General features: G+C 52.3%; 38 protein-coding genes and 1 pseudogene (1 of these 39 cut by a window edge). 18 read left to right on the forward strand and 21 right to left on the reverse strand.

Features of this window, described 5'->3' with window-relative positions:
* The 4 genes from IE090_RS10925 to IE090_RS10940 form a co-directional block, all read left to right on the forward strand.
* Positions 1-1,260 carry the 3' end of a hydantoinase B/oxoprolinase family protein gene (locus IE090_RS10925; protein WP_189388419.1) on the forward strand. Its footprint begins 2,376 nt before the window's first position, so 1,260 of the gene's 3,636 nt are visible here — the last part of the coding sequence; the start codon falls outside the window, past its left edge; its stop codon occupies positions 1,258-1,260.
* A 78-nt stretch (positions 1,261-1,338) separates the two neighbouring features.
* Positions 1,339-1,659: a Grx4 family monothiol glutaredoxin gene (gene grxD / locus IE090_RS10930; RefSeq protein ID WP_189388420.1), complete on the forward strand. Its 321-nt coding sequence runs from the start codon at positions 1,339-1,341 to the stop codon at positions 1,657-1,659.
* A gap of 186 nt (positions 1,660-1,845) precedes the next feature.
* Positions 1,846-3,267, forward strand: a complete 1,422-nt coding sequence (locus IE090_RS10935; protein ID WP_189388421.1) for a DUF4856 domain-containing protein — start codon at positions 1,846-1,848, stop codon at positions 3,265-3,267.
* A gap of 85 nt (positions 3,268-3,352) precedes the next feature.
* Positions 3,353-4,531 (forward strand): imelysin family protein, encoded by a 1,179-nt coding sequence (locus IE090_RS10940; RefSeq protein WP_189388422.1) that lies wholly within the window; start codon positions 3,353-3,355, stop codon positions 4,529-4,531.
* A gap of 87 nt (positions 4,532-4,618) precedes the next feature.
* Here the strand turns inward: IE090_RS10940 and IE090_RS10945 are convergent, their stop codons facing one another.
* Both IE090_RS10945 and IE090_RS10950 read right to left on the reverse strand, forming a co-directional pair.
* Complete coding sequence (locus IE090_RS10945) at positions 4,619-5,740, reverse strand: DUF1513 domain-containing protein (RefSeq protein WP_189388423.1); 1,122 nt, start codon at positions 5,738-5,740, stop codon at positions 4,619-4,621.
* The gene (locus IE090_RS10950) at positions 5,737-6,612 is read right to left on the reverse strand and encodes a sterol desaturase family protein (protein ID WP_189388424.1); all 876 of its coding nucleotides are present in this window, start codon (positions 6,610-6,612) and stop codon (positions 5,737-5,739) included. Before IE090_RS10950 ends, IE090_RS10945 begins: the two co-directional genes overlap by 4 nt.
* A gap of 121 nt (positions 6,613-6,733) precedes the next feature.
* Here IE090_RS10950 and IE090_RS10955 point away from each other — a divergent pair, with 121 nt between their 5' ends.
* From IE090_RS10955 to IE090_RS10965, 3 genes are all read left to right on the forward strand, one after another.
* A complete protein-coding gene (locus tag IE090_RS10955) occupies positions 6,734-8,911 on the forward strand; it encodes a TonB-dependent receptor family protein (RefSeq protein ID WP_189388425.1) in 2,178 nt (725 codons plus the stop codon).
* 91 nt (positions 8,912-9,002) lie between these two features.
* Entirely contained in the window at positions 9,003-11,600 is a 2,598-nt protein-coding gene (locus IE090_RS18000; protein ID WP_308428501.1) for a LuxR C-terminal-related transcriptional regulator, read from the forward strand.
* Positions 11,601-11,693: 93 nt separating this feature from the next.
* Positions 11,694-12,866 (forward strand): response regulator, encoded by a 1,173-nt coding sequence (locus IE090_RS10965; protein WP_189388426.1) that lies wholly within the window; start codon positions 11,694-11,696, stop codon positions 12,864-12,866.
* Positions 12,867-12,876: 10 nt separating this feature from the next.
* Here the strand turns inward: IE090_RS10965 and IE090_RS10970 are convergent, their stop codons facing one another.
* The 4 genes from IE090_RS10970 to IE090_RS10985 all read right to left on the reverse strand — a co-directional run bounded on the left by IE090_RS10970 (position 12,877) and on the right by IE090_RS10985 (position 16,496).
* Positions 12,877-13,719: a class I SAM-dependent methyltransferase gene (locus tag IE090_RS10970; RefSeq protein ID WP_229815700.1), complete on the reverse strand. Its 843-nt coding sequence runs from the start codon at positions 13,717-13,719 to the stop codon at positions 12,877-12,879.
* Positions 13,720-13,730: 11 nt separating this feature from the next.
* Positions 13,731-14,687, reverse strand: a complete 957-nt coding sequence (locus IE090_RS10975; RefSeq protein ID WP_189388427.1) for a LysR family transcriptional regulator — start codon at positions 14,685-14,687, stop codon at positions 13,731-13,733.
* A gap of 466 nt (positions 14,688-15,153) precedes the next feature.
* Positions 15,154-15,474 (reverse strand): P-II family nitrogen regulator, encoded by a 321-nt coding sequence (locus IE090_RS10980; protein WP_189388428.1) that lies wholly within the window; start codon positions 15,472-15,474, stop codon positions 15,154-15,156.
* 14 nt (positions 15,475-15,488) lie between these two features.
* Entirely contained in the window at positions 15,489-16,496 is a 1,008-nt protein-coding gene (locus tag IE090_RS10985; protein WP_189388429.1) for a sodium-dependent bicarbonate transport family permease, read from the reverse strand.
* A gap of 564 nt (positions 16,497-17,060) precedes the next feature.
* On the opposite strand from IE090_RS10985, the gene rimJ reads away from it, so the two are divergent.
* On the forward strand, positions 17,061-17,597 hold the full coding sequence (gene rimJ, locus IE090_RS10990) for a ribosomal protein S5-alanine N-acetyltransferase (protein WP_189388430.1): 537 nt from the start codon (positions 17,061-17,063) through the stop codon (positions 17,595-17,597).
* A 131-nt stretch (positions 17,598-17,728) separates the two neighbouring features.
* Here the strand turns inward: rimJ and IE090_RS10995 are convergent, their stop codons facing one another.
* The 14 genes from IE090_RS10995 to IE090_RS11060 form a co-directional block, all read right to left on the reverse strand.
* Positions 17,729-19,780, reverse strand: coding sequence for a TonB-dependent receptor plug domain-containing protein (locus IE090_RS10995; protein WP_189388431.1), 2,052 nt, complete (start codon positions 19,778-19,780; stop codon positions 17,729-17,731).
* A gap of 62 nt (positions 19,781-19,842) precedes the next feature.
* Positions 19,843-20,544 (reverse strand): hypothetical protein, encoded by a 702-nt coding sequence (locus IE090_RS11000; protein ID WP_189388432.1) that lies wholly within the window; start codon positions 20,542-20,544, stop codon positions 19,843-19,845.
* On the reverse strand, positions 20,532-21,029 hold the full coding sequence (locus IE090_RS11005; protein ID WP_189388433.1) for a DUF2878 domain-containing protein: 498 nt from the start codon (positions 21,027-21,029) through the stop codon (positions 20,532-20,534). Before IE090_RS11005 ends, IE090_RS11000 begins: the two co-directional genes overlap by 13 nt.
* A 5-nt stretch (positions 21,030-21,034) precedes the next feature.
* Entirely contained in the window at positions 21,035-22,288 is a 1,254-nt protein-coding gene (locus tag IE090_RS11010) for an SAM-dependent methyltransferase (RefSeq protein WP_189388434.1), read from the reverse strand.
* The gene (locus IE090_RS11015; protein ID WP_189388435.1) at positions 22,288-23,154 is read right to left on the reverse strand and encodes a DUF1365 domain-containing protein; all 867 of its coding nucleotides are present in this window, start codon (positions 23,152-23,154) and stop codon (positions 22,288-22,290) included. Before IE090_RS11015 ends, IE090_RS11010 begins: the two co-directional genes overlap by 1 nt.
* A complete protein-coding gene (locus tag IE090_RS11020; protein WP_189388436.1) occupies positions 23,151-24,428 on the reverse strand; it encodes an NAD(P)/FAD-dependent oxidoreductase in 1,278 nt (425 codons plus the stop codon). The genes IE090_RS11015 and IE090_RS11020 overlap by 4 nt, the downstream gene beginning before the upstream one ends.
* Positions 24,425-25,201 carry an SDR family NAD(P)-dependent oxidoreductase gene (locus IE090_RS11025; RefSeq protein WP_229815702.1) on the reverse strand — a complete coding sequence of 259 codons (777 nt, stop codon included), beginning with the start codon at positions 25,199-25,201 and terminating at the stop codon, positions 24,425-24,427. The genes IE090_RS11020 and IE090_RS11025 overlap by 4 nt, the downstream gene beginning before the upstream one ends.
* Positions 25,198-25,644, reverse strand: coding sequence for a nuclear transport factor 2 family protein (locus IE090_RS11030; RefSeq protein ID WP_189388437.1), 447 nt, complete (start codon positions 25,642-25,644; stop codon positions 25,198-25,200). The genes IE090_RS11025 and IE090_RS11030 overlap by 4 nt, the downstream gene beginning before the upstream one ends.
* Positions 25,641-26,624, reverse strand: a complete 984-nt coding sequence (locus IE090_RS11035) for an acyl-CoA desaturase (protein ID WP_189388438.1) — start codon at positions 26,622-26,624, stop codon at positions 25,641-25,643. Before IE090_RS11035 ends, IE090_RS11030 begins: the two co-directional genes overlap by 4 nt.
* Before the next feature lie 8 nt (positions 26,625-26,632).
* Positions 26,633-28,123 (reverse strand): deoxyribodipyrimidine photo-lyase, encoded by a 1,491-nt coding sequence (gene phrB, locus IE090_RS11040; protein WP_229815705.1) that lies wholly within the window; start codon positions 28,121-28,123, stop codon positions 26,633-26,635.
* Entirely contained in the window at positions 28,120-28,974 is an 855-nt protein-coding gene (locus IE090_RS11045; protein ID WP_189388439.1) for a MerR family transcriptional regulator, read from the reverse strand. Before IE090_RS11045 ends, phrB begins: the two co-directional genes overlap by 4 nt.
* Positions 28,971-29,963 (reverse strand): YbgA family protein, encoded by a 993-nt coding sequence (locus IE090_RS11050; protein ID WP_189388440.1) that lies wholly within the window; start codon positions 29,961-29,963, stop codon positions 28,971-28,973. Before IE090_RS11050 ends, IE090_RS11045 begins: the two co-directional genes overlap by 4 nt.
* Before the next feature lie 207 nt (positions 29,964-30,170).
* Positions 30,171-30,551 carry a sirohydrochlorin chelatase gene (locus tag IE090_RS11055; protein ID WP_189388441.1) on the reverse strand — a complete coding sequence of 127 codons (381 nt, stop codon included), beginning with the start codon at positions 30,549-30,551 and terminating at the stop codon, positions 30,171-30,173.
* 3 nt (positions 30,552-30,554) lie between these two features.
* Positions 30,555-31,535 carry an NAD(P)/FAD-dependent oxidoreductase gene (locus tag IE090_RS11060; RefSeq protein ID WP_189388442.1) on the reverse strand — a complete coding sequence of 327 codons (981 nt, stop codon included), beginning with the start codon at positions 31,533-31,535 and terminating at the stop codon, positions 30,555-30,557.
* 228 nt (positions 31,536-31,763) lie between these two features.
* Here IE090_RS11060 and IE090_RS11065 point away from each other — a divergent pair, with 228 nt between their 5' ends.
* The 5 genes and pseudogenes from IE090_RS11065 to IE090_RS11085 all read left to right on the forward strand — a co-directional run bounded on the left by IE090_RS11065 (position 31,764) and on the right by IE090_RS11085 (position 36,232).
* Positions 31,764-33,533 carry an acyl-CoA dehydrogenase C-terminal domain-containing protein gene (locus tag IE090_RS11065; RefSeq protein ID WP_189388443.1) on the forward strand — a complete coding sequence of 590 codons (1,770 nt, stop codon included), beginning with the start codon at positions 31,764-31,766 and terminating at the stop codon, positions 33,531-33,533.
* Between the two features lie 14 nt (positions 33,534-33,547).
* On the forward strand, positions 33,548-34,459 hold the full coding sequence (locus IE090_RS11070) for a TIGR01777 family oxidoreductase (RefSeq protein WP_189388444.1): 912 nt from the start codon (positions 33,548-33,550) through the stop codon (positions 34,457-34,459).
* Positions 34,460-34,751: 292 nt separating this feature from the next.
* Positions 34,752-35,081, forward strand: coding sequence for a hypothetical protein (locus tag IE090_RS11075; protein WP_189388445.1), 330 nt, complete (start codon positions 34,752-34,754; stop codon positions 35,079-35,081).
* Between the two features lie 245 nt (positions 35,082-35,326).
* A pseudogene (locus IE090_RS11080) lies at positions 35,327-35,593 on the forward strand (FMN-binding glutamate synthase family protein); the annotation flags it as partial.
* A gap of 315 nt (positions 35,594-35,908) precedes the next feature.
* Positions 35,909-36,232, forward strand: a complete 324-nt coding sequence (locus IE090_RS11085) for a DUF6482 family protein (protein WP_189388446.1) — start codon at positions 35,909-35,911, stop codon at positions 36,230-36,232.
* 108 nt (positions 36,233-36,340) lie between these two features.
* Here IE090_RS11085 and IE090_RS11090 read toward each other — a convergent pair whose 3' ends face one another.
* Positions 36,341-37,306, reverse strand: coding sequence for an integron integrase (locus tag IE090_RS11090; protein ID WP_189388447.1), 966 nt, complete (start codon positions 37,304-37,306; stop codon positions 36,341-36,343).
* A gap of 355 nt (positions 37,307-37,661) precedes the next feature.
* Between IE090_RS11090 and IE090_RS11095 the strand changes: the two genes are divergently transcribed.
* From IE090_RS11095 to IE090_RS11115, 5 genes are all read left to right on the forward strand, one after another.
* Positions 37,662-39,431 carry an ATP-dependent nuclease gene (locus tag IE090_RS11095; RefSeq protein WP_189388448.1) on the forward strand — a complete coding sequence of 590 codons (1,770 nt, stop codon included), beginning with the start codon at positions 37,662-37,664 and terminating at the stop codon, positions 39,429-39,431.
* 110 nt (positions 39,432-39,541) lie between these two features.
* Positions 39,542-40,378, forward strand: coding sequence for an AAA family ATPase (locus IE090_RS11100; RefSeq protein ID WP_189388449.1), 837 nt, complete (start codon positions 39,542-39,544; stop codon positions 40,376-40,378).
* A gap of 3 nt (positions 40,379-40,381) precedes the next feature.
* Positions 40,382-40,606 (forward strand): hypothetical protein, encoded by a 225-nt coding sequence (locus IE090_RS11105; protein WP_229815707.1) that lies wholly within the window; start codon positions 40,382-40,384, stop codon positions 40,604-40,606.
* A gap of 1 nt (position 40,607) precedes the next feature.
* Positions 40,608-40,847 carry a hypothetical protein gene (locus IE090_RS11110; RefSeq protein WP_189388450.1) on the forward strand — a complete coding sequence of 80 codons (240 nt, stop codon included), beginning with the start codon at positions 40,608-40,610 and terminating at the stop codon, positions 40,845-40,847.
* A 2-nt stretch (positions 40,848-40,849) separates the two neighbouring features.
* Positions 40,850-41,227 (forward strand): hypothetical protein, encoded by a 378-nt coding sequence (locus IE090_RS11115; RefSeq protein WP_189388451.1) that lies wholly within the window; start codon positions 40,850-40,852, stop codon positions 41,225-41,227.
* Positions 41,228-41,479: the final 252 nt, after the last annotated feature.

The following is a 41,479-nucleotide window of genomic DNA, read 5'->3' on the forward strand; positions in this document are numbered from 1 at the left end:
GACATTACCGTCGTGAAACCTGTATTTACCGACGGTGCCAACCCCGCATTTTACGTGGCGGCGCGCGGCCATCATGCTGATATCGGTGGCATTAGCCCAGGTTCCATGCCGGCGGAATCGAGCCATATTGAGCAAGAAGGCGTGCTGCTGGATAACCTGCTGTTGATGCGTGATGGTGCGTTGCAGGAGCAAAGCATTCGCGCCGCCTTGGCTAACACCCGTTACCCGGCACGCAATCCAGAGCAGAACATTGCAGATTTATCCGCACAGCTGGCGGCCTGTGAAAAAGGCGCGCAAGAGTTGCTGCGCTTATGCCAACAATATGGCGAAGCCACGGTGCAGGCGTATATGGGCTATGTGCAAGACAACGCTGCCGAAGTGCTATCGCAGGCGTTAATGTCGCTGGCGGATGGCCAGTTTAGCTGTGACATGGACGATGGCAGTCGCATCCAGGTGGCCATTCAAATCGACCGCCAGCAGGGGAGGGCATGCATAGATTTTAATGGCACAGGCTACCGGCCTGATCAGCTGCAGCATCCGGGTAACTTTAATGCGCCCACCTCCGTCGTGCATGCCGCTGTGCTGTACAGCTTTCGTGTGCTGGTCAATAAACCCATTCCGCTGAATGCCGGGTTTTTCCGGCCGTTGGATATTCGTGTGCCTAAGGCCTCCATGGTGGCACCTGAGTACCCGGCGGCGGTGGTTTCTGGCAACGTCGAAACGGCGCAGTATTTGGTCGATGCGGTCATGGGCGCACTGAATCTTATGGCGGCCAGCCAGGGCACCAATAACAACGTCACCTTTGGCGACGCTCAGTATCAGTATTACGAAACCCTGTGCGGTGGCACAGGTGCCAGCGCTGTGGGCGATGGCGTCAGCGCCATGCATTCACACATGACCAACTCACGCCTGACCGACCCAGAGGTATTAGAGCAGCGCTACCCAGTGGTGTTGGACTGGTTTCATATTCGTCGCTTGTCGGGTGGGCATGGCTTGTGTCGTGGTGGTGATGGCGTTGAGCGTCATATTCGTTTTTTGCAGCCAATGCAGGCCAACATTATCAGTGGACGCCGGCAAGTAGCACCCCATGGCTTGGCCGGCGGCGACGATGGCAAAACCGGCTGCAACTTTGTGTTGCGCCGCAACGGCCGGCTGCAAAATTTGCCTGGCTGCACCCGTACTGAGTTGCAAGCGGGTGATAGCCTCTGCGTGCACACCCCAGGCGGTGGTGGCTATGGCCGTCCGCTGGAAGATGATTAGCCTACTGCCGCTGTCGGGTATTCAATCGGCTGTGATAAACTGCGCGACAAATCCTTGAGCTAAGACTGAGAGAGCACCATGGAAATAATGGACGTCATCAAAGACCAAATCGAAAACAACGACATTCTGCTGTACATGAAAGGCTCGCCTAACCAGCCAATGTGCGGCTTCTCGGCGCAAACCGTGCAGGCGGTAATGGAGTGTGGCCAAAAGTTTGCCTACGTTGACGTGTTGTCGAACCCGGACATTCGCGCCAACTTGCCTAAGTACGCTAACTGGCCGACCTTCCCGCAGTTGTGGGTGAAAGGCGAGCTGGTCGGTGGTTGCGACATCATCACCGACATGCATCAAAAGGGTGAACTGAAGCCGTTGCTAGAAGAAGCCGCCCCAGCAGAGTAAGCCTTTCGGCTTAACGGCACCGTCAAGCCAGTTCAAACCCGTTGCCGCAAGCGGCAGCGGGTTTTTTTATGGAGTAAACCTCTATTCCCATGTATTGAGAATTGTTTTCATTGTATTTGGCTTTTGCTAGTATCCGTTGTCTCAAATTAAGAACGCTTTGTATTGATAACAAGGGTAATAACAACCATGAAACTGGTAAAAGGTATTTCTGTACTGTCTGCCGCCATCTTGCTGGCGGCCTGTGGCAGCGACGATGATAACGACAGTGACAACAACAATAACGGCACCACAGTGCCGGCGACCTACACCTTCGAAAGCCAAGTCATAGCCGGTGAGTCGTCTGTTTCTTACGGTGGCCAAGTGGCGCGCAATGCTCTGATCAATGAGCTAAAAGCCTTGATCGGCAGCCCATTACTAACCTCAGAACTGGGCAGCAATGACTCTGTCGAGGAAGCGGTACTGGAGAAGCTCAATCTGATCTACAAAGTGGGCACCAGCACACCGGATGGCCAAACCTATAACCTGACCTCACAAAATGCTTACACCCTCGCAGTGGAAGAAACACCAGTGGGTATTTCTGTCGCCGAAGGCAGTTTGCTGCAGGCCGGCTACGGCGATTTAAGCAGTGATAAAAACCTGCAGGGCAAGATGGCGGGTATTGATAACCCACTGGCCATGGGTGAATTCGTGGGTTGGGATATCGCCGCCGACAGTGACAATGCCAAGCCAGACGCGCTGGTACAAAGCTGGTTCGCTGCGATTGCTGAGCAAGCGGCTGATCCAGAGCATCAGGGCAAGGTGTATGTGTCTGCCACAGGCCTGGATTACCAGCAATTAATTCAAAAATTCTTGCTGGGTTCAGTTGCCTATTCACAAACGGCGAATGATTACCTGAAAGCCACCAAAGGTCTGCTGAAGCAGAACAGCGCCGGAGATAAAGACGGCAGCAAGCCATACACTTCACTGGAGCATCAGTGGGACGAAGGCTTTGGCTACTTTGGCGCCGCGCGCGACTTTAACAACTACAGTGATGCCCAGTTAAAAGCGCAGAAAGACAACGATACCAATGGCGATGGCCAGATCGACTTAACCGCTGAATACACCTTCTCGATGGCGCAGTATGCCAACAAGCGTGATGCCAGTATTGCAGGTTGGGATACCAGCAAGAAAATCATGGATGCGTATTTAAAAGGCCGCCAGATCATTGTCGATAATTACGGCACTGATCCAGTAGCGGATCAGGGCTATCACGATGCATTGGAAGATCAGGCCGAAATTATTATCGACACTTGGGAAGAAATCTTCGCTGCTAATGTGATTCACTACATCAATGCAACGTTGGAAGACATGGCCGCTATGGGCACAGACGCCTATGACTTCAACTTGCACGCCAAGCACTGGGGTGAGTTGAAAGGCTTTGCCTTGTCACTGCAGTTCAACCCAATTGCCGAAATCGACCTGGCTGAGCTGAAGCAACTGCATGGTCTGGTAGGTCAGGCTCCTGTGCTACAAGGCGGCGATGTTGAAGCCTATCAGCAAGCACTGGTGCAAGCGCGTGACTTGCTGGTCGATGTCTACGACTTCGACGGCGACGTTACCCAGTGGTAAGTCACTGCATGAATCGAGCGATTTAAGCAAAGGGTCGTCCGCTTGCGGGCGACCCTTTTTGTTGTTTTAACGTGGAGTTTTTAGCATGAAAAAATCGGCTTTAGCCCTGATGTCTTCAACACTGTTGTTAACGGCTTGTGGCGGTGGCGGGTCTTCCTCGGGCGATAGCAGCAGCGCTGATGCTTGCAGTGCACTGAATTCTGACAGCTTTAATTGCACCGATATGCTGGCTGAGCTGGATCAGGTGCAATACCAAGCAGCGGAGCAGTTCTCGACTCAGCTGGCAGATTTGCAACAGCAAACCGATGCTTATTGCGCGGCCATTGGCAGCGATCAACAAGCAGCCACTCGCACAGCGGCACAGCAAAGCTGGGAGCAGGCCATGCTGAGCTGGCAAAAGCTTGAGGTAATGCAGTTTGGCCCAGTCAAGGAGTACCGCAATGCTATTTACAGCTGGCCATTGAGCGTGAATAAAACCTGCAATATGGATGGCGCGATTGCGTCGGGTAACTTTGCTGCGACCACACCTCAGGTACGCGGCTTGCCGGCGGTGGAGTATGTCTTGTTTGCCGATGCGCCTTTGCCTAGCTGCAGCGATGCACCGGCTGAAGCGTCGGACGCTGTTAAACGCTGTGAGTTTGCCCAAGCAGCCATTGAGTCCATGCGCACCAATGTTGCCAATATGAGCTTTGATTTGGGCAACTACGAGCCAGCTACAAACCCAGGTGGCCAGGCGGCAGCTCAAGCAATCTTTGATGCCTTGTTCTACGTCTATAACCAAACCAAAGGCGAAAAGCTGCAAAAAACCGTATTGCCGCAAAACGCCAATGACGTGTTCAAACCAGAAAAACTGGAAATCGCCTTCGCGGATATCAATGCCGAAGTCATTGCCGCCAACCTGGAAGCGGCACAAGCTGTGATGACCGCCGGCCAAGGCAGCAACGGTGGTTTGGCGTCTTATTTGGTGGCAGCTGGTCAGGCAGATTTAGCCAACGCTATGCTGAGCTCGCTGCAAACGGCCATTGACGGTGCTAACGGCTTAAATGCCAGCATGCGTAATATCGTTAGCACGGCTGCGGCGGACAATAGCGATAATGATGTGGCGCTGTGCATTAACGCCGTAGCCAGCAGCAGTGGCAGTGATGTCGCAGAGCTGTGCGCGCTGGATGCCAAAATCAAAGCCTTTACGGATGACTTAAAAGGTCAAATGGCACTGAACTTGGGCTTAACCGTGCCCCGAGACGCAGAGTCTGACGGTGACTAACCGCTCTTAGATGCCTCAAGGCTGCATGCTCAGAGTGTGCAGCCTTGCTGGCAATGCCGTTTTGTCCATTTTGTCGGTCGGTGGGCGTTACACCGCCAGCACGCGACCGTGCAAATGGTTTTCCCACCATATCCCGGTTTTGACCGACTCGCTTAGCGGTTTTAGCTCGTCATTATGCCAATGCCAAAGCTCACCGGCCCCGGCGCTAATCCAACCCTGATTGCCGAACAGAGCAATGCCCTTGGCATACTGCATGGCTTGAGTGTCTTGCAAGGCGGGCGTCGCCCCCTGCCAGTGGCTGAGTAAATGGCCGCGCGGGTTGCTGATCATGGCCTCTCCGGCGCGGGCCGAAGTGGGTGGAAAGGCGCGCACACTGGCGGTGTAGCCCTGCATGTCCCAGTGCAGCCAGTCGTTATCTGGCTCCAACAGCTGCAGTTGCTCGCTGCCTGCACTGGCAATGGCAATACAAGGCGGGCGGGCATCTTTGCGCTGGTACTGACAGCCGACCAGCACTCTGCCATCGGCCAACACATCCAAGTGCCTGGCGCTTAACGCCTGTTTAGGTGAGGCCCAGCGCTGCAGCAGCTTGCCTGTGCTGCCATCAAGCTTCACCAGCTCAGAGTGCATGCTGTCGATATTGAGCGCTTTGCGACCGCTGTCTGGATGAGTACGCACGCCCGTGTTGGCGAGGTACACATCATCTCCCTGCATAACCAGTTCATGGGGGCCGACGCCGTGAGTCGTCCAGATATCCAGCAGCGTTAGGCGCTGGGCATCAATCACCAGTAACCGCCCCTCGCCACGGCGATAATCACTGGCGCTGGCGTATAACACTTGGCCGTTGTGCGAGAAAACTGCATGGCCTTCTAGGTGCATATCCTTGGGAACGGGCAGGTGGGCTTGCAATTGCCCAGCAAAATCGTAGCGTCGCAATGGCGCGCCAGGGGCGCGCGAGTTGACCAAAACGCTTGGCTCGCTGGGGTACAGGTCGGCGATGTGCACACGCTCAGGCACCCTGAAATCGGCTTTAATTTGGCCCTCCGTATCGACGACCAAAATACCAAACTGGGTTTCAGTGGCCTGATCACGGTAACCCGAGACCAGCAAGCGTTGCCCTCTGGGAGCCAGGGCAACGCCACTGGCAGCGGCGACGGACATGGCCATAGCGGCACAGGAAAGCTGCAAAAACTGACGGCGGTGAATGCTCATGGAACTCGTCTTAATAACAGTTGTTGGGTTAGGTGGTGATGCCGTTGCGGCAGCGGCGCTTGCTCAGCGCCGCTTTGCCAGCTGCCAAACAGCCCGTCCCAAATAGCTAGCATGGAGCCGTAATTGCTGCGACTGCCACGCACACTGTGATGAAACTGATGCTGCGCCGGGCTAATCAGCAGCCGCTCGAGAGCGCCATAACGCAGCGGAATATGGCTGTGACGCAAGTTGGCGCCGAGCAGGTTAAACAGCAATACCGAGCCGCTGATGCCAAAAATCAGCCAAGGCTGGGAGTGCTGGCCAAATAAGAAGAAGTAGCTGCCGCTTAAACCGCCGTGTACCAGCGCCGTGCGCCATTGGTAGAGCAGTTTTTCCAGCGGATGCACGCGCAAAAAAGTCAGGGGTGTCAGCACCGCCGCCGAGTGGTGAACACGGTGAATGCGCCACAGCCAGCGGCTGTGCAAGGCACGGTGTAAGCCATAGCGGCTTAAGTCGTCCAGCAATAGCAGTAACAAGGCGTAAATGGCTGTGCTGGTGATGCCATGCCAGCTGGCCAATACCGCCGGCGGCAGAGCGAGTGACCACAGTTCATAGCTTTGATTGGCCAGCATCAAAATCAACACCAGCGTAGCGCTGCCCAATAAGGTAAACAGCAGCGCGTTAAGAGCGACCAGCAGGTAGTCTTGGCGTGCGGAGGGGTGCCACCAGTAGTCCCGACTGAGCCACTGGCGCAACAGCGGCGCACGCTTTGACCAGTGCTGCGCTGCCCACAGCAATGCCAGCAAGGCAGTGCTGAGCCAGAAGCCCCAGAAGGTACGCTGGCCGGGTTGCAACAGCCACGAAAACACAGTGGAAAGAGACCCATCAGGCATCAAAAACACCGGCACCCAAAGACGTAGAATTGTGTAAATGATAACCGCGATTATTCTTAATATCGAATACCGTTTGTGGTTAAATTGGCCACCATTTTTTCACAGACAAAGAGGTGTGGTTGTGTCGCATTGGTGGTCTGCAGCGGTAGGTATCAGCTTATTGGTTCCCACCGTCGCCTCGGCGCAAGACGAGGTAGCACTGGATAAGGTTTATATTACCGGCGGTGAAGATCAGGTGCTGAAACAGCCCGGCTCCGCCACTTTGATCGACCAGCAAGCGCTGGACACCTTCGAATACACGGATATTCATCGCATTCTGAACTCCGTTCCGGGCGTCAACTTATATGAAGAAGATGGCTATGGCTTGCGCCCCAACATTGGCCTGCGCGGCACCAGCCCGGATCGCAGTAAAAAAGTCACCTTGATGGAAGACGGCGTGCTGTCCGGCCCTGCGCCTTATTCGGCCCCAGCTGCTTATTACTTCCCCAATGTGTCGCGCATGAGTGCGGTTGAGGTATTTAAAGGCCCGTCGGCGATTAAATATGGCCCGGCCACCATTGGCGGCGCGGTTAACTTGGTGAGCCGTCCGATTCCTTATTTGGCAGCTGGCGAGTTGGACTTGCAATACGGCAGTGACAACTTCCAGCGCTATAACGGCTGGTACGGTCAGGAAGTAGGGCAGTTTGGCTATCTGATCGAAGGTTTGCGGGTGCAAAGCGACGGTTTTAAAGAGCTCGACGGCGGCGGCGATACCGGCTTTGAGCGCAACGACGCCAACCTCAAGCTGAGCTGGACGCTGCCCGGTGAGCTGGCCCAGCGCTTTGTTTTGAAAGCCGGTTACTCCGATGAAGTGTCCGATGAAACCTACCTTGGCCTGACCCGTGCCGACTTTGATGACGATCCTTATCGTCGTTATGCCGCCAGCCAGCTGGATCGCATGGACTGGACCCATCAAAGCCTGCACTTGACCCATCAGGTTAATTGGGCCGAGCACAGTCTGACCACGGATGTGTACCGTCATACCTTTGAGCGCGACTGGTTTAAGATCAATGGCTTTGGCGGCAATGGCCCGCTGTTGCAAACCGTCTTAAAAGACCCCAGTGGCGTGAATACCGAGTTCTACCGCGTGCTGACCGGCGAGCAGGCTTCCGCCAATATCAATGAACAGCTCATGATCGGCAGCAACGATCGCCAATACATTTCCCAAGGCGTGCAGAGCCGGGTGAATCTGGCGCTGCAGTGGCTGAATCTGGCGCATGATATCGAAATTGGCGTGCGCTACCACCAAGATCAAGTGGAACGCCAACACAGCGAAGCCGCCTATGACATGCTGCAAGGCGGTGAGTTAAGCCAGGCCGGTGAGGTGAAAACCACGCTGGACAACCAAGGCAAAGCTCAAGCCTTGGCGCTCTATATTCAGGACGATATTCGTTGGGATAACACCACGGTGAGCCTTGGCCTGCGCTCGGAGCAAATCGATACCGAAGAAACCACCTACGGCGCGAACACCACCAAAACCGACAGCAACGAATCGGTATTGCTGCCGGGCGTGGGCGTCTATTCACAGCTGACCGAGACGGTGGGCGTATTGGCTGGCGTTTACAAAGGCTACAGCGCTACCACGCCGGGCAAAAACGGTGAAACCGACCCAGAAGAAAGCATCAACTATGAGTTCGGCAGCCGTTACCAGGGCGCGCTTGGGCAAGCCGAGGTAATTGCCTTCTTTAACGATTACATCGAGCTGACCGGCACCTGCAGCTTCTCTAACGGCTGTGATAACAGCGTGGTTGATAGCCAGCTCAATGCCGGCGCTGCTCAAGTGTATGGCGTCGAAGCGGGTTGGAACAAATACCTGTTTGCCGGCGCGCACATCATTCCCTTGGCGCTGACCTACACCTACTCTCATGGCGAGTTTGATGCCAACTTTGCCGACGACAGCGGTGTGTTTGGCGATCGTGCCAACAACATTGTGGCGGGTGAAGAGCTGGCTTACCTGCCCAAGCATCGCTTAAATGCTCAAGCCGGTATTGAGCGCGGCCCGTTGGCGCTGAATCTGTCGGTTCTGTATCAAAGTGAGATGCGGGATACCCCAGGAACCGGCAGCATCCCGGATGATCAGCGTATCGATGCCTACACAGTGCTGGATTTATCCGTGCGTTATCGGGCGCTGCAAGACGTGCAGCTGTACGCCACCGTCGATAACGTGTTAGCTGCGGAGTACGAAGTAGCATCTAAGCCGTATGGCTATCGTCCGGGCAAGCCACGCAGTGCCAACCTAGGTGTGAAAGTCAGCTTTTAACCTCACAGCAGCCGGCGGCTAGGCCGCCGGTTTGTGTTCCCTTGAGCGTCGTGGTTAGATTGCTGCCTCACTGCCAATCTGAAGCCAAAGCATGGAGCTGACGCCGTCTTCCCCGTTACCTTGGGCTGAGCGCCTAGAGCAAAAATCCCTCGCCGCCCGCATCGCGGTTAAAGCCCGCATTCCTGACTGCTGTGATCCTTGGTTAGCACGGCTTGATGGCATTGCTTGGCCAACTCCTAAAGCGCGCATTGTTTGGTTATTGGCGCCTGCCGGGTTTGGCAAAACGCAACTGATGGCAGAACAGGCTCGTCGTCATTGCGCTGAGCGCCCCGTGGTGTGGATGTCGCTGGACAGCAACGACGCCAGCCCAGCCTCATTCTTACGGCACTTTTTAGAACTGGCCGAAGCGCAATTACCTGGCATTGCCACCGATGCTCTGGCGCACTGGCAGGCAACTCAGCAGCGCGGTGATGTCGATATCGGTGGTGTTTTATTGCTGTGGATTCAAGAAGCGAGCAGCTTTGAGCAGCCATTGCTGCTGTGCTTAGACGACACTCATTACCTGCAAGACGCTTGGCAAGTCTTGAACCTTATCATCGAGCAGCTACCCGATAACATTCAGCTGTGGCTCAGCAGTCGTTGGTTGCCCGACGGGCACGGCCGACTGCAGGTGCTGGACCATGTGGCGTGGTTGCGTCAGTCAGAGCTGGCATTCAGCGAGTCGCAAGCGCGCCAGTGGTTGCAGCACAGCCAAATGCCACTGTCGGAGCATGGGCTCGCGGAGTTGCACCAACAATTGCAAGGCTGGCCGGCGGCGCTGCGGATTTGGTTAAACCAAAGCCTACGGGCGCAGCAGCCACTGCCAGTGGCCGAGGTGCTGCCGGCCATCGCGGATTATGTGCACGATGCGGTTTTGCAGCAGTTGCCGCCTGAGTTGGCGACCTTTTTGTGCCAAGCAGCCGTGCTGCGCAGCTTCGACGAACCGTTATTGCACCATTGCTTGGCGACGTCAGATTATCACCAGCATTTGCAGCAAGCGCGTCAGCAGCAGTTATTTATTCGCCCGCAGCCTTCGCACCCGGGTTGGTTTGCGGTCGCCGCGCCGGTGGTTGATGTGCTGGCGGAACGTCTGCCGCTGGCTGAGCGTCGTGCCCTGCATCAGCGCGCTTTTGATTGGTTGTCTCAGCACGGCGAATCCGTGGCGGCTTTGCGCCATGCCCAGGCCGCCGGTTTAACTCACAGTGTGGCGCACTGGGTCGAGCAGGAAGCGGAAGCGATTCTCGCCAACCTCGATATCGCAGGTCTGTTGGCTTGGTTCGAACAAGCCGGCAGTGAGCTGGTGATGGCCAGCCCGCGCAGTATGCAAATGGCCGCTTGGGCTTGGCTGCTGACGCAGCAGCAGGCCCATGCAGCGCCACTTCTACAGAAGTTACAATACAGTGAGTTACCCGCCGCTGAGTTGTATGCCTTACAAGGCTACAGTGCTCGACTGCAAGGCCAACTGCCTAGAGCACAGCAACTGTGTGAACAAGCACTGCAGCAGCTGCCGGCTCAGCGCTATGCCCTGCGCATTTTGATGAGCAGCACCCTGGCGCATCTGGCGCTGTCGCGCAACGACCCTGATGGCGCGCGGCTGTGGAACCGCTACGCCCAAGATGTCGCCCGCCATCACCGCGCCACCGCCATGGAAGCCTTGATGCAATACGATTACGCCCGCATTGAGCTCAATCGCGGCAACATCAGTCGTGCCAGCCAGATTATTGAACAAGCGCTGGAGCTGCTGCAGGAAGGGCGACAACCAGCGGCGCCGCTGCCACATGGCCGGTTGTTGCTGTATCGCGCCTTCTTGTTGTGGCTGCATGGTCGCCCGCAAGACGAAGCAAGAGTCGTCGAACTGTTGCAGCAAGGCATGGCTAACAGCGTACGCGCCCATGACATCGCGGTGTGTTATGGCTTTGCCGTGCAAGCCATGCGCGCCACGGCAGTGGGCGACAGTGATCGTGCTCTGGATTGGCTCGATCAAGCCGAGCGTTTGATGCAGCGCTGGCGTGTGGCGCAGTCGGGTTACGACTGGTTGCTGCTGGTAAAAGCCAATGTCTGGATCAGCCAGCACAAGTTGCAACGGGCGCAGGGCTGTATTGATGAAATCTGCCGTGGCCGAGCCTGCCATGAACTGCCCAGCCCAGAAGTCTTCCCCATGTTGCCAGGGTTGGCGGCGGTTACTCAGGCGCGCTTGTATTTGGTGGCGCAGGATTACGACGCTTGTTTGCATCAAGCGGAAGACTGGCTGCAGCACAGTCGTGGCAACTTGATGAATCAAGTGATGCAGTTGGTGCGCGCCGGCGCCCTGCAGTCGCGTCAGCATCCAGATAGCCATTTGATTCAAAGTCGTATACAGCAGTTGCTGGAGCGTCAGGGCATTCAAATGGATTTAAGTGTTTGGCTACCAGCAGGCAATGCGGGTGTAGCCTCGCCCAGCGCAGCGCCAGAGGCGGTGGCCCGGCTCAGCGCTCGTGAGCTCGACGTGCTGCGCAAAATGGCGCAGGGCTTTTCTAATCAAGAAATCGCCGACCAGCTGTTTATCTCGTTACATACGGTGAAAACCCATGCGCGCAAGATCAATGTAAAACTGGGCGCTCGCAGCCGTACGCAAGCGATTCACCGGGCCAAAGAAATGCTCTTGCTCTAACGGCTGAAAAACCGCTTCAAGCCGCCCTATTGGTGGCAAAAATGAGGTCTGTCAGCTAAACCCAAGGCATGTCTAATTCATGAGGCTGATGGAATGGCCGAGCATCTGGCACTGATTGTTTCTTACCAAGACAGCCCGGATTTACGCCAGTGGCTGCAACCGGATTACCAATGCATGTTCTCTCGTCCAGATGAAGAGCTGGATATGAACGAGCGCGTGGCGCTGATGATGATTGATGCACGCAGCGTCAGTGAGGCCGATTTACTGAGTATTTGCCGGCAATTGCGTCAGGCGAGTGACAGCACGCCGCTGGTGGTGGTGGCGCCAGAAGAAGCCTTATCAATGCGCTTGGAGCTGTATGACGCCGGCTGCGATGATTGCATCGATCCGGCGGCGCTGGCTGAGCTACGCGGTCGCATTGATCGCCTGGTTATGAACAAAATCGCCAGTGATCAACTGCGACAGCAGCTGCAGCAAGCTAACGAGATGGCCTTTTTGGCCATGACAGGCACCTCGGATTTAGGGGTAAATATTCAGTTTTTGCTCGATGTGCATCACTGCAACAACTTAGATGAGTTGGGCATGCGCTTATTCCAATCTCTGCGTAACTACAGTCTGAATTGCAGCTTGCAGCTACGCAGTCGCTTTGCATGCAAAAATATGGAAGCCAGTGGCATGGCGAAGGCGATGGAGTCATCGCTGTTGGATGCCTGTAAGGACCAAGGCCGCTACGTCGATTTTGGCCATCGTTCGATTATGAATTATGGCCGTGTTTCTTTGCTGGTAAAAAACATGCCGATCGACGATGAGCAAAAATACGGCGCCATCAAAGATAACTTATTTTCTTTACTGCAAGGGGCCGATGCACGTATTGAGGCATTGGATAATCAGCATACGTTGGAGCTAGAAGGGCAGTTGATTCGACAAATGGCGCTGCAAATGCGCAGCTTAATGGACGATGTTGATGAAGCGCAGTTACAGGTCATGCGCGCGATTGTGGAAGTGGTCGAGAATATGTCCGAACAAGTTGAAGGCAGCCTGCATGAACTGCACCTGACGGAAGCTCAGGAGCAGCGCTTACAAGCGATTTCTGACCGTGCGGTGCAAAATACCAATCAAATTTTTCACGAAGGCTTGCAGCTGGATCAGCGGCTGCGTGATTTTCTCGCCGCCGCTGAATTATTGCTGGCCAAGCCGCATTTGCAGGCAGAGCAACTGCAGCGGTTGCTGCAGTCGGTTCAGACGCTGCACCATACGACGCCGTAGCCGTCAGGGCTTACGTCGCGGGTTTGCGAAACTTCAGCGTCATGCGGTCGCTTTCGCCAATGGCGAGGTATTTGTCTTTATCCTTATCACCCAGACGCAGCGACGGTGGCAAAGTCCAAACCCCTTTCGGGTGGTCTTTGCTATCGCGAGCGTTGGCATTGATCTCACTGCGGTCGACTAACTCAAAGCCAGCTTGCTGTGCAATGGTGAGCACATAGGCTTCGCTAACGTAACCACTTTGCACCATTTGCTCACGACTGAAAGACACCGGTGCGCGGTGCTCCACCACGCCCAAAATACCGCCGGGTTTGAGCGCAGCATAAGCGGCATCAAATACCGCCTGTTCCTGCTCGTTGCGCATCCAGTTATGCACATTGCGGAAGGTAAAAACACGGTCGACGCTGTTGTCTGCGGCCAGCTTCAGATGCTTAGGTGGCTCCAGTACGGACATTTGAATATCGCCATAGAGCTCGGGCTGAGTCAGAAAGTTATCTTCAAACTGACCGCGCAGACGCTGGAAAAAGCCAACGTCCGACTGCGGATGCCAATGGGCGGCAATCAACTGGCCTTCATCGCGCAAATACGGCGCCAAAATGTCGGTGTACCAGCCGCCGCCTGGCCAGATTTCCACCACAGTGTGCTGCGGTTGCAGTTCAAAAAAGCTCAGAGTTTGTTGTGGATGACGGTATTCATCCCGAGCGCGGGCTTTGGCACTGCGGTGTGACTGATCGCCCAGCTGCACCGCTGTGGTTTGCACCTGGCCGACGGCGTTGTCCGTACCGCCGGAGTAGTCGGTATTAGCACAACCGGCTAGCCCCAAGGCTAGGGCTGAAATCATCATAAAATCTCGCATTAGCAATGTCCTTAATGTGATAGCGAAGGCTGGCCAGCGTTGTCGACCAAATCGACCTCCCAAGGCGGGTTGGGGCGCACGCTGTCAATTACATAGTCAACGAAGGATCGGACCTTAGCCGACAAATGACGATTACTGGGGTACAGTGCGTGAATTGGGCTGGCTTCGAACGGCCAGTCACACAAGACGGGCACAAGGTTTCCTGCGCGAATGGCCGACGCAGCAATCAGGGTTGGTAGCGGTGTAATGCCGGCGCCGGATAAGGCCAGTGTGTACAAGCTGGCAAAATCATTGACCTGCAGTCTAGGTCGTACTTGCACGGTTTGGTCTTCACCGCTTTCATGCGTCAGATGCCACTGCATAAACTGCGATGCGGTGAGCAGGTGGTGATCACGTAGCTGATCTGGGTGGTTGGGGCTGCCGTGCTGGCGAATGTAATCTGGGCTTGCGCACAGCAAAGCGCGGGCATCACCAAGATGGCGGCCAATCAAGGATGAATCTTCCAGCTGGCCGATGCGAAAGGCAACGTCTATGCCTTCTTGCACTAAATCTAGCTTTTGGTCGCTGAGCACCATATCGACATTGACCTGTGGATGGCGCTCCATAAATTCGGCCACCAATGAACTGAGTACGGTGGAGCCAAACAATACCGGCGCGGTAATGCGCAGCGTACCCGTTGGCGTGCTTTGCATTTGGGTCACGGCGATATTGGCTTCTTCGATCTCTGACAAGATGCGTGAGCAGTGGTTGTAGTAGGCGGTGCCGGTGTCGGTTAGGCGCAAACTGCGTGTGGTGCGCTGGATCAGGCGAACGCCCAAACGCTCCTCAAGTTGGGTGATCTTGCGGCTCACCGTCGATTTGGGCAGCCCTAGGTTGCGTGCCGCTCCGGTAAAGCTGCCGGCGTCGACCACATGAACGAAGATCGCCATCTCATTGAGATCAAATTCTTCTCGTTTTCCTATCAACATAAGAGACATTCCCCTGAAGTATGGGCTTCATTATGGGGATGATTGTTGAGAATTAAAGAACAATATGACAAAAAGATACGTTATTGGCTCGCATTGTGCTTGGCTGCTTGCCTTGTATTCAAGAGGAGCGCTGCGGCAGGCAACGCCGCTTAGCTCTGGCTGGACGGGCTGGCACACTCCGCTTGGTAAAGCAGGTAAACCAAGGGCACCTCTGAATAATTCTGCACAGCTCTGCGCGAGTGCGACAGGCTTTCAGAACAAGGCGGTGATGGCAGGAAATGGCCAGCCCTTTCCAACATCGCCAACGACGTTATGGAGGCCTGCCGCCCGCGCCTTATGGGGAACGCCAGAGAACTCCAGCTCTGTGTCGCCGATTTTTGCTGTAGCTGGCTAGAGCAGCAAACCGGCTTCGTGATCTGAAATCCTCTGGCGATCCAGAGCAGGCACCGAATTATTCATAAGCGCTTTAAAACTTGCTCGGCCTTAATACCTCAATGTATTCGATGTAAGTAATGCCTGAGTAATCATCAAAATAGGTTTGGGTGACCTCATTCATAATGGTTTCAGCTGTGGCTTTATCATTGACGATGACTTCAATTTTCACATCCGAAAAATCATCCACCACGGCCGCGCGCTCAGATGTCGCTCGAAAGGTATGGCCGCCTTTGCCGCCAGCGGCAATAATGGTGTAACCCTTGGCACCGGCAGCTTCAATGATCTCCACCACGCCTTTCACGATCAGCTTTTCCGTGATGATCACAACTTTTTCAGCAGCATGTAGTTGCATTTTACTCTCCTTGATTAAATATCAAATACCACTTCAGCCAGAGCGATAAAGAGGGGGATACAGACGGCGATGGAAACCGGTGTTCCCACACTGGTGGAAGCGCCAATATACGCTGATGGATTGGCTTTAGGAATGCCTGCCCGTAGAGTCGGTGGGCCAGAAATATCTGAGTTGGATGCGGCTATGACTGCAAACAAAATTACACCTCCCGGGCTGAAGCCAACCATGATGTGAGCAACATAACCTAAACCAAAGGCCATTAGGCCGTGTAGGATGGGGCCGATAAAGGCATAAATCGCATACCAATGCGCCACACGTCTGAGTTCATTTAAGCGCTCATAGGCCTCCATGCCCATGACTAATAACAGTACGGTGAGCAGGCCGCGAAATAAAGGGTCATAAAAACTCTGCAGCACTGAATCTGGCCGTGACAACAGCCCCAATGCCAAGCCTAATAATAAAGCTGACAAGGCAGAGCCGCGTAAGCTGTCTTTAACAATACCCCAAACATCAATTTTGGTGTCTTTGTACTCACTGTTTTTGTGTTGATGCATATTAGCGAGCACAATGGCCAGAATCAGCGCCGGAATATCCATAAAGGGATACAGGGCTGGCACCCAGGCTTCGAAAGCAATGGACTCTTCTTCCAATAACACCATGGCCGCGGCCAGCGTAGAGGCACTAACAGCACCAAAGAGACCAGCCGTGGCATAACTGTCGGCACGATTAATACCGGGTAGGCGTGAGAGAATAAAGCTCCCCATCAAAACAATGACCACACCAATCAGCATAGAAAACAGCGCCGGTACCAGCATGGCGGTAAAGTCGGCTTCGCGAATTTCGATACCGCCTTTCAGACCAATGCGCATCAGCAGCATGAATACAATAAACTGGTATACCGCATTGGGAATTTTCAGATTGCTACCGAGGGCGGCAATGAGCATGCCACCGATCAGAAAACCTAACGTCGGGGTTTGAAACTGGGTTACCAGTCGAGTGAGGAAGTCGATTAAAAATTCCATGCAATATCCTTGATGATTCATGGGGCAGCAAAAACAGCTGGCCATCTTCGATGGCAGGCGCCAGATCATGTGGCGGTCTATGGTAGCATGATTGCATTTAAGGTCATGAGCTACTGGGAGCGTGCGCACCACAGTGCTGTGCATTGCATGCTCAGTAATGGAAGGCTTAATCGCACCATGGCCAACGGCATATCGGCCAATAAAGTGGGTGGCAGAGAGCAAGGCAACCTTTGAATCAGCCGCTACATCAGCGGTCAGGCACTGGAGTGGGGTTACAGTTTGTATGCGCCCATGTAGGTGGGTATTGCCATTGCTGTAATGGGGTTGTTGACGTTGCTGTTGGGTCGCAGTCGGTTGGTTAATAAACGTGCGTTGGCATAGCTGTAATGCTTGACTTTTCAATGATGGGGAAATCAGAGCGGCACTGAGGTCTGGCACGGACTGAGGCATTAATATAGGCAGCGACAGCCCCGATCAAAGTAGACAGCTGTGACAAGCCTCTGAATAATTCGCTGCATCATCGTACGGTGCACTATTACTCAAAGGTTGGCTTAGGTCGTTATTATGTTATCCACTGCTCGCTTGCAACTTGAAATTCTTTCTACCGCTCACGTTCCGGCCATGGTTGATTACTACTTACGAAATCGCCAGCATTTGGCGCCGTGGGAGCCGTTGCGAGACGACGAGTTTTGGACATCGGCTTTTTGGCAGCAGCGGGCCAACGCCAGCGAGGCTGCGTTTGTTGATAAAAGCGCATTTCACTTTGTGGCACTGGAGCCTGGTACAGATAGCGTTATTGCTTGTTGTAATTTTACCGGCCTGGCTCGCGGCGCTTTTCAAGCGTGTTTCTTAGGCTATTCGATCGATCAGACACTGCAAGGGCAGGGCATGATGACGGAAATACTCGCGACGACGGTAGATTACATGCTGAATCGCGAAGGGCTCAATCGCATTATGGCCAATTATATGCCGGCCAATAAAGCCAGCGGCAGAGTATTAGAAAAACTGGGCTTTGAGAAAGAAGGCTACGCCCGCAATTATTTGAATATTGCCGGGCGCTGGGAAGATCATGTGCTGACATCGAAAATCCAGCACTCCTGAAAGACCTTAAAAAGTGCTGCTAGGGAGCGCCTAAGAACTCCGGTTGGATGATTCAGTGCCCTCCCGTGACTGAGAGAGGGCACTGAATTGTTCGAAGGTCGCTTAGTGAAAGTCCTTGGGTCAAAAGCCCCTTAAATGGTTGCTTTAATACCAAAGGAAATAATCATAGGTAAGTCAGTGACTTCTTCACGTTTGCTGTAATCGGCACCTTCGTATTCATAGCCGATGACGTTGTCACGGCCGTACAAGTTAAGTACTTCAACATAAAGATCCATATCCCAATTGGTGAAGTTAAAGGTACGGTCGGCGCGCACATCCAGTTTATGGTAAGCCGGTAGGCGCTCGGAGTTAAGGCTGCCATAAATTGGGTTGTACAGCTCAGGGTTGTCTGCATCCTGAATGGCAGTTTCCAGTGGCGTAATCAATTGCCCGCTCTGGTAGCGCCACTTAAAGCCAATTTGCCAGTTATCATTCCATTGGTAGTTCGCCACGGTATTAATAATCACCGGCTGGTCGTAGTTATAGCTAAAGTCGCGGCCAGTCAAATTGTCGTGACGGAAAGTGCGTGAGTAAGCGACGGAAATCCAGCCATACCAGCGGTCGGTCAGATTTTTATTGAGGAAGAACTCCATGCCCCAAGCTTCGCCATCGGCATCGTTGGTGTACCGTGGTAAGGCGTTGTATTCCTCGGTGCTCAAGTCAGGATAATTCGACTGCGAAGGGCGACCGACAATGATTTTGTCCAGGGTTTTGTAATAGGTCTCTACCTTCCAGAACAAATCGGCGTTAATTTCATTTTCCAGGCCTAGCTCATAATGGTCAGCGGTGGGCTGCTCTAAGTCTGGGTTACCAAAGGGCACCACGTATTGGCCAAAGTTATCTGGCAAAATATGATGCTGGCCGTAGGCTGAGGTAAAGGTCCAGCCTGGAGTAAATTGCCAACGGCTTTGCACCCGTGGCTCGGCAAACTGCTCATCGGTGTAATCGTCTTGTGACAGCGCCAGGCCTGTGGTCAGGTTCCAATTGCGCGTTACCTGCCAACTGTCGGCGATGTGAGCGTCGAGATTCAACACCACAGGTTTACCGCTGCCGGCCAGTTCTTCCGTGCCATCAATAATGCGGCAATCTGGGTCGAACTCATCGCAAGGCGGCGCCTCAAAGCGGCCGTCATAGCTAATATGGCTCTGAGTCACTTCGACGCCCCACTGCAGCTCATGCTCAAAGTTCAGTGGGTAGGTGAACTGGCTGCGCAAGTTAAAGTCGTTTACTTTCACATCAATGCGGTTTTTAACGCCGATGTTAAAACCAAACTTTTGCTCCAGGTGTGACAAACCAATTTTATGGCTCATGCCGTTTTGGTAAAACTTATTCCATAGCAGGCCTTGGCTGTTAAAAAAGGCTTCAAAATTAATGCCGCCGCTCAGGCCTGGGTCTTGCAATACCGTGTCGGAATCATCGGCGAACTTGAGGCCGGCTTTATCGCGGGCACCAACAATTTGAAACGCCAGGGTTTCTGAATCGCTGATGCGGTACTCATATTTGCCTTGGTAGTCGTAATATTCCGGTACTGTGGTGAACTCGAAGTCCTCATCATCGAGAAAGTTCTCAATGTAGTACTGGAATAAACTTTGCCGACCGGCGAGGTAAAAACTCTGGTTCTCGCTCAGAGGGGCCTCAACAAACACCCCTGCTTTTAATAAGCTGGCATCGATGACCACTTGGCTACGGTCGTAATAAGGCGAGCGCGATGTCGCTTCGATCACGGCCCCCGTCGCATTGTTGTACTGGGCCGGGAAAGCTGCGGTTTCTAGTTTGAAGTCTTCGACCGTGTTGTCGCTGAGAATGCTGCTGGTATCGGTATGGAAGATATAGCCGACCGGTAAAAAGTCGATCAGATAGGCATTGTCATCAGGAGAGGAGCCGCGCACGGCCGGCTCTGACTCATTGCCACCGCCAAAGGTCACACCCGGCAAACTTTCAATCGCACCCAACGGGTCGTTGCCGGAGCCGGGCAAACGCAATAATTTTTTGGTGGAAATTTCCGTTAGCGGCTCTTTTTCACCGCTGACTTCCACTGTGTCTAAGGTGACGTCGTCTTCTGCGACCACGTTCAGGCTGAGGCCGGCACAGGCCAGCGCCAACAGGGAGCGACGCCAGGGCGGGTGGGCTATGAAGTGTGACATTGTGCTTCCTTCCTAAGAATTTGACCTTCGAATAGGGCGGCAGTCTACCAGCATTAGCTGAATCAATTGTGAACAGTATCGTCATACTGGTAGCGAATCTCGGCATCGATACCGTTACCTGCGCCATCCTGAATATTGGTGAGACCAATGTAGCGCAGCAGACGCTGGTTGTTGAGGTCATAATGCAGTTGAATCGGGTCCAATAACCACGCCAGCCAGCGCGACTGCAGGCGCATTTCCAGTTGCAGCTGTTGCTCGGTGATGGCGGTTGGAATCACCCGAAAAGCGATCACGTCCTGACGAGCAGGGGCAGCAAAATAGAAATCGACCTGCTCGCCTGCCAGCAACGTTGCCCAATGTTGGCGCACAAACTCATCGAAACCGGCATCGATCACCAAAGGTTGGGCGTCTTTATCGATGCGGGTCTGTTCGGCCTTGCCGTTTTCTTGCACCGTCATGACAAAGCCTTGGTCGTAGCTTACTTGCTCGTGATAGTCGCGGCGCAGGTCTTGGAGCAAAAACTCGGGCTGAGTGGCGCCTTGAGTGTACTGATTTTGCTTTTGGGCAATGGCATCGCCGTTGGCGTTGCGATATTCCACCTCACGCTTTACCGGTTGGTTGTTCTCTAACGTGAGTGTGTGATGTTCACTGTACAGCAGCGTGTCAGTACCTGGAGCATAAGCCATGCCCTGATAGGTGAGCGTGGTTTGTGCACTCACCAACATACTGCAACAGAGGCTAAACAGCATGATTAGGCAACGCATTTTTGCTTCTCCTGCCAGCTTAATAAACCCAGTAACAACGCCCAAAAAACAGCGATGGCGATATAGCCTGTCAGTTGAATATCAACTGCGCCTAATTGAGCGCCTGCAAAATAACTCCAGGGTGCGCCTGCTAGCCCCAGCAATGCTGCCCAACCCGGATGGCGCATCAGCCACTCCAGGCTGTGGCGTAACGTAGTAGCAAACGCCAGCCACAATATCATCAGCCAGGGGGGAATTAGCCAGCTGTAGTGCTCAGGGAACTGCAGCCAGCCGACGGCCTGAAACACAGAATCGACGGCGACTCCCAATAATGTAACCCCGGCTAACAACATCAGCTCGCCGGGTTTTAATAGCCAACGGTGCCACAGTATTAATACAGGTAAGGCGGCAAACGCCCATAAATTGCCACCGACCACACACGCCAGCCAGCACAACTGGAAAATCACCAGATTGCCAAAAAACTGCAGGCGTGGCGGAATCACCATGACCACTAGCCCAATTGCCCCAGTACAGGTGGACGGCGATTAAGCGGCTTGGCAAACATAAGGTGCACATCGCCAATCACGCGCTCTGCAAAGCCGCCTTCGCAATAAGCGAAGTAAAAATCCCACAGGCGAATAAAATCATCGTCGTAGCCGAGGCTATTAAGCTCGCTGCGCTGGCTTAAAAAGCGTTCACGCCAGCACGCTAAGGTACGGGCATAATGCGGTGTGATGTCCTCTAGATGAATCATTTTCATATCGCTGGCGCGAGTCATGGCGCTTTGAATGGCGGTCACGCAGGGAATAAAACTGCCTGGGAAGATATAGCGCTTAATAAAGTCGACTTCATTTTTGGCCTGCTCGTAGCGCTGGTCGTCGATGGTAATGGCTTGAATCAGACCGATGCCGTCGTCCTTTAATAGCCGGCTGCAAGTAGCGATGTAGGTATCGAGATATTGATGGCCAACGGCTTCGATCATTTCAATCGATACTAACTTGTCGTATTGGCCGGTGAGGTCGCGATAGTCCTCTAACAGCAGGGTGATTTTTTGCTCCAACCCTTCTTCGGCAATGCGGCGTTTGGCCCAATCATATTGCTGCTGCGATATCGTGGTGGTGGTGACATGGCAGCCATAATGTTTGGCTGCGTGAATGGCCATGCCGCCCCAGCCTGTGCCGATTTCCACCAAATGATCATCAGCGGTTAATTGCAGCTTTTGGCAAATGCGGTCGAGTTTATACACCGATGCCTGTTCCAAGGTGGCGTCGTCGCTGGGAAAAATGGCGCTGGAATACATCATGGTCGGGTCGAGAAAGCGCTCGAACATGTCGTTGCCCAAGTCATAGTGGGCGGCAATATTACGGCGCGAGCCTTTGGCAGTGTTGCGGTTGAGGCTATGAAAGCCCTTGAGCATCCATTTGCCCAGGGTTGCCCAGCCGCCATCAATGTTATCCACCACGTCTTTGTTGCGCGCTAAAAGCCGAATGAGTTTGGGCAAGTCATCGCAGTGCCAATCGCCGGTCATGTAGGCTTCACCAGCGCCCACGCTGCCGGTCAAGGCGATGGAGCGATAGGCTTCAAAATCCTCGATAACAATGCTGGCCTGTAGCTCAGGGTGTGGCTGGCCAAATTCATGGCATTGCTCGCCTTCATAAATACGCAGTTGCCCAGTGTGCAGGTGTTCCAAGGTTTTAAATAAACCGCTACGACATAAGCGGTCGAGCCAATGCATTGAGTCGGGGCTGGCCGTCATGGTTTTCATCAGATGCTCTCCTGCCGGTTGTCTGCATGCTGGCGCTTGCGAGCCTGCTGCCAATCGTGCTGTGGTTGATTGTGGGGGTGCGAATAAAAGGGGGCTTTTTTCAGCCATAAACGCAGGGCATTCCAATAAATGCCCCAGAAGACTTTGGCGGTCATTAACGGATAGCGCCTTAATACCTTGCTCATATTAGCGCGGCTGAAGTCATGGCGCTGGAGCATTAAAGTGGCATCAAAATCTTTGCGCTCTTGCTGGTAGGTTTCCATATGAATCAGCAACTGCTCCGCCGGATCTTGCATCACCCAGCGATAACGCATGGTTAATGGGTTAAAGGGCGATACATGAAATACTTTGTCGAACTGATATTCACGTTTGGGCTGTGGGCCATTGTTGTACACCTTGAGGGGCGCCACCGCTTGCTCATGTTGGCAAGATTCGCTGGTAAGCGTGTAGTGATGACGCTCATCCCAGGGGGTATTGGTGATTTCTGCCAGCACACCTGCCAGGCTGCCGTCTTGACGATAACCGTAATAAAAACTGACAGGGTTAATTAAATAGCCGAAATAGCGCAAGTTGGTGAGCAAGCAAACGCGCTCTACGCTTTCACCGCTTTCCTGACGAAAAGCCGCTTGAATATGACGCTTTAAATCAGTACCACTGTTGTTGCTAGATTGCTCGGCAGCAAAATAGTCACTGCGTTTAAAGCGCGCCAGCGCCGGTTTGTGTGCCGACCAAAGCGGATGCTGCGCCATGACGTGATCGACTTCATCCAGGTCGAGCATCACCATAAATACATCGTAACCGAGCTGGTGCGTGACCGGTGCAAACCGCCGATGTCGCACTTGACCCAGATACAGGGCGCTGTTCACAGGCTTACTCCCAGACGCTCCGTCACACGCAATGCACTGCGCACACCGTCTTCGTGAAAGCCATTAAACCAGTAAGCACCGCAATAATGGGTGCGATTCACACCACTGATTTCATCATGGCGTTGCTGTGCTGCCATACCCTCTAAAGTAAATACCGGGTGGGCATAGCGGAATTGGCGGATAATTTTTTCTGGGTTGATATCTTCGGTTTTATTCAGCGTAACGCAAAAGTGCTCCGGCGCGTCGTCGAAGTTCTGTAACCGGTTCATATAGTAGGTTACGGCAACGGCATCGCGTTGGCCGTGGGTTTTGGTATCGATATGATAATTCCACGCCGCCCAGGCACCTTGGCGGCGCGGTAAGATGCTGGCGTCCGTGTGCAAGACCACGTCGTTCATTTTATAAGGAATCGCCGCCAGAATTTGCTGCTCTTCCAGGCTTGGTGCACTGAGCATGGATAAAGCCTGATCGCTATGGCAAGCAAGAATCACCTGGTCGAACTGCTCGCTACCACGGGGCGATGTAATCAGCACATGGTCCGGATGGCGCTCAATGTTATGCACAGGCTCGTTTAGCCAGAAACGTTCAGGGCCAACCTCTTGTTGAATGCGCTCAACATACGTACGCGAACCGCCGGAAATCACCCGCCATTGTGGGCGATCATCGACACTGAGCATGCCGTGGTTATTAAAGAAGCGCACAAAAAAATACAGTGGAAACTGCATCATCATGTCTTCGCTGGCAGACCAAACCGCAGCCCCCATCGGCACTATGTAGTAGCGGCGAAAATAATCGCCATAGTTTTTGCGCTGTAAATAACTGCCTAGGGTTTCGCTTTGCCCAAGCTCGTTGCGCTCCAGTTCGGCGCGGGTTTCGCGGTTAAAGCGTAAAATATCGCGAATCATGCCCCAGAATTTAGGGTTGAGCAGGTTGCTGCGCTTAGCAAACAGCGAGTTCAGATCATGGCCGTTGTATTCCATGTCGGTTTGCTCGCACTTCACACTGAAGCTCATATCAGAGGCTTCACTGGCGACACCTAAGCGATCCATTAATTGAATGAAATTTGGGTAGGTCCAGTCGTTGAATACGATAAAGCCGGTATTGACTGGGTAGCTCTGCTGCCCCAGCGTGACATCTGTGGTTTGGGTATGGCCACCGAGGTAGTCATTGGCTTCATACACCACGACGTCGTACTGGTCCTTGAGTAAATAAGCACAGGTCAGGCCGGCGATGCCGGAGCCGACAATGGCAAGGCGTTGGCGTTGCTGGGTCATGATTGAGAACCTTGTGATTGGCGGGACATCCGAGTGGTGAGCTTAAGCCGCAGGGCCGGCGGTAAACATCCCAGTAGTTTCAATAAAACGGTAAAGCGCTTAGGAAAATGAATGGCAAAGCGACGCTGTTCTAAGCCTTGAATAATGCGCAGCGCGGCTTCTTCAGCGCTGATCATCATGGGCATATCAAAATCGTTTTGATCCGTTAACGGCGTTTTAACAAAGCCTGGCAATATCACAGAAACATCCATGCCAAGGGGGGCTAAATCGGCACGCATGCTCTCCATAAAATAATTAACGGCCGCTTTACTGGCACCATAGGCTTGGGCTCTGGGCATGGCGAGCCAGGTAGAGCTGCTGCTAACGGCCACTAAATAACCGCGCTGGCTTTGCCGCAACAGCGGCAAGGCTGCTTCGACACTTCGGGTAAGGCCAAAAAAGTTGGTGTTCATTACCCGCTCAATTAACTGCGCATCAAACTCGCTGACATCGACATATTCACACGTGCCGGCGTTGGCAATTAACGTATCCAAACCGCCGTGCTGCTCGATCACCGAGCGCGCATGGGCCAGTGAGTCCGAGTCGGTCACGTCGGCACTGATGGCGGTCACGTTACCGAAAGGCTCAGCCAAGTGGGCCAACTTATCAGCATTGCGGGCGCTGATAAATAAATGCTGGCAGCGTGGTTGCAAGGCGCGCGCTAAGGCCTCGCCAATGCCACTGGAGGCGCCGGTAAGCCAAATACGTTGTTGCATTAAAGGCAAATTGCTCATGCTGCCATCCTCCGTTTTAACCAGCGGATCATGCGCCCGAACAGAGGTAAGTGCTGGTAAAGCATTTGTCCGGCGTCGAAATAGTCACGGTGATAAATAATGGCGTCGTCCTTGATGCGCAGCTCGCTCAAACCATCCACCAGCACCGGGCGACCACGATTAATGCGCGGGTGTATGTACTGCATTTGCCAGCTCATCACCAAGCTGTCACCACTGTGCCACTGCTGTAAAAACTGGAAGTCGATGGCGCTGACGTTTTCATACAGACCGACGAAATAATCGGTCAGGTCGCTGATGCCGCAGATATGATGAAACGGATCAATAAACTCGATATCCGGGTGATAGCAACGCAGCAGTGCTTCGCGATTCACGTTGTCGCGATCCATGCTTTTATACAGCGCCTGAAAACGCTCAGGCACGGACAATAGCTGCGGAGGCGTCATAAGGCACCGTCCTCTGTTTTGTTTGGAGGAACAACAGAGGTTGTTGGCGCTTGGCCACGGCCTTCGGCCAAAACTTTGGCGGGCACTGGGTTGAGATCGTAAACAATGCCCAGCCAACTCATGACTTTAAGCACATAGTAAGTAATATCGACCTCCCACCAGTAAAAACCTTGGCGTGCAGACACGGCCCAACGGTGGTGGTTGTTATGCCAGCCTTCGCCCAGCGTTAATAGCGCCAAAAAACCATTATTGCGGCTTTGGTCTTTGGTGTTAAAACGCCGCTTTCCCCAAATATGGCCGAGGGAGTTAATGGTTACCGTAGAATGGAACAGCAACACGGTGGAGATAAAAAATCCCCACACCACCAACTGCAAACCCGAGGTATTTAACCCAGGTGCCCAAGCGGCCAATATTTCGCCAGTGATAAACAGCAAGACCACCAACAAAAATGGCGCAAAGCTGTCGTAGCGATCTAGCCAGACTAACTCTGGGTAGCGAGCAAAATCTTTAATGCGATGCCATTGCGTTTTAAAGCTGGCATCGCAGGTAAACCAGCCAACATGACTCCACCAAAAACCGCGTTGCACCGGCGAGTGCAGATCGTCTTCAGTATCTGAGTGATGATGATGGGCACGGTGGTGAGCCGCCCACCACAACGGCCCACGCTGGGCCGACATATTGCCTAATAGAGCAAAGACAAACTGCCAACCACGACTGGTTTTATAAGCCCGGTGGGAAAAATAACGATGATAAAACGCGGTAATGGCAAATAAACGCAGCCAATACAGCGCTAAGCACACGACGATGGCAGTGGTGCTAACGGGCAGTAAAAAAGCCACCAAGCAGGCCAAATGCAGGAACATAAAGGGCACGACTCGCACCCAATTAAAGCGAGTGCTGGTCATGGCTTCGTCGCTGCCGGCGTGGGAGTCGACCCAGCGTAAAATATTGCGCCACGGACTGAAACTTGCGTTGCTCATGCGATCTCTCACTCAATCAATGAGGGTTGCACCGCAGAGTCGGTCGCGGTGGTGTTTTGTTTAACATCAGTGTCTTGTTTAAAGGCATCCAGAGCGCGTTGGCGGGCAAACTTATGCTCGACAATGGGCTGTGGATAACGTCTTTGCTGGCGCTGCAGCGCATTGGGCTGATGGCGGTCACGCGCTGGCAGTGGCGTTAGCTCGGGCACATAGCGGCAAATAAACTGGCCATCTGGGTCAAAGCGCTGCGACTGGGTGGTGGGGTTAAAAATGCGAAAATAGGGTGCACCATCGGCTCCGGTCGATGCGCTCCATTGCCAACCGCCATTGTTTGAGGCTAAGTCGGCATCCACCAAATGGTGATTAAAAAAGGCTTCGCCACGGCGCCAGTCAATTAATAAATGCTTGCTTAAAAACATCGCGCTGATCATGCGTAGGCGATTGTGCATCCAACCGGTGGCCACCAGCTGGCGTTGTGCAGCATCAACAATGGGGTAGCCAGTGTTGCCTTCACACCAGGCTTGAAAATCACGCTCGGCTGCATCGCCCTGGCGCCAGGCCACGTGATCAAATTCGGCTTTAAAGTTTTGGTGCTTGCACAGGTGGGGAAAGGCCACCAATAAATGCCGGTAGAATTCGCGCCAAATTAACTCGTTAATCCAGCCTGCTAGGCCTGGCTCGCCGCCACTGAGCTGGCACGCATTTTTTTGCCAAGCGCTATAAAGGCATTGGCGTGGTGATAGCAGTCCTAAAGCGAGGGCATAAGACAAAGCACTGGTGCCAGGCTTGGCCGGAAAATCGCGCTCATCGGCGTAATAAAGTACCTGTTGATCGAGAAAATCCTCCAGTCGCTGATGCACACTGGCTTCATCACAGGGCCAGAGCTCATCGTCACTGGCCTCGGGCAATGCTTGCCAGCTACTTAGCGCTTGCTGTTGCTCTGCTGTGAGCGGGGCCTGTGCCTCGGGGGCTGGCAAAGGTGGTTGTTTGTGGCTTTCAAATGCTTGCCACCAGGCGCGTTTAAAAGGCGAATACACTTTAAACGGTTGCTGCTGGCGAGTGAGTACTTCACCGGGCGGCACAATGCATTGATCGTGAAACTTATTCACGGCTATGCCTTGTTGCTGACACCAGCGTTGCAGCTCAATGTCGCGTTTGCGCTCGTTGACTTCGTATTCAATATTAAAATTCAGTGCCGCTACCGACAGGTCGTGCTGTCCCAGCTGGCTGATAAGCTGCTGTAAATCTGTGAGGCTGTGCGCAAAATCCGTGCTGTTCAGTACCAGCAGGGGAATATTTAACGTCGCTAATTGCTGTTGCAGCGCGTGCAGGCTATTGATCAGCAACTGCCATTTGCGTGGTCCCAAACCATGTTGTTGCCATTGCTCGGGTGTCAGACAGGTAACGGCCACCACCGGCTGTTGCTGCTGACAGGCATGGTACAAGGCAGGGTTGTCATGAATTCGCATGTCCATGCGAAACCACACCAGCTGCGTCACGATAAACCTCCAAGGGTTGTTATAAAGCGTTGAACTTGCTTGCCCAGTGACTCGGGCAAGCGATGAATATGATCGTCATCTTGAATGACATAAGGCACGGCACCGGATAAAAAAATTCCCGCCGACAAAGCCGACAATGTGCTGGCCCACTGTTTGCCCTCACTGATGTTGCAAGGGTGAAAATGCAGCCACAGGCGTTCACTGGCAAGGCTGGTCAGTGCCAGACCAATGTCAGACGGGCTGAGTTTTGGCCCAAAATAATGCACATGAAACGCCGCCGCGCCGAGGGCATAGGCACAGGCTAATAACTCCAACTCAGCGTCTTCATGGTTGGTGGCCAACAGCAACGCTGGGCCATCGTTATTTTTTTGTTGATGCTGCACCAAGGCATACAGTTTGCGCCGCAATAAATGTTCAAATGAGCGCGCTAATAAGGGCTGCTCATGTTGGCTACGCACATGCTGCAACACAGGTAGCAAACAGCGTTCGTAATACACCGCCATCGGGTAGCAAGCGAGGCCATCCGTCCACAGTTGATCTAAACGCTCACTGTCGAGGTTAGTCGCTGCGCTGATCATCTGCTGCTGCAATTGCTGCCAGTTGTCGCTGTGATCTTGCTGGGGCGGCGGCGTGTCTTTAATCAGCAGCTTTACTTGGCGAATCGGGTAGCCCTGCTCCAGCCAATAAAGAATGTTTTTGACTCGACCAATGTGCTCATCGTTGTACATGCGATGGCCCTTGGCGGTGCGCTGCGGTTTGATGATGCCGTAGCGCCGCTCCCAAGCGCGCAATGTGACCGGGTTTACGCCGGTTAAGCGGGCAAACTCACGAATCGGGTAAGCTTCGCTCATAGCCGATTCCTTAACCCCAACTCATACGGATGTGGATTGAGGTAAACCTGAGCTCGGGCGTAAGCGTTGGCCTCTTCATGGTGGTTTAAATGATGCTTGAGCAAAGTGAGCGGCACGACTAAGGGCACAATGCCGAGGCGATAGTCCTCGATAATGGCGGTGAGCTCGCGCTTATCTTCATCACTGAGCAAATGCTTCAAATAGCCCTGCAAATGCATCAATGTGTTGGTGTGCATTTTTCGACTGGCAGGTTTTGCTAGGGCGGCCATTAGCTGGCTGAAGTATTCATCGGCAATGTCGTTAATGGGCGCGGCTTTTAGATCGGCCAATAAACGGCCCATGCTCTTGTAGTGCACCGCACTGTGCGCCATCACTAAATATTTGTAGCGCGAGTGAAAGTCGATCAAGTCATGCGCGCCAATGGGCTGGGCACGCAGTTGCTGCCACTCGTGGTAGGTAAACACCCGCACCATAAAGTTTTCCAGCAAGCCGGCATCGTTTAGGCGGCCGGCCTCTTCTACTGGCAGTAACGGATTTTGCTCACAGAAATGCTTGGCATAAATGCCACGGGTGGTGCCTTCGGGGTGGCCATTGGCAAGGTAGCGCTTAACGCCAAACAGCCCACAGCTGGGCGATTTTTGCATAAAAATATAGCCACACAACTGCTGTTTTTGACCTTGCTCACGGCCGTATTCAGCCAAGGCATCGGTAACGTCTAATTCTGGGTTATCGGTGCCAATGGCGCGCACGTTGGTGTCATCCGGTGTGGTGGTGGCCAAACGAATTGGTTCGCGCGGTGTGCCCATGCCAATGGCGACTTCAGGGCACAGTGGCCGAAAGTCGAAATAACGGCTCAATACGTCGGTGCAAAAGCGCGAACGCTTGTGCGAACCGTTAAAGCGAACCGATTGACCCATCAAGCAAGCACTGATGCCCACTGGGATGCGTTGGCTGGGCAAACGACTGTTTGTCTGAGCGGACTGTGCCATAGCTGTATAACCTGTGATTCAGACTTGTATAGGATTAGTCTGGCTCAAAGAAGTTCGACACGTCAATATAATTTGTACAGATGAATCGTATTTTGTATAAGGAAAGGTAAAGCCTCTGTCTAAGGTGTATAAGTCAGCAGGCTGTCGAGTATGGGCTAACTGCGGGCAGAGCGTTGCCCGCGGCAAGAAACATAGGGGTTGAAAGCTTTAGGCGTTCTGGCCTTGCACGTGACGCGTCACCACTTGGCTGATGGCATCGCTGACTTCGGGCTCAAGACCCACTGGCGGGTGTAGCTCGATGCTCACCTCTGGGTATTGGCTCATTAGGTCTGCAATCATGGCTGGCACGTCGCGGCGCAGGTGACGGCCGGCGGCAAAAAACAGCGGCAGCACGTCAATGTCGGTGGCGCCAGCGGCGGCGAGTTCTGCAACCTGGCTGGCCAGATCGGGTTGCGCCAGCTCCATGTAGGCCAGACGTACTTCTGTATCGGTGGGCAGTTGCTGGCAAATGCGCTGACGCAGTTGCTCGAACGGTGCCAGCCAGTTGGGGTCGCTGCTGCCGTGGGCTAATAAAATTGATGCTCGCATGCCTTACTCCAAAAAGGTGTTGATGTCGTTACCGGCCTGACGACCACTGAGCCAGGCGCCTTCAATCGCGCCACTGTGGCACCAGTCGCCGCACACACTGAGGCGCCTTTGGGGATCGCTCAAGGCACCGCGCTGCAGCGGCTCGGCGGCAATGGCATACAGCCAGCGATGCAACCACTGTTCTGTGGCGCGCGGTATCTGCAACTGCAATGCCTGTGCGAAGGCCGTTGTTAACTCCTGCTGCACCAGCTCGCGCGGGTGCTCCAGCCGCTGTTGGCTCCAGTGATGATTGGCCTGAATGACCCAGGTCTCGTGTGCGTCGCGCTGCGGTTTGCTGTTATTGCGCGCCAGCCAACCGATGGCGCCGTGCTTAACAAAGGCGGCATCGATGGCGGTGTCTAACGGTTGCTCGAATGCCAGTAATAAGGTCCAGCACGGCAGCATCTCAACCTGACACTGCTGTTGCAGTTGCGGGCTGTCACCTAGGAGGGGCTGGGCCTGGGCCGGCGGCAAGTTAACAATCAGGGCATCAAACGGGCCGTGACACTGCTGCTCATCATCGTGCAAATACCACTGCTGCTGATCATGCTGGCAGCGCACGATGCGAGTGGAAGTGGCGAACTCATCGGCGCAGGCTACCAGTTGGCGGCTGAGCGCCGTCATACGGTTCACGCTGACAAAGCGCTCCACCTCATCGGGCGATGGCCGTGCGCCGGCACTGTCGATCACCCAAGGCGCCACCGGCCACGGCTCGATCCAGCCTTGTTGCTGCCACTGCTGCAGTTGTTGAGCAAAGGCATCGGTGTGGCTGCGCATAAACTGGGCGCCCATGTCCCAACTGGCGTTGCCTACTTTTTTACTGGCCAGACGGCCACCTGAACCGCGGCTTTTATCAAACACAGTGACGTGATGTCCTTGCTGCTTTAACGCTTGCAGGGCGGTCAGGCCGGCCATGCCGGCGCCGACGATGGCGATGCTTGCCATGAAAATCTCCGGATTTGGCGGTTGTAGCAGTGTTTAAGGGTGCAATGTACCAAAAAACAGTGACGCTTCCTGTACAAAAATTCAAATGATCGTTTGAATTTTTATTGTACCCTTCGCTGGTCTTATGTATAACTGTTGTATAAATAAGTATTTGTACGTTGTGGATGGGTCGAGCTTGCCTGATCACAACGGCCAAATCCGCAAGCAATCGGCAAAAAGGTGAAGCAGATGAACTACCAAGCCCCGTTACGTGACATGCAATTTGTGTTGTACGAACTGCTGCAAGGTGACCAAGTGTTGCCGGCACTGCCTGGCTACGAAGATGCGACTCGCGAAATTATGGACGCCATGCTGAACGAAGGCGCTAAGCTGGCCGAAAACGTGATGGCACCGCTAAATGAAAGCGGTGATCGTGAGGGCTGTCAGTACGACCCAGACAGCAAAACCGTGACCACACCCAAAGGGTTTAAAGAAGCCTACCAGCAGTTTGCTGAAAACGGCTGGACGGCATTGGCATCGCCGGTGGAATACGGCGGTCAGGGCCTGCCGCATACCCTTAATACCATTGCCGAAGAAATGGTGTGCTCAGCCAATTTATCGCTGGGCATGTATCCGGGCCTGACCCACGGCGCCATTAATGCGCTAACCAGTTACGGCAGCGATGAGTTAAAAGAGCAATATCTGCCCAAACTGATCAGTGGTGAATGGACCGGCACCATGTGCCTGACTGAGCCACACTGCGGCACAGACTTGGGCCTGATTCGCACCAAAGCCGAGCCCAATGCCGATGGCAGCTACGCCATTACCGGCACCAAGATCTGGATCACCGGCGGCGAGCACGATTTGGTCGACAACATTGTGCACCTGGTGCTGGCCAAGCTGCCCGATGCACCGGCTGGCTCCAAGGGTATTTCTCTGTTTTTGGTGCCCAAAGTGCTGCCCGATGGCAGTCGTAACCCAGCCTTTTGCGGCGGGCTGGAACACAAAATGGGCATTAAAGGTTCAGCCACTTGTGTGATGAATTTTGAAGGCGCTCAGGGTTGGCTGATTGGCGAGCCGCACAAAGGCTTGCAAGCCATGTTTGTGATGATGAACAGCGCCCGCTTGATGGTTGGCCTACAAGGCTTAGGCGTGGCCGAAGCGGCCTATCAAACGTCCTTGGCGTTTGCCAAAGAGCGCCGTCAAAGCCGCTCGCTGGCAGGCCCACAAGAGCCGGACCAAGTGGCGGATAACATTCTGGTCCACCCGGATGTACGGCGCATGGTGTTGCGTCAGAAAGCCACCATTGAAGGCGGCCGGGCGTTGGCCTATTTCGCTGCCATGCAGATCGACATTGCCCACAAAGCCGAAGGTGCCGAGGAACGTGAGCAAGCCGATGACCTGGTGCAACTGTTGACGCCGGTGATCAAAGCCTACCTAACCGACGAAGGTTTCTTCTGCGCCAACGACGGTTTGCAGCTGATGGGCGGCAATGGCTACACCCAGGATTGGCCGATCGAGCAGTTGGTGCGCGATGCACGCATTACCCGTATTTATGAGGGCACCAACGGTATTCAGGCGTTGGACTTAGTGGGGCGCAAACTGGGCATGCACGGCGGCCGCGCCATTAAGCGTTTGTTTGCCATGTTGGATCAATACATCCAGCAACAAACAGATGCCCCGCACGCCGAAGCAGTAAAAGCCAGCACTGCACGTTTGCAAAAAGCCACCATGTGGCTGATGCAAAATGGCATGCAGGATCGCGAGCAAGCCGGCGCCGTGGCCACGCCTTACCTGCGTTTGATGGCGCTCACCATGATGGCGTATTTCTGGAGCCGCATGGCGATGACAGCGCAGCAAGCGCTGGACAACGGCAGCACAGAAACGGACTTTTATCAGGCTAAGCTGTTTAGCGCCGACTTTTTCTTTGCCAAACTGTTGCCTCAGGCCGAGGCCTTGATGGCAGACATTGAGTCCGGCAAAGACAGCGTGATGGCGATGACCGCCGATATGATGTGAGTCCGGAGGGGCGTATGAGCAAGAACATATTAATCACAGGTGGCACCGGCTTTATTGGTCAGCAATTGGTAGACCAGTGGCTGCAGAACGACCACCAAATCACTGTGTTCAGCCGTCGCCCCGAGTGGGTTGCCCAACGTTGGGGTGGGCGTGTGACCGCCGCCAACACCCTGGCGCAGCTGGGTGAGCGCTATCACTGGCTGATTAACTTAGCCGGCGAGGGCATCGCCGATCAGCGCTGGAGTGAGGCGCGCAAGCAAGTATTGCGCGCTTCGCGCATCGACTTTACCCGCGATTTGGCCGATTGGGCGGCCAGTAGTGAACAGCAGTTTGAATGCGTCATCAGCGGCTCGGCCGTTGGTTATTACGGCCGCTTGAGCGGCTCGGCTGAGCAGCAAACCGTAACCGAACAAAGCCATGCCGGGCAGGATTACGCTGCCCGCTTGTGCCAAGACTGGGAACACGCGGCAAAGGCGCTTGCCCCGCGCACACAGCGCCTAATTACCGTGCGCACTGGCTTGGTATTAGGCCCGCGTGGTGGCATGTTGCAGCGCATGTGGTTGCCGTTTTATTTAGGGCTAGGTGGCCCGATTGGCAGCGGTGGGCAGTACATGCCGTGGATTCATCGTCACGATTATTGCCGCGCCATTCACTGGTTGCTCGACAGCGAAGCGCAAGGCGCCTTTAACCTCACGGCCCCTGAGCCTGTCACCAATCGTGAGTTCAGCCGCACGCTGGCTGGCACTATGAAGCGGCCGGCCATTTTGCCGATGCCAACGCCCATGGCCAAACTGGCGTTTGGTGAAATGAGTGATCTGCTGCTTTTTGGTCAGCGCGCTTTACCTGAGCGGCTGTTAGAAAGTAATTTTGCCTTTGATTTCCCGTCCCTAGCGCCTGCCATACAAGACATACGCACACGTTGGTAGCGCGCATGGCCGTCTGCCAAGTTTTTGTTGGTTTTTATATCAATAAAAACTGGCGCTTTTCTCTCAGTGACATTCCTTTCAGTTGTGCCTGTTTTGGGCTGTTCGTTTGTACAGTGGCTATTTTTTGACAGGAGAGCGGCTGGTGGCGATACTAAACGCCTGTTTTTACGTCAAATATTTATCGTCGCCTTGATTGGTTCACGGCTCTGTAGTTTTCTGTTATCCACAATTGATATGGGCTCAGCTTGCGACTAGAACTAATAGTGCAATGCCGCTTATATAGGTGTGAGTTATGAGCATCAGCAAACCAACCTTGGCCTCGCCCTTGTATGAATTCGACTTGGGATACCAGGTAACATATGTCAATTACAGTCGCGCAAATGAGCTGGTGGATGCTCAGCTAATACTCACCATGGAACGTGGACATGAGCGCAAAACCTTCGTGTTTTCACAACCACAATTTAATGACGTAGATCGCAATTTAGTCTCCAGTCATGGCGTTTACATCGCCACCATTAAAAGCTCGCCTTTGGCGCCCAACCGCATTGAGGTGGGCGACGTAGACGGAGGATTCGCCTACTTCACCGCCAGAAGCGTACGCAACATTACTCCAACGGCCTGACCCCTACGGGCTGGTCCGGCCACAGCACCCTCAAGCGGCTTAGGCCGCTTTTTTTATGCCTATTTTTTGTCGTTTAGGCTAAGTGTTACGTTGGCAGAAAAATGAGCAAAGAAAAACGGATGCATGATTTCGCGCTGCCGCCCATGCAGTGCTGGAGTGTGTACATTGGCATTGCTGTTATTGCCTGCATTGGTTTGGGGCCTTGGTTCGAGGTATTGGTTCGAGGTATTGGAGCCTAAATCAGCGACCGACGGCAAACCCGCCATGCGGTGCGACGTAATTTCCCGGTATTGGGTCGTTTTCGCTATGTGTTTGAGCATTTAGGCGAGTTTTTCCGGCAGTATTTTTTTGCCATGGACCGTGAAGAAATGCCCTTTAACCGCGCCGAGCGTGGCTGGGCCTATAAAGCCGCGAAAAAAGTCGATACCACCGTCGCCTTTGGCTCGACCCGCAGGCTCGATGTGCCTAGCACCGTGATGTTTGTGAATAGCCCATTTCCGGCATTAAAAAAGACTGTGCTGAGCCTTCTGCTTGAGGAAACCTTTGAATAATTCGGTGCCCGCTCTGGATCGTCAGAGGGCTACAGGTCACGAGGCCGGTTTGCCGCTCTAACCCGCTACGGCAAAAATCGGCAACACAGCGCTGGAGTTCTCTGGCTCTCCTCATTGGGTGAGAGCAGCAGAGCTGGGCAGAATTATTCAAAGATTCCCAGTAAGTGAACTGTATGGCAGCCGTGAGTTTACCCGGGCGAGCCACTAGAGCTGGACGACTGAAGGAATTGCTTTAATATACTCTCTGTATAGGTGTTGTATAAATTGGAGCCGCCCATGAGTATCACCATGAATCAGGTCCGTCAGCTGTCACAGATTGATAAAGTCGTGATTCACTCCCTCGACCTGTGTTTGTACCAGGTATCTGTGTGGGTCAACGGCGAAGAGCAGTACGTGACCGACAGCAAAGGCAAACTGCTGCGCTCGTTCAACCTGCTGAACTTGCAAACCCTGTTCGAAGGCTTGCCCGTGACACAAATGGTGTTGCGCCAGCAAAGCGCCTACGACGAAATGGTCGGCCAACCGAGCCGCGAGCACAGCAATGCGCTGGAAGTGCCGCTAAGCAATAACAGCGTGGGGCGGCCGCTGACATTGCAGTAAGGGTGGGCAGTTACGCCAGCTGAGGCGGCCTACTAGGGTGAAGAAAACCTCGGCGTAAAACTGAGGGTTCCGCCGTGCAGCGCAGAGTTCAGTCATTGATGACTGACCCTACTGGGGCAAAAGGTCCAACGGGCTGGTGGTGCCAGCAAAATGCTGTCCTAGAACATGGGTATAAATTTGCGTGGTGGATACATCGTTGTGACCTAGCAGTTCCTGCACGGTGCGAATATCTCGCCCCGAGCGTAACAGCTCAGTGGCAAAGCTATGCCGAAAAGTGTGGCAGGTGATGCGCTTGGCAGACAGTCCTGCTTGGTGCACAGATCTTTTTAACGCTTTTCTCGGGACTGAAGCATCTAAGTGGTGGCGGCATATGATGTTGCTGGTGGGATGGCGGCATAGTCCGCTCGATGGAAACAAAAACATCCAAGCGGGTTCACGGTAGGCTGAGGGGTACTTCTTGCCCAAGGCGTCAGGCAAAGAGGGTCCGATTCCTTGAGTGTTGTCGCTGGCTTGCAGGGCGATGGCTTTCTGCACATAGTCATCACATAGCGCTGTCAAGCTATTGGCCAGCAAGGTGACTCTATCTTTACGGCCTTTGCCATCAAAAACCGTCAGTGTGCTCGCTTCAAAGTTCAAATCTTTAATGCGAAGCCGCAAGCATTCCGAAATACGTAACCCAGAACCGTAAAGCAAAGAGAAAATCAGCCGCTCGCGCGGTTGGGAATGAGCAAGTATTTGGCCCACCTCCTTGGAGTTGAGGACAGTAGGTAGGTGCTTCGGGCGGCTTGCCAAAGTAAAACCCAATTCCCCCAATGGCTGGCCGAGAAACTTGTTGTACAAAAAGGCGAAAGAATTGAGCGCGACACGCTGAGTATTGGCGGTAATATCACGCTGATTCGCTAGGTAACTAAGAAACTGCATAACATGCGGAGCGCCAAGCTCTGATGGGTGCTGCAAGCGGTGAAAGCGAATATAGAATCGAATCCAGTACAGGTAGGTATGCTCAGTGCGAATGCTGTAGTCACGAAGCCGCATATATTGGCGAATTTCTTGGATGAACTTGCTCTTGGCCATCGCGCTCACCTGAATGTAAAGATGTGCTGTTTAAATATACAGTATATCTGGAGGTTGGAGGGTATATTGGCACGCTTTCCTGCCTGACTTGCCTGTATTCCCCTGGGGTGGTAGCTTAAACATCTGAAAAATCAGAGGGTTAGCTTTGGGCGCCAGAACTTTGAGGCGTGGATAGTAGGCGAGCACGTTTTTCCAGTAGGGAATGTGAGAAAGAACTGGATATCCAGCGTTAAATCAGTCAGTTGGAAGAGATACCTCGAATGGTTCTAGTTGGAAAAACAGGCACGCACACTACTAAGCTGTTAAATTTTCGAACATGCATTGAGATCTTTGGGTAACTAACGGAAGATACTTTGTGAAAATAATTAAAAAAGTTGAAATTAGCTATTTTAGGTCAGTTTATTCAATAGATTTAAAGAACGTTGATGATCTGAATATTCTGATTGGTGGTAATGACAGTGGGAAGTCAAATATACTAAAGTCTCTTAATCTTTTTTTTAATAACAAGACCGAACTAGGGCAAGACTATTACTTTTCAGATGACCTTACGAGAAAAAGAGAACAAGAGGCTCGCGATACGAAAGGGCGTGCAACTATATGGATCAAGGTTCATTTCTATAATTTTTTAAATTGGAAATCACTCCCAAAAGAGTTTGTAATCAAGAAAGTCTGGAACCGCTATGCAGCTGAGCCAGAGGTAACATACCCTAAAGGCCTGCCCTCGACAGCAATTGCTAGATTTTTGAATAAGATATCTTTCCACTATGTACCCGCTGTACGTGGCAGAGATATATTTAGCCACTACTTGGCATTACTTCATGATGCTCTACTTGAAGATGAGAAAGCCGGATTGATTACGTCAACTGACGAGTTGATGAATACTTTGAATGATAGCACTCAGGATATGAGTGAGAGGATTAAAGAAGGAGTAGGTATAGAGAGTAGTATACAACCCCCTACAAACTTGCGAGTACTATTCAACGCATTAGATTTCTCAACAGGGTATGGTGATCACAGTGTCCCTCTTCAAAAACGAGGTGATGGAATACAAAGTAGACATATTCCCTATATTCTAGACTTCATTGCTAAGCATACAAACACACACCACATATGGGCTTATGAGGAACCGGAAACATCTTTGGAACTTGGTCCGGCTTTTGAGCTTGCGGAACAGTTCAAGGAGGAATTTTGCGAAGAGAACCAAATTTTTCTGACTACTCACTCTCCTGCGTTTTATGATTTGTCTGGAAATCATGTGTCTAAATGGCATGTGTTTCAAAGGGAATTGGAGAGCGGTAACGAAACTCAAGCTAAAAAAGTATCTTCAGAAGACATATTAGATCGTAAACTAGGTGTTGCGGCATTGGTAGCCGGTCGCGCAAGAGAAGCGTATGACCAAATACGAGAATTAACGACTACAGTAAGAAGATTAGATGCCGAGCTGGTGCAACATGCAATCCCTCATGTGATTGTTGAAGGTGTTACTGATAAAACAATTATGGAGGCGGCATTCTGTAAGCTATACCCGAATGATGAAGATTTTTGTGAGTTCTTACATGCAGGTGGAGCTACTAATATCCCACCCTACCTTAAGTCAGTGAAGGTACTTTCAAAAGAATTCTCGCATGCCGTTATCGGATTATTTGATAGAGACCAAGAAGGCAGAAAGCAACTAAGAGACTTCTCTTCCAGTGGGAATATCGATGGAACCGAGTTCTTTGAAATTTGTTCAGAACGCAAACTCTATGCTGGGTTACTGCCCCTGCCTGAAGTGCTTCGTAAAATTGAACTAGATGTTAAAAATAACCTAAGTCAGGATATCAATTTACCTGTACCAATTGAGTTTATGTTTCCTCCTGAGGTTGTAAATCAAGCATTAGGTGAAGGAGTCATTGAGCTTGAAGATCGCATAGCCAAAGCAAATGACCCTGAGCTTCCTACTATTGTCAATCTAAGTGATCTCTATTCAAATCATCTCCCAGAGGGACGTGAGTACCTAGCCAAAAAAGTTAAAAAAAGCACCAAAACCCGATTTTCAGAATGGGTAACTGACCAGCCATCAGAAGCATTTGAAAATTTCCGGGCAGTTTTCGAGCAGTTAAGAGTAGTGGTTGATGCTGATTAATCAAAATCTAACAAGTCAAAGCACTCGGACGCAGCACCGCTGCGCCGGTGTTTGAGGCGTTATGTGATTTCCAACTAAATCGCAAGATTTTCATTTTCGAGGAACTAAATTTGACAATAATTACTCGTCTGGATTCTCAGGTGATACACAGAAAACTAGGTGGCATTTTAACTATCGGAAATGACGATGTATTTAGAAGCATAGTTAATCTAGGTTCTTTGATGCTAGAAGGTTCAAATTATGAAACACTTTCAAAACTGGACTACTTGCCTACGATTCTTTTGTATGGTCCTCCCAATACAGGGAAAACAACTATAGTATATCGTTTGTTTGAAACGCTGAAGTCTATTAATAATAATTTAAATTTATACTATATGGATTTTTCATTAGTTATGTCGTCAGAATATGGAGGTACATCAAAAAATGTAGTGTCTGCTTTTGATGATTTGATTTCTGACTGTTCTATTGATGATCCTAAAATTCTATTGGTTGATGAAATTGATCAGTTTTGTATGTCCCGTGATAAAGCAAATGAACATGATGCCTCACGTCGTGCGATGTCTTCGTTTATGTTGGAACTTGATAGGCTTCACCCTTCGAATTTACAGGGGTTGATTGTAGTTGCAATTAGCAATGTTCAAACTATGCTCGATGCAGCCGTAATAAGGCGTTTTAATTTGAAAATTAAGGTTGACGAGCAGTTGGATTTCGAATATTTTAAGGATTATATAAATGAGCTTGAAAGTTTGTTTAATGATCTAAATCTCGAAGGTGAATTAATCAACCTATACGACATTTATAAGCGTAAGAGGCTTACGATTCCTGATGTAAAAGGGTGTTTTAGAGATGCTTTAAGTAGTATTGGCAACATTGAAAAACTATCAAACAGTTGTGTGCTTAAAGCATTTGACAACGCATACAGTTCAGTAGACAACAAACTGGAGTAAAAAGTGAGCAGAGAATTTGAAACAGATGAAGATGAAATGATCTTCCACTTACAGTTACATAGAGACACAATTATTTGGCTGTGTGAGAAGTTTAAAGAGCAAGGGATTAAGCATAAGAGAACTCGTGGCAACACACCTGAAGGCGATATCCTATTAATAAATGAAGAGGATGCCCCTAAAGTAAAAAGCTTAATTCGTCACTATCATAAAGAGTTCAATGGAGGCTAGTATGTCTAAAAATGATACGAAAAAACCTCCTTCCATTGAAGTAAAAACTAACTATGTGCATGCAGGTGTGGTTAGAGATATGTTTAAAAAGCGTGAAAAAGCCGGTGTTATGCCGGTAGGGATGGTAACGACAGACCGGTTTTCCGATCCAGCTAAGAAATTGTTGGATGAGCGTGGTGTAGCATGGGCTGAAATCCCAGAGTCGGAGATACTGGAATCGGAAAAGAGTGAGAAGGAGTAGGTATGGATATTGAGTTGCTAGAAGTCTCTACAGATGATCAAGTTGTAGAAAGTGAAATCTTTAGCTTTTCATCAGAATTTTTTCTTCGCTTGAGTAATTCGGAGTTTTCTAAACTTGGCGTGTCGGTAAAAAAAGTCGTAAAGGTTGATGGGGAAAGTGTAGATTTTAAGCTATGTGATCTTTCGCCATTTATTAGAGATTCGATTGTTAGGTTTCTGGAAGAGTTGCTCGTAGATGTTGTCACAGAGAGTTTGGATAGGCTTGGTGAGTCCCCATCGAAAGACGAATTCGAAGAATATACATATGATCTGAAAGAACTTACTAGGTTTATTAGAACGCTTAGAATCGCAAGATACACATACTTAAAAAGGGTGGGTTAAATAAATCACATAACAAAGCATTTAAGAGTGATCCTGATCTTGCCCCGCTTTAATGGGCACCAACGTCAAACAGACGAGGTGCCCAATGCCAAAACCCAATCAGCCAAGAAAGACTTGTTTAAGGATCAAACCGTCAGATTTAGCTTGATTGAAGGGTGAGTTCAGGATGTTGCTACCGCCTTGATCTTAGGTAGTGTTCAGAATTCTGTGTCATTTCTTTATCCTATGCAAAAAGAGACGACACATGACCCA

This window comes from Bacterioplanes sanyensis, from assembly GCF_014652515.1.
GTDB classification, from domain to species: domain Bacteria; phylum Pseudomonadota; class Gammaproteobacteria; order Pseudomonadales; family Oceanobacteraceae; genus Bacterioplanes; species Bacterioplanes sanyensis.

What these genes read in the sequence shown, in the direction of transcription:
- grxD (WP_189388420.1), top strand. Translation starts at nt 1,339, where the DNA reads ATGGAAATAATGGACGTCATCAAAGACCAAATCGAAAACAACGACATT.
- IE090_RS10935 (WP_189388421.1), top strand. Translation starts at nt 1,846, where the DNA reads ATGAAACTGGTAAAAGGTATTTCTGTACTGTCTGCCGCCATCTTGCTG.
- IE090_RS10940 (WP_189388422.1), top strand. Translation starts at nt 3,353, where the DNA reads ATGAAAAAATCGGCTTTAGCCCTGATGTCTTCAACACTGTTGTTAACG.
- IE090_RS10945 (WP_189388423.1), bottom strand. Translation starts at nt 5,740, where the DNA reads ATGAGCATTCACCGCCGTCAGTTTTTGCAGCTTTCCTGTGCCGCTATG.
- IE090_RS10950 (WP_189388424.1), bottom strand. Translation starts at nt 6,612, where the DNA reads ATGCCTGATGGGTCTCTTTCCACTGTGTTTTCGTGGCTGTTGCAACCC.
- IE090_RS18000 (WP_308428501.1), top strand. Translation starts at nt 9,003, where the DNA reads ATGGAGCTGACGCCGTCTTCCCCGTTACCTTGGGCTGAGCGCCTAGAG.
- IE090_RS10965 (WP_189388426.1), top strand. Translation starts at nt 11,694, where the DNA reads ATGGCCGAGCATCTGGCACTGATTGTTTCTTACCAAGACAGCCCGGAT.
- IE090_RS10970 (WP_229815700.1), bottom strand. Translation starts at nt 13,719, where the DNA reads ATGCGAGATTTTATGATGATTTCAGCCCTAGCCTTGGGGCTAGCCGGT.
- IE090_RS10975 (WP_189388427.1), bottom strand. Translation starts at nt 14,687, where the DNA reads ATGTTGATAGGAAAACGAGAAGAATTTGATCTCAATGAGATGGCGATC.
- IE090_RS10980 (WP_189388428.1), bottom strand. Translation starts at nt 15,474, where the DNA reads ATGCAACTACATGCTGCTGAAAAAGTTGTGATCATCACGGAAAAGCTG.
- IE090_RS10985 (WP_189388429.1), bottom strand. Translation starts at nt 16,496, where the DNA reads ATGGAATTTTTAATCGACTTCCTCACTCGACTGGTAACCCAGTTTCAA.
- rimJ (WP_189388430.1), top strand. Translation starts at nt 17,061, where the DNA reads ATGTTATCCACTGCTCGCTTGCAACTTGAAATTCTTTCTACCGCTCAC.
- IE090_RS10995 (WP_189388431.1), bottom strand. Translation starts at nt 19,780, where the DNA reads ATGTCACACTTCATAGCCCACCCGCCCTGGCGTCGCTCCCTGTTGGCG.
- IE090_RS11000 (WP_189388432.1), bottom strand. Translation starts at nt 20,544, where the DNA reads ATGCGTTGCCTAATCATGCTGTTTAGCCTCTGTTGCAGTATGTTGGTG.
- IE090_RS11005 (WP_189388433.1), bottom strand. Translation starts at nt 21,029, where the DNA reads ATGGTGATTCCGCCACGCCTGCAGTTTTTTGGCAATCTGGTGATTTTC.
- IE090_RS11010 (WP_189388434.1), bottom strand. Translation starts at nt 22,288, where the DNA reads ATGAAAACCATGACGGCCAGCCCCGACTCAATGCATTGGCTCGACCGC.
- IE090_RS11020 (WP_189388436.1), bottom strand. Translation starts at nt 24,428, where the DNA reads ATGACCCAGCAACGCCAACGCCTTGCCATTGTCGGCTCCGGCATCGCC.
- IE090_RS11025 (WP_229815702.1), bottom strand. Translation starts at nt 25,201, where the DNA reads ATGAGCAATTTGCCTTTAATGCAACAACGTATTTGGCTTACCGGCGCC.
- IE090_RS11030 (WP_189388437.1), bottom strand. Translation starts at nt 25,644, where the DNA reads ATGACGCCTCCGCAGCTATTGTCCGTGCCTGAGCGTTTTCAGGCGCTG.
- IE090_RS11035 (WP_189388438.1), bottom strand. Translation starts at nt 26,624, where the DNA reads ATGAGCAACGCAAGTTTCAGTCCGTGGCGCAATATTTTACGCTGGGTC.
- IE090_RS11045 (WP_189388439.1), bottom strand. Translation starts at nt 28,974, where the DNA reads ATGAGCGAAGCTTACCCGATTCGTGAGTTTGCCCGCTTAACCGGCGTA.
- IE090_RS11050 (WP_189388440.1), bottom strand. Translation starts at nt 29,963, where the DNA reads ATGGCACAGTCCGCTCAGACAAACAGTCGTTTGCCCAGCCAACGCATC.
- IE090_RS11055 (WP_189388441.1), bottom strand. Translation starts at nt 30,551, where the DNA reads ATGCGAGCATCAATTTTATTAGCCCACGGCAGCAGCGACCCCAACTGG.
- IE090_RS11060 (WP_189388442.1), bottom strand. Translation starts at nt 31,535, where the DNA reads ATGGCAAGCATCGCCATCGTCGGCGCCGGCATGGCCGGCCTGACCGCC.
- IE090_RS11065 (WP_189388443.1), top strand. Translation starts at nt 31,764, where the DNA reads ATGAACTACCAAGCCCCGTTACGTGACATGCAATTTGTGTTGTACGAA.
- IE090_RS11070 (WP_189388444.1), top strand. Translation starts at nt 33,548, where the DNA reads ATGAGCAAGAACATATTAATCACAGGTGGCACCGGCTTTATTGGTCAG.
- IE090_RS11075 (WP_189388445.1), top strand. Translation starts at nt 34,752, where the DNA reads ATGAGCATCAGCAAACCAACCTTGGCCTCGCCCTTGTATGAATTCGAC.
- IE090_RS11085 (WP_189388446.1), top strand. Translation starts at nt 35,909, where the DNA reads ATGAGTATCACCATGAATCAGGTCCGTCAGCTGTCACAGATTGATAAA.
- IE090_RS11090 (WP_189388447.1), bottom strand. Translation starts at nt 37,306, where the DNA reads ATGGCCAAGAGCAAGTTCATCCAAGAAATTCGCCAATATATGCGGCTT.
- IE090_RS11110 (WP_189388450.1), top strand. Translation starts at nt 40,608, where the DNA reads ATGTCTAAAAATGATACGAAAAAACCTCCTTCCATTGAAGTAAAAACT.
- IE090_RS11115 (WP_189388451.1), top strand. Translation starts at nt 40,850, where the DNA reads ATGGATATTGAGTTGCTAGAAGTCTCTACAGATGATCAAGTTGTAGAA.